Consider the following 57,393-nt stretch of genomic DNA (forward strand, 5'->3'; position numbering starts at 1 on the left):
GCACCACGGGGGCGGGGTGGGCATGGGCTACAGCCAGCATGCTGGCATGGTGATTGTGGCCGACGGTAGCGAGCAGGCTGCGGCCCGTCTGGAGCGGGTCTTGATTAACGATTGCGCCAGTGGTGTGATGCGTCATGCGGATGCAGGCTACGAGCTGGCGATTCAAACGGCCAAGAATTTCGGGCTGACATTGCCCATGATCAAGTAAGAAAAACAGGACAGATAAATGAGCAAGAGTATCGAGCTTTCTCCCGGCGCACTGACTTTGGCACAGCTGCGCCAAATCTGGCAGGAACCGACTGTTCTGACTCTGCCACCAGAGGCGATCGGGGCCATGGATGCGTCCTCGGCCATTGTGGCCAAGATCATCCGGGAAGGTAATCCGGCTTATGGCATCAATACCGGCTTTGGCAAGCTGGCTCAGCAACGCATTCCCGACCACGATCTGGAGCAACTGCAAAAGAACCTGATTCTGTCGCACTCCGTGGGGGTGGGCGAGCCGGTGTCCGATGCAGTGGCCCGCTTGATCATGGCCATGAAAATTGCCAGCTTGGCACGGGGCTTTTCGGGCATACGTTCGCATGTGGTCACGACCTTGCTGGATATTCTGAATGCGGGCGTGGTGCCTTTCATCCCGTCCAAGGGTTCGGTGGGCGCATCGGGTGATCTGGCGCCCTTGTCGCACATGACCTTGACGCTGATCGGGGAAGGACAGGCCAAGTGGCAGGGCGAATGGATGCCAGCCCAGCAGGCGTTGGCCAAGGCGGGTATCACTCCCATTGTGCTGGCTGCCAAGGAAGGCTTGGCGCTGATCAATGGCACGCAAGTGTCTACGGCTCTGGCCCTGAACGGCCTGTTCCGTACCCAGACCTTGTTCCGCAATGCGATTCTGGCCGGTGCCTTGAGCGTGGACGCCGCCAAAGGCAGTGATGCGCCTTTTGATGCGCGCATCCATGAGGTCCGTGGACAGCCGGGGCAAATATATGCGGCTCGCCTGTACCGGGAGCTGCTGGCTGGCAGCCAGATTCGTCAGTCGCATCGCGACAATGACAACAAGGTGCAGGATCCTTATAGCTTGCGCTGTCAGCCCCAGGTCATGGGTGCGATTCAGGATCTGATCACGCAGAACGAACGCAGCCTGCTGACGGAAGCCAATGCTGTTACGGATAACCCGCTGGTGTTTCCCGGCAAGAATGGCGAGCCGGATCAGGTGATTTCCGGGGGTAACTTCCACGCCGAGCCGGTGGCGTTTGCTGCCGATGGCTTGGCTCTGGCGATTGCTGAAATTGGTGCCTTGGCAGAGCGTCGCGTCGCTTTGTTGATTGATGCCAGCATCTCTGGCTTGCCACCGTTCCTGGTGCCTTCTGCGGGTTTGAATTCGGGCTTCATGATTGCCCATGTGACCGCGGCGGCTCTGGCTTCGGAAAACAAGTCGCTGGCACATCCTGCCAGTGTGGATAGCCTGCCTACTTCGGCTAATCAGGAAGACCACGTCAGCATGGCAACCTTTGCGGCGCGCCGTCTGGAAGACATGGCACAGAACACGGCCGCGATTGTGGCGATTGAATTGCTGTGCGCGGCACAAGGCATTGATTTCCATGCGCCCTTGCTGACTTCCGAGCGCTTGAAAAAGGTGCAAGACGCGATTCGCCAGGCCGTGCCTTTTTACGATCAGGACCGTTACTTGGCTCCCGATATCGAGGCCCTGAAAGCCTTGGTGCTGGATGAGAGCCTGGCGGCGACGGCGGCTGATCTTTTCTAGTTTTCATGAAGTACTGCTGATTGTTTTTGTCTCCACGAACTTGTCCCTGGCATGGATCACCAAGCCGGGGATTTTTTTGCTTCACGACGACCCCAGCATTGCATTTCTCTGGGCTACGCCCTGCTGACATAAGTCCACGGTGAACACGACGGCTGCTGCGTCCCCTACGTAGGCAGGCACGGTATCTGTTATCGAGCGACGGCCTGTATTGCCAACTGAGGCGTGCCAATCAAGATGGATATAAAGCTCACAAGTCACATGGCTGTGGCGATGTGCATGCGCTATGTTCATAAGGAGGATAAGCCCGCGTGGGATGGGGCGAGCGGGTGGCGAATCGGCTGTTCCACGGCGAGAGATTGATAAGTGTATCCGATACGGGTATAGTTTGGGGATCGATATGACGCGCGTTTTCAAGCGCAAAGACTTTACGCGATGGCAGGCGGCGGAGAAGCTGCCCGATATTGCCTTGTGCAAGGCAGTTCAGGAGATGGAAAGCGGTCTGATCGATGTGGACTTGGGGGGCGCCTTATACAAGAAGCGGGTAGCTCGTCCTGGTGGTGGCAAAAGCGGCGGCTATCGCAGCTTGCTTTCGGCCAGAATAGGTAGCCGTTATGTGTTCCTGCATGGGTTCTCCAAGAGCGAGAAGGGGAATATCACGCAGGATGAGAAGAAAGCGCTGCAGTTTGTCGGTAAGGTGTTCTTGGGCTTGGCCCCTGAAGCCTTGTTGAATGCATTGCAGGCTGACGTGTTATTGGAGGTGCATTGTGAGCAAGATCATCAAATCGCTACGCGGCGACCTGGAGGCGCTCCAGGAGGCAGGAGCGATCGGCAAGGTGACGATGCGCGAGTTTGACGCAATTTGTCCACCGCCAGTTCGGGAGTTCGATGCGGCCGACATCAAGCGGCTGCGGGAAGGCTTGAAGTTCAGCCAGCCGGTATTTGCGCTTTATTTGCATACTACGGCATCGACCATACGCAAGTGGGAGCAAGGTGAAACCCATCCCACTGGCCCGGCGCTCAAGCTGCTGAATATCATTGCTGACAAGGGCTTACAGGCCATCATTTGATTTTTTTGTACCTAAGCCTTGTTCAGTAGACTGCTCAATGTTTTTTTATAAGCCGCAAATGCCGCCTCTTCCTGAGGATGCTGGCCGTCTGTCACACAGGCCTTACCACTGACGAATACATCACGAATCGGATTGGCGTGGGCGCGTTCGGAAAAGACCAGAGCCGACAGCCAATGCTGCTTATCCAGCCCCGCCAGACTGGGGTGCTCCAGGTCAATCACCATTAAATCTGCCTGATGACCGGGGCTTAGTTGCCCGCTGGCTCGACCGGACGCCTGTGCGCCACCGCGTGCGCAGGTGTCAAACAAGTAGTCCGCGACGAAAGGTTGTTGGGACGAAGTCAGCACATTGCGTTGCTGGCTGGTCAATCGTTGACCATATTCCAGCAAGCGCAGTTCGGCGCGCCAGTCTACGCAGATATGGCTGTCTGAACCTAGGCCCATACGTCCTTGCTCCGCCAGAAAGGCGGCGGCAGGGAACAGGCCATCACCCAGATTCGCCTCGGTGCTTGGACACAAACCTGCTACGGCACCGCTGCGGGCAATTTGCTTGCGCTCCTGCTCGTCAATATGAGTGGCGTGGACCAGGCACCAGCGTTCGTCCACATTGAAGTTGTCATAGAGATAGGCCACCGGACTGCTGCCTTTGATGTCCCGGCAGGCCAGCACTTCGGCTACCTGCTCGGCAATGTGGATGTGAATCGGGTGGCGTGACGGCAGGCTGTGCAGGCCGTCGATCAAGGTACTGATGGAGCCGACGTTGGCGGCGCGCAGGGAGTGGGGCGCAACACCGTAACGCCGGTCAGCATTCAAGGGATGGCTGTTGTGCAGGGACTCCAGCAGGTACAGCAACTGTGTAGGGCTATTCAGAAAGCGCTGTTGATCCTGACGCGGCGCCTTGCTGCCGAAATCACTGTACTGGTACAGCACGGGCAGCATGGTAATGGCCAGACCGCTGGCGCTGGCCGCTTCCATGACGCCTTGGGCCAGCAGGCCTATGGGCGTGTAATTCTGACCGTCGCGCTGGTGATGCAGATAATGGAACTCGCACACGCTGGTGTAGCCTGCTTTCAGCATCTGTATATAGAGCCATTGAGCAATGGCCTGCATGTGCTCGGGCTCCAGGCGGGCAGCGAAGCGGTACATCAGGTCGCGCCAGCTCCAGAAGCTGTCCTGGCCTTGCCCCCGGAATTCAGTCAGCCCGGCCATGGCACTTTGAAAAGCATGTGAATGCAGATTGGGCATGCCCGGCAGTACGGCACCTTGCGTTGTGTGGACGGAACCCGCCGCGTCTATGGCCTGCTGACTGGCTTCGGGCAGAACGTCTGTCAGTGTGCCGTCCTGGTCCCAGCGCAGCAGTACATTCGCTTGCCACTGGCCGTCCAGATAGGCCCAAGGGGCCCAGAGCGCTTCATGTTTTCGTAGGATGCTCATGATCATTCCTTGCGCAGGTCACGGCTGATTGTGCCTTGGTATACGACCAGGGCGCAGCGTGGCAGGCCCAGCCAGTAGACCAGCTCGGGCAGGGAGTCTATGTCCCAGGCGACAAAGTCGGCACGGGCCCCGATGCTGAGTTCACCGTTGATGTCGGGGGCACCCAAGGCCTGAGCAGCATGGCGGGTGACACCTGCCAGGGCTTCGGGGACAGTCAGTCTGAAAAGCGTGCTGCCCATGTTCAGTATCAGTAATAGGGATGCACAGGGGGAGGTGCCAGGGTTGCTGTCAGTGGACAGGGCCATCGGTACGCCGTGTTTGCGCAGCAGTTCAATCGGGGGTAACTGGGTTTCGCGTAGAAAGTAGTAGGCTCCGGGCAGCAGCACGGCCACGGTTCCGGCTTTTTTCATGGCAATGACGCCTGCTTCATCCAGATATTCCAGATGGTCGGTGGACAGGGCCTGGTAGCGGGTCGCCATTTCCGTGCCGCCCAGATTGGAGAGCTGCTCGGCGTGCATTTTGACGGGCAAGCCCAGCGCTTGGGCCGCTTTCAGAACGCGTTCGGACTGCTTCAGGTCGAAGGCAATACGCTCGCAAAAGACGTCAACCGCGTCGATCAGTCCTTCTTGTGCCAGAGTGGGCAGCATTTGATCACAGACCAGATCCAGGTAGGCATCGGTTTGCCCGGCAAATTCAGGGGGCAGGGCATGGGCACCTAAAAAGGTGGTGCGCACCGTGACCGGGCGCAGCTCGCCCAGACGGCGGGCGACACGCAGCATTTTGCGCTCGCTCTCCAGATTCAGACCGTAGCCGGATTTGATTTCAATCGCGGTGACGCCTTCGTCCAGCAAGGCATCCAGTCGGCGCAGGGCTTGGGCCAGCAGTTGGTCCTCGCTCAGGGAGCGCGTCGCTTTGACGGAGGACACAATGCCGCCACCCTGACGGGCGATTTCTTCATAGGAGGCCCCTGCCAGCCGCAAGGCAAATTCCTGGGCGCGGTTGTCGCCGTAGACCAGATGAGTGTGGCAGTCGATCAGCCCGGGGGTGACCCAGCGGTTTCCCAGCTTGTGTTCTTGAGTGGCGTCTTGCCACTGCGCAGGCAGGTCATGACGTGGGCCCATCCAGGCGATACGGTCCGCCTGTACAACCAGGCAGGCATCTTCGATGACGTACTCGGGGTCGGCGGTGGGGGCCAGGCGTAAATCGGTCCAAAGTGTGTAGCTCATCATTTCATTCCGTGGGAGCGATATAGGCGTAGACCAGCGGGGCATCAGCAGGGTCGGCCTGCAGTTGCAGGGACAAGGGGGCGGGTGTGCTGCCTGTCAAGGCTTGTCCGGCGCCCAGGGTCCAGCTGTGTGTGTCGGCCTGGAGTTGATAGCCGCCTTGCGGTGCGTACAGAAAATGCGTACCAGCGGCCAATTTCATGGAGTCGTTCCGTCCTTGCCATGCGTGCAAGCTGCCTTGGGCTCGGCCCCGGCGCAGCATCAGGTTCAAGTCCTGTGTCGGACCGAGTGGTAACAAACAGGCCATCTTGTCCTCGCCAGCGAAGGCGTAGGGCTGGAATGGATGCAGCACATGGACGTGTTGGTCGTGAATCAGCTGCATGTTGTCGCCCTCGATCAACATGATGTGTCGGTCTATGCCGGGAAAGCGGGAAAAATCGCCAGAGGTCTGGACCTGGGCCAGGCTGATGCGCCAGTCAAAGTGTTCATAGTCGGCATGTTCGGGATGGCACAGCACCTCGCGCGTGGTGCCGCCACCGTTTTTCCAGGGCTGCGCGGGCAGGCTGCTGATGTTTAGCAGACGAAGCAAAGTGGCAGGGTGGGGCTGGCTCATGGTGGCATGGCTCCGGGCGGATTTTCAATTGTATATACAATAGCTGAGTATAGACAAAGTGCGACGATCGTCTTGAAGGGCAGGCTGTTTTTTCAGGGTAAATCCCGAGCACAAACCCTTGAGCTACTTGCGCTGCAAGCCGCTTGGTGGCAAGGTATACGCTAATAAACCCGAGTCATAATTCATTCAAAGGTGCAGGATGCCTGGTTTTTTCGGCATCCTGCGTTATTTATTGCAAGCTAGAAAGTTTGCATATGAAGTATTTAATCGTTCTTCTTCAGGACTTCCCCGAATCATGGATACCCTCTCGCAGTCTTTTACCTTTTCCCAACGTGCCCAGAAACTGAGTGGCTCCGCAATTCGTGAAATTCTCAAGGTCACTGCGCGTCCCGAGATTATTTCCTTTGCGGGCGGTCTGCCCACTCCAGTCGGCTTTCCTGTCGAGGAAATGCAAAGCGCGTTCAACAAGGTACTGAGCGAGCAGGGCCGTGTGGCACTGCAATACACCACGACGGAAGGCTATCTGCCCCTGCGCCAATGGCTGGCAGAGCAAATGAGCGCCGAAGGTGCTCCTGTGGACGCCGACGAAATCCTGCTGGTGAACGGTTCGCAGCAAGCCCTGGACATGCTGGGCAAGCTGTTCATTGATGAAGGCAGCAAGGTGCTGGTGGAGTCGCCCACTTATCTGGGCGCTTTGCAGGCTTTGTCTGTGTACGATCCCTCTTTCGTGGCTATTCCTACCGATGGCCAGGGCATGATCCCCGAGTACGTGTCGGCTCCTGAAGCCATGGGTGCCCGTCTGCTGTACGCACTGCCCAACTTCCAGAACCCTACCGGCCTGCGCCTGCCTCTGGAGCGTCGTCAGGATCTGGTAGAGCGATGTGCGGCTGCGCATATCCCGATCGTCGAGGACGATCCCTACGGCGAACTGCGTTACGCCGGCGAGCGTCTGCCCAGCCTGCTGTCCTTGGGCCGCAAAGCCGGTGCTACCGTGATACGCCTGGGTACCTTCTCCAAAGTGCTGGCTCCTGGCCTGCGTCTGGGCTACATCGTGGCTCCCGCCAAGATCATCGACAAACTGGTGCAGATCAAGCAGGCCACGGACTTGCATACCTCCACACTGACACAGATGGCTGTTTACGAAGCCGTCCATAACGGTTTCCTGGAAAAGCACCTGCCCAAAGTGCGCGATATTTACCAGAAACAGTGCGCCATCATGCTGGACGCCATGGACAAGAACTTCCCGACGACGGCTCAATGGACCCGTCCTGAAGGCGGCATGTTCATTTGGGTGACCTTGCCCGAGCATGTGGATGCGACGGTCCTGCTGCAAAAAGCCATTGAGAACCTGGTGGCCTTTGTTCCGGGCGAACCTTTCTACGCCGGCAAGGACGTCAAGCGCAACACCCTGCGCCTGAGCTTTGCCACCGTGCCCGAGGAAAAAATTCGCGAAGGCATCGCCATCTTGGGTAAACTCATCAAGGAAGCCTGATCGTCGTTTGGCAGGCAAGGGACGCAGACTGATGGGTCTGCGTCTTTTCATGCGCTGGCCTGGCCAGCGCTGTGGTTTTCAGCGCCGGCCATTGCGTTTTGCTTGCTCCCAGAGCATGAACAGGTTCCTGGAATCCACCGCATACCCTCTGCCAGAGGGTATGCCTGTTTTCAGTCTATGGCTTGAGGCCTGGATTTAGGTTTTACCTCTATGACATCTCCATCCGCTTCGGAATCTTCCCCGCGTCCCGATCTGTCCGATATGCGCCCCAACAATGACTGGGTGGCCCGCTATTTGCCAGCGTCCTGGGGGCCGTATGCCCGTTTGTGTCGGCTGGATCGGCCTGTAGGCACCTGGCTGACCCTTTTGCCCGCTCTGGCCGCTCTGGTGCAGGCAGCGGACGGTATTCCTACCCTGTGGCGTTTGGTGATCTTTTCTCTGGGCGCCTTGTTGATGCGCGGTATTGGCTGCTGCTTTAACGATATGGCGGACCGTAATTTCGACCATCAGGTTGAACGTACCCGTTTCCGGCCCTTGACCAGTGGCCAGATCACCATGCGTCAGGCGGTGATCTTCGTGCTGGCGCAAATGGCCGTGTGTGCCTTGCTGCTGCTGGCTATCAATGAGTACAGCCGTTGGCTGGCACTGGCCCTGTTCCCGATCGTGATGATTTATCCCCTGTGCAAGCGTTTTACCTACTGGCCGCAAGTGGTTCTGGGTATCTGCTTTAACTGGGGCATGTTGATGGCCTGGTCCGATACGCAGAACATGGTGCCTTTTGGCGCCATCCTGATGTGGGTGGGCGCGATTTTGTGGCAGGTGGGCTACGACTCCATCTATGCCTATATCGACATGGCTGACGATACCAAGCTGGGCCTGCACTCCACGGCTCTGCGTTTCCGCGATGCAGGCAAAACCTGGATTAGCGGTTTTTACATCGCCGCCATGGCCTGCTGGCTGGTGGGCGGCTTTCTGCTGAACGAGCGGATTTTGTATTACGTGGTGATGGCCGTCATCGGCATTCATCTGTTGTGGCAGATGCGACAGTTTGACGTGCGCTATCCCGAACGAGGCCTGCGCCTTTTCCGTGCCAACATCTGGGTTGGTGTGTTGCTGGTGGTGGCCGCTTTGGCTGGCACGATCAGCCTGGCTTGATCTGCATTCAAGCAATTTACGTAAAGTTTTAAAGGTTTGAAGAATGGCCTCTCCTCTTGAGTATGTCGCAACGGCGCTATTTGCCATTGCCATCGTCCACACCTTCTCGGTTCCGGTGTTCGCCCGCCTGGCCAATAAAGGCGGCAGCCACGCGGGGCTGTGGCACATGTTGTCCGAGGTCGAGGCCGTGTTTGGCGTCTGGGCCTGTGTGCTGGTGGCCTATATGGCCGTTTTTGTGGATTTGCAGTCCGCTATCGAGTATCTGGAAACCCGCAACTTCACCGAACCCATGTTTGTGTTCGCGATCATGGTGGTTGCTGCCAGCCGTCCGATTCTGGAATTGGTGAACAAGACGGTGTCGGTGCTGGCGCGTGCCGTGCCCGTGTCTGACAAGATTTCCACCTACTTCATCACTATTTCGGTAGTGCCTCTGGCCGGTTCCCTGATTACCGAGCCTGCTGCCATGACGTTGGCGGCGCTGCTGTTGCACAAAGCCTATTTCCGTCACCAAGGCCATGCCGGTTTCAAATATTTGACCGTGGGCGTGCTGTTTGTGAACGTCTCTATTGGTGGCGTGCTGACTGCCTATGCAGCCCCCCCGGTCTTGATGGTGGCCAGCACCTTTGGCTGGGACACCGCCTTTATGGCGACGCATTTTGGTTGGCGTGCTGTGATGGCCGTCTTGATCAATGCCACCCTGGTCACCCTGGTTTGCCGTAAAGCCTTGATGGAAATGGGGCAGGGCATGCCTGAAACAAAACAGGCACAGCGTTCAGTGCCCATTACCGTCATGGCCATTCACGTGGCTTTCCTGGTGGCGATTGTGCTGGGCGCGCATCACCCCATTGTGTTCATGGCCCTGCTGATGCTGTTTATTGGCTACGCCCACTCCTACAAGCATTACCAGAACCCCTTGCTGGTGCGTGAAGGCCTGATGGTCGGTTTCTTCCTGGCCGGTCTGGTGGTCCTGGGCGGTCTGCAGAAGTGGTGGCTGCAGGATCTGCTGGGCGGCTTGTCGCCCACCGTGCTGTTCTGGGGGGCGACGGCCTTGACGGCAGTAACGGATAACGCGGCACTGACCTATCTGGGCTCTCTGGTGGAAGGCACCTCGGATATCTGGCGCTATATGCTGGTGGCCGGTGCGGTTACGGGCGGTGGTCTGACCGTGATTGCCAACGCGCCCAACCCCGCCGGCTTCTCCATTCTGAAAGGCAGCTTCCCGGATGGTGCGATCTCGCCTCTGCGTTTGCTGCTCAGTGCCATGGTGCCAACCCTGGTCGCAGCCTGCCTGTTTTTGATCTGAACCGGATGGCCGCCAGGGGCGGCCTGTCTGGCCGGGGCGAAGTTCAGTGCGATTGAACGCCAAAAGGGCTAAAATCACGGCAGAAGCGCCCCTGGGAACCCTTTGCGGTTGCTGATTGAGCGGGTCTCCGGCTTGAAATTGGCTGGTTTCGACCCTACTTATTTGTATCTCGAAGTTTGTTTCGGCTTTTTGTTAGGATGAGTCGTGCCTATCTATGCGTATAAATGCAGCTCGTGCCAATACGAAAAAGATGTGCTGCAAAAAATGTCGGACCCCGTTCTGGAGGTTTGTCCAGAATGTAACCAGCCTACCTTTACCAAACAGGTAACGGCGGCCGGATTTCAGCTCAAGGGTACGGGCTGGTATGTAACGGATTTTCGTAACCAGGGTGGCAGCAAGCCCGCGGACAGTGGCGCTACGTCCACACCCGCGCCTGCGGCGACATCTGGTTCCTCATCGTCCAGCTAACACCACTTCTTATGCGCCCCTTCAAGCGTTATTTCGTCACTGGCCTGCTCATCTGGGTGCCCTTGGTCATCACCGTTTGGGTGATGACTTTGCTGATCGAAACGCTGGAGAGCGTAGTGCCGGAGTTTCTGTCTTCGCAGGCCTTGTTCGGCCTGCGGATTCCCGGCTTTAGAATTGTGCTGGTGCTGGCCGTCTTGTTTGGCACGGGTTTGCTGGCGGCCAATTATCTGGGCCGTGCAGTCGTGGATCGTTGGGAATTGCTACTTGGGCGTATTCCTTTGGTGCGTTCCATTTATAATTCCGTCAAACAAGTCAGTGATACGGTGTTGGCACCCGATGGTCAGGCGTTTCGCGAGGCCGTTCTGGTGCAGTATCCCAGGGCTGGTTCCTGGACCATTGCCTTTCTGACCGGCACGCCGGGCGGACAAGTGGCGCAGATACTGGGAGAGGACTTTGTCAGCGTCTACGTGCCCACCACGCCCAACCCGACTTCCGGTTTTTTCCTGATGATGCCTCGGGCGGATGTACACAAGCTCGACATGACAGTGGATGCGGCGCTTAAATACATCGTATCCATGGGAGTGGTCAGCCCTACTGAGCCGATCGCTTTGCCCCCTGTTTCTGACCAGCCGGAGGGTCCCGAAGGGACACCCCCCTTGGCTGGAACCTGAATTTTCCAATTTGCAGTTTTTACTATTTCGGAGTCATCCTAGATGCGTACGTGTTATACCGGCGAGGTTTCCAAAGAATACCTGGGCCAGACGGTCAATTTGTTTGGCTGGGTACATCGTCGCCGCGACCACGGGGGTGTGATTTTCATTGATCTGCGCGACCGTGAGGGTCTGGCGCAGGTTGTCGTCAACCCTGACAACGTGCAGGCCTTTGAAGTGGCCGAACGTATCCGTAATGAGTACTGCCTGCGCATTACTGGCCGCGTTCAGGCTCGTCCTGAAGGCACCGTCAACCCGGATCTGCGCTCGGGCGAGATCGAAATCGTTTGCGACGAAATCGAGATCCTGAACGCTTCGGTCACGCCTGCCTTCCAGCTGGATGATGACAATCTGTCCGAAACCACGCGTCTGACGCACCGTGTGCTGGATTTGCGCCGTCCGCAGATGCAGAACAACCTGATGCTGCGCTACAAAGTGGCCATGCAATCCCGTCGCTACCTGGACGACCTGGGTTTCATTGATATTGAAACCCCCATGTTGACCAAGAGCACCCCTGAAGGCGCTCGCGACTACCTGGTTCCCTCGCGTGTGAACGCAGGCGAATTCTTTGCATTGCCCCAGTCGCCCCAGCTGTTCAAGCAGATGCTGATGGTGTCGGGCTTTGACCGTTACTACCAGATCACCAAGTGCTTCCGCGACGAAGACTTGCGTGCTGACCGCCAGCCTGAATTTACCCAGATCGACTGCGAAACCTCTTTCCTGAACGAAGAGCAGATTCGCGATATTTTTGAAGGCATGGTCACGCACATTTTCCGCACTGTGCAAAACGTGGAACTGCCCAAGTTCCCCACCATGAGCTGGACTGAGGCCATGCAGCGCTACGGTTCGGACAAGCCTGACCTGCGCGTCAAGCTGGAGTTCGTGGATGTGGCTGACCTGATGCGTGAAGTGGACTTCAAGGTCTTCTCCGCACCGGCCAACGACCCCTCCTGCCGCGTGGTTGCTCTGCGCATTCCTGGTGGTGGCGCCATGCCACGTAGCGAAATCGACGCATACACCAAGTTTGTCGGTATCTACGGTGCCAAGGGGCTGGCTTACATCAAGGTCAACGATGTGACCTCGATCCCTGAAGGTCTGCAGTCGCCTATCGTCAAGAACATCAATGTTGAGGTTCTGAAACAGGTGATGGAGCGCACGGGCGCCCAGAACGGCGACCTGATCTTCTTTGGTGCTGACAAGGCCAAGATCGTGAACGATGCGATTGGTGCCCTGCGTATCAAGATCGGTCACAGCGAATTCGGTAAGGCGAACGGTCTGGTTGAAGAAGGTTGGAAACCCCTGTGGGTGGTGGACTTCCCCATGTTCGAATACGACGAGGGCGAAAACCGCTACTTTGCAGCTCACCACCCCTTCACCAGCCCCAAAGACGGCCACGAGGACCTGCTGGAAACAGATCCCGGCAAGGCCTTTGCCAAGGCTTACGACATGGTGCTGAACGGTTGGGAAGTGGGTGGCGGTTCGGTCCGTATCCACCGTGCTGACGTTCAAAGCAAAGTGTTCAATGCCTTGAAGATCGGCCCTGAAGAAGCACAACTGAAGTTCGGCTTCCTGCTGGATGCGCTGCAATACGGCGCGCCTCCACACGGTGGTCTGGCTATGGGTCTGGATCGTCTGGTCACCCTGATGGCCGGTGCCGATTCGATCCGTGACGTGATTGCTTTCCCCAAGACACAGCGTGCTCAGTGTCTGCTCACCCAGGCCCCATCGGCTGTGGACGAGCAGCAGCTGCGCGAGTTGCACATTCGTCTGCGGGCTGTTGAAAACAAGTAAGTCAGAACGGGGGACGGCGTGTCAGTGATTCGGGTAGTTAGCTACAACATTCACAAAGGCCGCTCGGCTTCGGGCAAACGGGAGTCTTTGGCGGATCTGCGCCTGGGACTTTACGGACTGTCTCCCGACTTGTTGTTTTTGCAGGAAGTGCAGGGGCGTAACCAGCTGCAAGGCAGTCTGGACGCCCAGCACGAATCCCTGGCCGCTGCCTTGCGCATGAATACGGCTTACGGCTGCAACGTGGTTCGCCCTCATACGGACCACGGCAACGCCTTGCTGTCGCGCTTTCCCATTCTGCAGTACGAAAACCAGGACATTTCTGACCATCGTATGGAGCAGCGCGGTTTGCTTCATGCCGTCATTGATGTCGATGGCCGTCCAGTGCATTGCATTGTGGTGCACCTGGGATTGTTCAACAGCGGCCGAGTTCGTCAGGTTCAGGCCTTGCTCGATCGCATCAAGCGCATTGTCCCTGCAGACGAGCCCTTGCTAATTGCAGGCGACTTCAACGACTGGAATAACCGCCTGGCACCTATCTTTGTGCAGCAGTTGAATCTGTACGAGGTATTTTCGTTCTCGCCTCGTGGTCAGGCCGATAACCGTTTCCGACTGCGTCAGCCCATCAAATGGCTGCGTACCATGCGCAAAAGCGGGCTGGTCGTGCCGGATCAAGGCATTCAGTTGGGCGTGAACGGTGCCGCACGCATGACGCCACCGCCTCGTACCTTCCCCGCGGCATTTCCCTGGCTACGTCTGGATCGCGTCTACCAGCGTGGTTTTGCAGTGCGTAATGCCCGTGTACTGGTGGGAGACCCCTGGAAACAGTTGTCCGACCATGCTCCCATCCTGACCGAGCTGGAGCTGCCGTAAAGGGGCGTTCAGTGGTTTCTTAACGCATAGGCCTAGCAAGCATGCCGAGTCTGAAGCGCGATCCACTATGGCACGAAGGTAATCAAATTACCTTGCTGCAAAACGGCCAGGAGTTCTTTCCGGCCATTTGCGAAGCTATCGATCAGGCGAAAAAGCGTCTGCATCTGGAAACCTATATCTTCAACCTGGATGACAGCGGTCACAGCGTTCTGGACGCCTTGCGACGAGCCTGTGAGCGGGGTGTACGCGTACGTGTGGTGATTGATGGCTTTGGCAGTGATGTGCATGCCTTGCAGATTGCCGAACAGTTGAAGGCCATGCGTGCCCGTTACCGGATTTATCGCCCCAAACCCCAAGGATGGCGCGAACCGCGCTTGTCCTTGCGACGTTTGCGCAGACTGCACCGGAAAATGCTGGTGGTCGATGAGCGCATTGGCTTTGTGGGTGGCATCAATATTCTGGACGACTTTGATGAAGTGCCCCTGATCAATGGACAGGGCAGGCCGCGCTTTGATTTTGCTGTACGCTGCGAAGGGCCCATTGTCGACGATATGGTGCGTGCTCAGCAGGCTCTATGGCTGCGCATGGCCTGGCGCAGACGCAAGGATTGGGACAGCTTCACCCAGCGTTTTACCTTGTGGCGTGAATGGCGCAAGCGGCGTCAGGCGCGTAAGAAGGCGGAGCAGGCCGGGCAGGTTTTTGAAGGAGTACGGGCCTGCTTGCTGCTGCGGGACAATGTGCGCCATCGGCAGCAGATTGAGCAGGCGTATCTGCACTTGCTCGGCAAAGCGCAGGAGCAGGTGGTGCTGGCCAATGCCTATTTCTTTCCGGGCCGTACCTTGCGTCGTCGTATCGAACAGACGGCGGAACGAGGCGTGCGGGTGCGTTTGTTGCTGCAAGGCCATGCCGAATACTTCCTGCAATATCGGGCCTGTAGATTCATGTACGGGAAGTTGCTCGATCATGGCATCGAGCTGTACGAGTACAAGGCCAGCTATTTACACGCTAAAGTCGCCGTTATCGACGATTATTCCATGGTGGGCTCGTCCAATCTGGACCCGTTCAGCCTGCTGTTGGCGCGAGAGGCTAATGTGCTGATTCAGGATGTGCCTTTCACCCAGGACCTGCAGGCCAAGCTGGAGTACGAGATCGAGCACAATGCAGCGCGCGTCTACCCGGAGCAGTATCAGCGGCTGGGTTTGTTCAGTCGACTGGGCGATTATCTGGCTTATGGCATGTTGCGCCTGGGCGTGCTGCTGACGGGTAAAGCGTCCTTGTATTGATGCCTGCCAGGCAATTTGTACGGGTCTTTACCCATACAAGGTGCCGCCAGCCGGGCAGCGCCTTATAAAATACTCTCTATACTTTAAGAGTTTGGTCCCGAAGGACCGAGTTTGCCGTAACCATAATTACTTTTACCCGGAGGGTGGACCACATGAAAACACGTGCAGCTGTTGCCTGGAAAGCGGGCGCTCCGCTAACGATTGAAGAGGTCGATCTGGCAGGTCCCAAAGCGGGCGAAGTGCTGGTCGAAATCAAGGCGACGGGCATTTGCCATACCGATTACTACACCTTGTCGGGTGCTGATCCAGAAGGTTTGTTCCCAGCGATTCTGGGCCATGAAGGTGCAGGCGTGGTGCTGGATGTAGGTGCTGGCGTGACTAGCCTGCGTCCCGGCGATCACGTGATCCCTCTGTACACGCCCGAGTGCCGCCAGTGCAAATCCTGCCTGTCGCGCAAGACCAACCTGTGTACCGCGATCCGTTCGACTCAGGGCAAGGGCCTGATGCCCGATGGCACCTCGCGTTTCTCCATTGGCGGCAAGCCAGTGCACCACTACATGGGCACATCGACCTTCGCCAACCATATCGTGGTGCCGGAAATTGCCTTGGCCAAGATTCGTAGCGACGCGCCTTTCGACAAGGTGTGCTACATCGGCTGTGGCGTGACCACAGGCTTGGGCGCTGTGCTGTTCACCGCCAAGGTGGAAGCGGGCGCTAACGTGGTGGTGTTTGGTTTGGGCGGTATTGGCCTGAACGTGATCCAGGGCGCCAAGATGGTTGGTGCTGGCAAGATCATCGGTGTGGACATCAACCCCGAGCGCGAAGCCATGGCTCGCCAGTTTGGCATGACCGATTTCGTGAACCCTAACGAGGTTGAAAACGTGGTCGACCACATTATTCAACTGACTGACGGCGGTGCGGATTACTCCTTCGAATGTATCGGCAACACCAAGGTGATGCGTCAGGCACTGGAGTGCTGCCACCGCGGTTGGGGCCAGTCCATCATTATTGGTGTGGCCGAAGCCGGTGCCGAAATCTCCACCCGTCCGTTCCAGCTGGTCACAGGCCGCGAATGGAAGGGCTCTGCCTTTGGTGGCGCTCGTGGCCGTACCGACGTACCTACGATTGTGGACTGGTACATGGATGGCAAGATCAATATCGATGATCTGATCACCCACACCTTGCCGCTGGAGCGCATCAACGAAGGCTTTGACCTGATGAATGCCGGTAAATCCATCCGTTCGGTGGTGATGTACTAATCGACATTGCTAAGAGGGCGCAGGCATCAGCCTGTGTCCTTTATCCCGGTCCAGAGCCAGTGAAGAGCCTGCGGGAATCTTGACTGATCTTGGGCCGGATTTGCTATTGAGAACAAGAGGGGGCTATGACTCAGACACTGGAACTGCTCAACGAACACCGCTGTTTTAATGGTTGGCAGCGCTACTACCAACACGCTTCGCAGACAATCGGCCTGCCCATGCGGTTTTCTGTGTACATGCCGCCACAACTACAGGCCAGCGCTCAGAAAGGGGCTGCCAGCCTGGCAGAGGCTATCGGGCAAGGCCGTGTGCCTGTGCTGTTTTTTCTGGCAGGGCTGACCTGCACGGAAGAAACCTTCATGATCAAGGCCGGCGCCCAGCGCTACGCTGCCGAGCACGGCATCATGCTGGTCACTCCCGATACCAGCCCGCGTGGCGCTGGTGTGGACGGGGAGGACGATGGCTGGGATCTGGGAACCGGTGCCGGTTTCTATCTGGATGCCACTGAGCCCGGCTGGAGCAAGAATTACCGCATGGAAAGCTATGTGACCCAGGAGCTGTTTGATCTGGTCACGACTATCCTGCCCGGCGACGCCCGCCGTGTCGGTATCTTTGGTCACTCCATGGGCGGGCACGGTGCCTTGACGCTGGCTTTGCGCCACCCTGGCAAGTACCGCTCCGTGTCGGCCTTTGCGCCTATTGCTGCGCCGACCCGCTGCCCTTGGGGCGAAAAGGCCTTTGGTGCCTATTTGGGTCAGGATCGCCAGGCTTGGGAACAACACGACGCCAGTGCCCTGATGGCCAAGACCAGTACGCCGTATCCCGCCGGTATCCTGGTGGACCAAGGCTTGAGCGATGGCTTTCTGGCCGAACAACTGTATCCGGAAGTATTCGAGCAGGCATGCGAGCAGGCCAAACAGCCTTTGACCCTGCGCCGTCACGACGGCTATGACCACGGCTACTACTTCATCTCGACCTTCATTCAGGACCATCTGAATTTCCACGCCGAGCGACTGTGATCGCTGGATAAACAAGGTCGCACTTTGTTATTTTCAGGTGGGCATGAAGGCGTTACTCTCAGGCAGCCACGGTTTTTGGCCTGTTTGTGGCGTCCTGCCCACCGATTTGCCGCAGTTTTCCCTCCAGTAGTGAACTTTTTCTTGCTGCGACGCTCTTATTCCTGTACTCGAAATTTTTAGCACTCCAGACCATCGAGTGCTAAACTCAATGATTGTTGAAATACGTTTTCTGCGGTTTGAGAGCCTTGTTTAGTGCTCTCGCCGGCTGACTTTTGAAGGATTTTCCATGACACAACAAGCGAACGCTTTGGCCCTGACGTCTGGTAATGAACTCGTCGCCGCCGTGTCTAATCCAGGCGCACTGGGGACGATCGAAGCGTATATTTCTGCTGTTAACCGCCTGCCCATGCTCAGCGCCGAACGCGAAACCGAGCTGGGTCAGCGCCTGCGCGACCAGGATGACCTGGATGCTGCGCGTGAACTGATTTTGTCGCACCTGCGTCTGGTGGTCTCCATTGCCCGCCAGTACCTGGGTTACGGCTTGCCGCATGCCGACCTGATTCAGGAAGGTAACGTGGGCCTGATGAAGGCCGTCAAGCGCTTTGACCCCGATCGCGGTGTACGTCTGGTGTCCTTTGCCGTGCACTGGATCAAGGCCGAGATCCACGAATATGTCGTGCGCAACTGGCGCATGGTGAAAGTGGCCACTACCAAGGCCCAACGCAAACTGTTTTTCAATCTGCGCCGCATGCGTCCGGACGGACAAACGCTGGATACGGCCCAGGTAGACGCGATTGCACGTGAACTCGATGTGCGTCCTCAGGACGTCAGCGAGATGGAAGTGCGTCTGTCCGGTCACGATATGGCCCTGGAAGCCCCGGCCAACGACGACGATGACAATTTCGCGCCTATCTCCTACCTGTCCGATGAAGGACACGAGGAACCCACACGCGTGCTGGAGCGTCGTGCCCAGGACATGCTGGAAGGCAGCGGCCTGGAAGAAGCGATCGACACGCTGGACGAGCGTTCGCAGCGCATTGTGCGCGCCCGCTGGTTGCAGGACGATGGCGGTGCCACCTTGCACGATCTGGCCGCCGAATTCGGCGTGTCGGCAGAGCGTATCCGTCAGATCGAAGTGGCGGCGTTCAAGAAGCTGCGCGTCGCCTTGGCGCCTGCGGCTTAAGTCGTTTTAAAGAGTTACAACTTTTCGGGGAATCCGAAGAACTTAAGCTGATCTTCGCGGACTAAACAATACATTTGCTGATTTTTGCCACCTATGCAATTCGGCATTTGCGCATCCGCTTCGGCTTCTCCTCTTCCCCTCCCTTTTGAAGCGGATGTTTACGGGACACCAGCTAGGTGTCCCTTTTTTTTTGCCCTGATTTTTCAGCTATTTTGCTGGCCGAGCCAGACCGACCCGGCAGGCAAAAACGGTTAGAAGGTCAGAGCGGCACGCAGCCAGACGGTGCGGCCAGGGTCATTAAAGCGGCTTGCTGCGCCAAAACCAAAACCACTGTTCCCGGCCAGATTCAGGTGCTCGCCGTAAGTTTTGTCGAACACATTATCCACACCGGCTGTCAGGGACAGATTGCGGTTGATCTTGTAGCCGCCATACAGCGACAAGGTACTGAAACCACCCGTAGGCCCGAAGTCGTAACCCACCACATTCCCTTGTCCCTGCGAGTAGCGATTTTGCTTGGCCACAATGCGCCAGACACCGCCGGCAGACCAGGGGCCTTGCACATAATCCGCTGTCAAACGCAGATCCAGCGGGGGCATTTGCGGCAGTGCTCGGCCATCCGTACTGTTACGGCCCCAGGCATAGGCCAGGCTGCCGCCCAAGGTCCAGTTGGGCGTCGCTTTCCAGTCCGTACCCAATTCGCCGCCCATGATGCGGGCCTTGACGTTTCTGGCCTGGGTTTTCATGCCCATCATGCCACCGGGCAGGTAGTCGAACAGGATGTAATCCTGGATCTGGCCAATATAGGCGGAAGCCCAGGCCGAGACCGTTTCATCCTTGTACTGAGCACCAAAATCCAGCTGTGTGGTCTTTTCAGGCTGAATGCCCAGGAAGGCACTGGCGCTACCTTGCGGGCCGCTGGCCGGGGAAATCAGTTCCCAGTAGTCCGGCATGCGTTGGACATGGCCAATACCGGCGTACAGGCTCAAGGGCAGGGAATCCAGATCATGCTCGATACGCAGGAAGGCACTGGGCAGGGTTTCTCTACGGCGCTCGTTCGCACCGGGGTTGGGCTTGCTCATCATGCCACTGCCCAGGCTGGGTCGCAGGTCGCGGGCACTGGCCCAATCCAGACGTGCGCCACCAATCAAACGGCTGGCGTCGTTCAGATCCCAACGGGCTTCGGTGAACAGGCCAATATTGTCAAACTCGGCATCTTTCACCCAGTCCTGATCGCGGTAGTCCTGCATGCCCATACCGCTGCGTTTGCGATGGCGGCTGCGCATCAAATCAGCACCCGTGGTCAAGGTCAGGTCCTCACTCAAGGCCCAGTCCATGCTTAGACGGCCACCCCAGGTCAGGCGGTCCACATTGGAGGCCATAGGCATGGACATGCCTCCTCCCGGTTTGAAGGTGCGCAGCCCGTAGTTGTCCATCACGTGATCGGCGTAGTTGTAGTAGAGCTGGGCCTCTACATTGCGCAGCACGCCTTCGTGCATATCCTTCTTGAAACGCAGACCCAAGGTTTCACGCTTGAATTTCGTGCCATCCATGCCACGACCGGCGTAGCGGGCATAGCCGTCACCCGTACCTGCGCTTAACTCCAGCAAGGTATCGGCATCCGGGGTCAGGCCAATGGCGACGTCTGTATTCCACTTTTTCCAGCGCGAGGGCACACGTTCACCATCCCCGTCCTTGTAGTCCTGAGCGCGATCTTGATTGGCAGTCAGGCGGGCATAGTAAGAGGCATTGCCAGCCGCAAAGTCCACATTGCCTGCGTGACGGCCAGCCGAACCGCCCAGAATACTGGCGTCCAGCGTGGCGTCGTTCTCGGTAAAGCCGGGCGCTTTGCGTTCGAAGCGTACCGTCCCGGCAGAAGCACCCGGGCCCCAGCGCACGCTTTGAGGGCCCTTGATGATGGTCAGTTCATCAAAGGATTGGGGCGAAATGTAGGAGGTCGGCGCATCCATGCGTGACGGGCAGGCACCGGGCATGGAGCTGCCATTGGTCAGCACATTCAGACGCGAGCCAAACATGCCGCGCAGTACCGGGTCTCCGTTGCTGCCGCCATTACGAATGGCCGCAAAGCCAGGAATGGTTTTCAAGTAATCCGTGCCGTCGCTGGCAGGCAAGGGCAGGCGGGGCAGTTTGGGGTTGGTGCTGAACTGCAAGGGGGACTCAGGAGCCACTCCGGTCACTACGATAGGGCTGAGTTGTTCAATAACGGTGGATTGGGCCAGGGCCATAGAGGGCACGCAGGCCAGCACACCGGCGCTGATCAGGCCGGGGTTTATTAATTTCTTCATGACTAAATTCCGAAGAGCAGCCGTCGTCCAGCGGCAAACCCGCTTGGGCGATAGCAACAAAGGAGAAAAGGCGTGGCGGCAGAGCCGAACGCGGGGAATCAGACAGGAAGAAGAGAGGGCGGGGCGCGTTGCCCCACTGGCGGGCCACGAATAAAGGCCTGCGCCAGAGCGGGGCTAAGAGGGGGAAGCAGCAAGGGCCGGAACTGGCCCAGGCTCAAAGGCGTGACGATAGCAATCGGCGCGGGCGTCAATGCGGCTTGCAGCATGACGCAGAACGGACAGGTGGCGCTGGTGGTGGCCTCGTCCGAATGGGACGTGGCGTCCTCGCCTAACAAGGCCGCCCAGTGCTGAATCATTTCAGGGGGAAGGCTTTGTCCTGAAGGCAGACAGAAGGCCAGCGCATACCCCTGATCTGTCTGCTTGGGCATATAGCCCGCAGGGACCATGCCGCGCAGCACCACAGCCAGCAATAACAAGCACAGGCCCAGACGATGGGGCCAGTGAGTCGCAGCGAGGAAGGTGCGCGGGAAATTCATGATGCGAAAGTATAACGAGTTATGTCAGACGTGAACTTGCGCTGGCGCAGATTTTGGCTTGCCGCCGTATCACCGTCCATTTGTGTTTCTGAATGCGGGTCCATAGGCCAAAAAACGTAAATTTTGCGAGAAAAAGATAATTCGGCGGCTGTGTGTCCGGAAAAAGGCGCTATTCTGATTCATGCGGAAAGCGGGGGGATTTTCCGTGCCGATCTGGCCTGCCCATGCCTGAATGCGTATGTACATGCCGATCGACTCAATGCCGATGACAAAGGATGTCGCGATGCAGATTGGGCAGTTTGTTTTTGGGTTGGCAGGCCTGCTGGGGCTGGTTGCCTTTATGCCGCCTTTGGCTGGACGCTTGCGACTGCCGTACTCCGTACTTCTGGCCTTGATCGGCTTTGCGCTGGGCATTTTGCTACACCTGCATGCCTGGGCGCCCAAGATGGTGTCTGACTTCCTGGATACCTTGCAGGCCTTTGACATCTCCTCCGAGACCTTTCTCTACGCTTTCCTGCCCATCCTGCTGTTCGAGACTTCGCTGGCCATGAACTTGCGCCGCCTGCTCGACGATATCGGCGCCATCTTGATGATGGCCATCGTGGCTGTAGTGGTCTGTACCTTTGCCGTTGGCTACGCCTTGAACGCGGCTTCGTCTTATGGTCTGGTGGTCTGTTTAATGTTGGGCGCGATTGTGGCCACGACAGACCCTGTGGCCGTGGTGGGCATTTTCCGTGAAGTGGGCGCACCCAAACGCTTGTCTACCTTGGTGGAAGGCGAGGCTCTGTTTAACGATGCGGCTTCCATTGCCTTGTACTCCGTGCTGTTGGCAGTCTTGACGGGGGGTGGGGAATTAAGTGGCAGCAAGGTGTTGGGCAGCTTCCTGTTCAGTTTTCTGGGCGGTGGTGTCGCGGGTTTCTTGATGGGGCGTCTGGCCAGCGGCCTGTTTGTGCTCTTGCGCGGTTGGCCGGCTGCTGAAGTCACGCTGACCATTGCCTTGGCGTACCTGGCCTTTTTTGTGTCCGAGCACTATCTGGGCGTATCCGGTGTGGTCGCCACGGTCATTTCCGGCCTGGTGGTGGGCTCGACAGGCCGCACCCGCATGTCGCCTGCGACCTTCGAGCTTTTGAGCAGTTCCTGGACTCAGATGGGTTTTCTGGCCAACTCCCTGATCTTCCTGTTTGCCGCCATGCTGATTCCACGCCTGATGGCTGAAATCACCTGGATGCAGATCGGCCTGGTGGCCTTGCTGTTTGTGGTGACCTTGCTGGCACGGGCCGTTATGGTGTTTGCCGTTCTGCCCTTGCTGGGGCGCACCCGCTTTGGCACCCGAGTCAGTCGCCCCTATCGGGTGGTGATTCTGTGGGGCGGCCTGCGTGGCGCTGTTTCCCTGGCACTGGCCCTGGCGGTTACGGAACAGCACGCCATTCCGCATGATGTGCGCCAGTTCATTGGTGTGGCCACCACGGGCTTTGTGTTGCTGACCCTGTTTGTGAACGGGATCAGTTTACGCCCCTTGATTCGTCGTTTAGGCCTGAATCAGCTGACCCCGCTGGAGCGCCACTTGCGCGATCAGGCGGTGAGTCTGGCCTTGGAAGAGCTGCGCGACAAGACCGAAGAACTGGGTCGGCAAGAGCAGATCAAGCCACAGGTCATCGAGCGCCTGTGTACGGTGTTCGATGCCAGCCAGGCCGGTGTGGCATCCGGCCAGATCCAAAGCCTGACCGAAGCACAGAAAGTAAAAATGGGGATGGCGATTCTGTCGGCCCGCGAGGTGGAGCTGTTTTACGAACTGCTGAAATCGCAGATTGTGGATTGGAAGACCGCCGAGTCCTTGTTGAGCCGCGCCGAACGCATGAATGATACGGTGCGTCTGGCTGGCTTGGCCGGTTTCGAGGCCGCCATTGCCAATGATTTGCGCTATTCCCGAGGTTTCCGGTCTGCTTTGCGCTTGCACTATCTGTTTGGCCTGCAAGGCTGGCTGGTGCGGGAACTGGACAAGCGTTTCTCGAACCTGATCGCCAAGCGCTCGGTGGCCCAGCGTCTGATACGTTTTGCCGAAACCGAGCTGGCTCCTTTACTGGGACAACAGGCTACGGGCACGATTGTGCAGGCTCACAAGTTGCGTCTGTCTCAACTGGAAGATGCCTTGCACTCGCTGACACTGCAATACCCGGTGTTCGCGCAGTGGCTGCAAGAGTCCTATTTGGCGCGCGTCGCCGCTTCGCAAGAACGTGCCCACTACCGCACCATGTTGTCCCACTCTCTGATTACCAGCGAGATGTACGCTGATCTGGTCAAGCAGATCACACAACGCTGGCGTTATCTGGACGAGCGTCCCACTCTGGACATGACCATGAGCGCCATGGAACTGATTGCCCAGGTGCCCATGTTCGATGGCATTTCCGAGCAAGCCAAGAAGGAGCTGGCGCGACGTTTACGCCCACGTCTGGCGCTGCCAGACCAGAAAATTCATCTGCGTTATGGTGGCATGCGTGTCATGTTCTTTGTGGCGTCCGGGGCGCTGGAACTGACTTTGCCTGATGGTAGCCTGGTGGAACTGGGGACAGGGCAAACGATTGGTGAAGTCAATGTCGTGGAACATAGCGACCACGTTGGTGAAGTGCGCTCCCTGGGCTATAGCCGCTTGCTGATGCTGACTGAGCGTGATTTCGATACCTTGCGTGGCAAAGATCCCAGCTTCAGTGAAAAGATTGAAGCCGTTGTGCGCCAACGCCAGCGCGCGTATCAAGTGTGGCAGGAGTTCGAGTCCGGCCAACGCCAACATGAGGAACTGCCACCGCTGTTTGGTTTGGCTCATGCCTTGAGCGAGGCAGAAAGTTTTGTAGGCCCGCCTTTACCCCCGGACTGGGTACGACAGGCGCAGCCCACCGAGGGACAGGCATAAAAAAAGCGAGCCGATCATGGCTCGCTTTTTTATTGGGCGTGATCAGATCAAGCGCACCCAGTGATCCAGCAGCAATGCCCCAAACAAGACCGCCAGATAAATAATGGAAAAGCGGAACAGCTTGCGAGACAGCTCATCGCTGTAGTTGCGGTGCAGTTGGTGGGCGTATTGAATGAAGCGTGCACCCAGCAAGATCGCCGCAGCCAGGTACAACGGCCCGCTCATGCGGATGATGAAGGGCAGCAGGCTGGAAGCCATCAGGATGTAGCTGTAGAGCAGCACATGCAGCGTCGTAAAGGTCTTGCCGTGGGTGACGGGTAGCATGGGCAGGCCGGAGCGCTGGTAGTCGTGTTGACGGTAGAGCGCCAGGGCCCAGAAGTGCGGCGGCGTCCAGATGAAGATGATCAGCACCAGCAGCCAGGCCTCAGCCGGTACGGCGTTGGCAATGGCGGCCCAGCCCAAAGCAGGTGGCATGGCACCGGACAAACCGCCGATCACGATGTTTTGTGGGGTCAGGGGCTTGAGAATCACGGTGTAGATCACCGCATAACCAATGAAGGTGGCCAAGGTCAGCCACATGGTCAGCGGGTTCACCCAGTAATACAGCACCAGCATGCCCATGCCGCCCAACAAACCGGACATGGCCAGCACTTGCGGCGGGGTAATGGTGCCGCGTGCCGTACCGCGTCGAGCGGTGCGCAACATGCGGGCATCAATCTGGCTTTCGATCAGGCAGTTGATGGCAAAGGCGGCAGCCGCCAGCATCCATATGCCCAGCGTACCCGCGACCACGGTGCCCGGATCGGGCAGGCCGGGAGCAGCCAGAAACATGCCGATAACGGCACAGAAAACAGCCAGCTGGGTGACTCTGGGTTTAGTCAGTACCAGATACTGGCGCAGGAGCGAGGCGGGAGCCAGGGTAGCGGTGTTTGTCATACTGTATTCCTTGGGGGACAGTCGACTTGCGGGAAAGCCGTACCAACAGGGTGACGCAGCATAAAACGAGACCGGCAGCTCCCCCATTATGCAGGACGGCAATCAAAAGAGGCCATTGGAAAAAGATCGTGGTTAACCCCGTGATGAGCTGGGCCAGCAGCAGCAAAAGCACCAAAGTCGCGGGGCGACGCAAGATGGGATCGGCGCGTAATTTCCACGCAACGGAACCCAGAACCAGAAACACCAGAAAGGCCATATTGCGATGGACCCAATGGATGGCGGTCAGTGCAGCCTGGGAAATCATCTCACCTGAAGGCAGCTCGCCCAACGCGCGGAACAGCGAGAACCCGCCGTGCAGATCCATCTCCGGTATCCATTGACCGTGGCATTGCGGGAAGTCCATGCAGGCCAGCGCCGCGTAGTTGGTGCTGACCCAGCCGCCCAGACCAATCTGAATCGTCAGCAGGATAAAGGCCCCGATCAGCCAGGGTCGCCAACGGCGGGTTACAGGTGAGACTGGCGGTCCTGGGTTTTCGCGCACGGCCAGCCAGGTCATCAAGGCCAGTACGCTCATGCCACCCAGCAAGTGGGTGGTGACGATAATGGGCATCAGCTTGTGAGTGACGGTCCAGGCACCAAAGGCCCCTTGCACGCACACAGCCAGTAAGGTGAAAGCCGCCAGCCTGGCCGAATGCCCCAGCGTATGGCGATGCCGCCATGCCATCCAGACAATGGCAATGATCAGCATGCCCAAAGCCGCGCCCACGTAGCGGTGGATCATTTCAATCCAGGCCTTGCCCCAGCTGACCGGGCCATAGGGCATGGCTTGATAGGCTTGTTCGATATGTGCGCCCGCACCCAGCGGCGTGAGCTTGCCATAGCAACCGGGCCAGTCCGGGCAACCCAGGCCCGAATCTGTCAGACGCACAAACGCGCCGAACATGATCAGGTCCAGGGTCAGGAACCAGGTCAGGTAAACCAGCTTGCGGTAGCGTTGGCGTATATCGGCCATAAACTTATCCGATGCGTGAATTGTTCAGCAGTTTGCGTATATCGGTGCGAACCTTGAGCGGGTCGGCATCGTCGGGGAACAGCATCATCAAATTGCCATTGGGGTCGATGATCCACATGCCATTTTTGACAGCTTGTTCAGGGGCCTTGCCAGCGGCTTCAGGGGCCAGGAATTCGACCAGCTGACGCGGGTCCGCACGCAGCATATGGGTGCCTTGATAGGCCTCCAGAACTTGCTCTGAAGGCTGGCCCTGGTCAGTCACAAACCAGACGCGTGCCAGGCGTTCCACGTTCTTGCCTTGGCTGGCGTGGGAGTTGCGCAGAATGAACAGCTTGCGCACGCAGCTTTCGGGGCAGGCGCTTTCATCGGCGCTGACCAGTACCCAGCGACCTCGCAGTGATTGCAGATCAAAAGCTTCGCCTTGCAGATTGCGAAGGGGAAGTGCGGCAGGTGCAGGCACGCTGCGTTGAGGCTGAATCAACTGGCCGTAGGCATTGCTCTCGTCTGGCCGCAGTCCCAGTGATGGCATGTAGTAGGCAGCCAGTGCAAACAGTACCGGCGCCAGACTGATCGCCAGCAGCAGATACAGCGGAGTCATGGAACGCGGGCGGGTAGGGGGTTGAGTCGTGTCCACGTCAGGTTTTCCTTGTAGGGGCAGAGTTGAGCCTGGAGCGTCGCAGCCATTTCCACGCTACACCGATCCAGGCACACAGGGCAATCAGGGCAAAACCGAACCATTGCAGTGCGTAGCCACGGTTCTTTTCAAAGTCGATATTCGGGTCGGGCCAATTGGTTTGCAGCTCCGAAGCGGGAGCCGTCTGGGCCAGCACGCGCGGCAGCACAGGCAGATCAATTCGGCTGCGCAGATCTTCCAGGGCCAGGTTCTGCACGACGGGGGGCGTGCCAGACGGGTCGGGCAAGTGTGCAGGCAAGGGGCTGCTGCCCAGCTCAAATAGACGTGGCACGCGTTCCATCAACTCGCCGGAAATGGTTTGGTGGCCGGATGGTGCAGCCGGAACACTAGGGGTTTGCCCCGGTACGCGAGCCAACCAACCACGTAGTACGAGCAGGCTGGAGCCCGCCAAATCGCCCTCATCCAGCACAAAAGGGGTGGCAATCCAGTAGCCCGGCTTACCTTTGAAATTGCGATTATCCAGGAGTACAGTTAACTCACTGCGCCAGGAGCCGTGCACCGCGACAGACTGCCACAAGGCACCTTTATCCAGGCTGGCCTGGGAATCAATATGAAGGGGAGCTTGCTGGCGGCCTTGTTCTATTTGTTGTGCCAGGCTTTGACGTTCCTGGGCGCGGCTCAGTTGCCAGCGCCCCAGGCTAATGAACAGCAGCATCAGCAAACCCAGACAAACCAGGGCAAGCAGGGATCGAGTCGAAGAAGAACGAGGATTGTTGCTGGACATCAATTCAACCTGAAGCGGGGGATACGTAATGCGTGTGCTAGTCCTGATCGTGTTTCTGGGGATTATTGTTTCGCTGGGTTCGGCCCTGGTGTATTTGATGCGGGACCGGGGTAATTCCAATCGCATGGCCTATGCGCTGACCTGGCGAGTGGGCTTGTCCGTGGCCCTGTTCCTGTTTGTGTTGCTGGCCCATCATCTGGGTTGGATTGAAAGCACTGGCGTGCCTTTGGCTTGAAGGAAAAATCCAGGCCCGAAGACACGGGCCTGGAGCATGAATCGCTAGAACCAGTACACGTACAGATACAAGCCCAGCCACACCACGTCCACAAAGTGCCAGTACCAGGCAGCCCCTTCAAAACCAAAGTGGTGCTCGGCGGTAAAGTGCCCGCGCATCAGCCGTATCAGCATCACCGTCAGCATGGTGGCACCGATAATCACGTGAAAACCGTGAAAGCCCGTCAACATGTAGAACAAGGCCCCGTAAGCACCGGAAGTGAACTTCAGGTTCAGCTCGGCGTAGGCGTGCATGTATTCGTAAGCCTGGCAGGCCACGAAGGCAAAGCCCAGCGCAACCGTCATGAACAGCCAGAAAATCGCGCTACTACGCTTGCTGGCTCGCAGCGCGTGGTGAGCAATGGTCAGGGTGACGCCCGAGGTCAGCAGCAAGGCCGTATTGATCGTAGGTAGCCACAGCGGGCCTACGGTCTGGAAAGGAGCAACAGTGCCCGCCGGGCCTTGATTCGGCCAGGTGCCGGTGAAGTCGGGCCAGAGCAGGGCGCGGTGATCCAGGTCGCTTAACAGCGGCGTGGCAATTTCACGGGTATACCAAAGTGCCCCGAAAAAGGCCGCAAAAAACATGACTTCGGAAAAGATGAACCAGGACATGCTCCAGCGATAGGAGATATCGACACGCGTGCTGTTCAGACCCGTTTCAGACTCGCGCACGGCATCGCTGAACCAGAAGAACAGCACCAGCAAGAAGCTGAGAATCCCGACCAGGAACACCCAGAAACCGCCCGGCCAGTTATTGATCCAGGTAGCCGCACCCAACAGCGTCAGGCACAGGGAAAGGCTGGCGCGTACCGGGTGCCCCGATAAGCCGGGGACGTAGTAATACGGCGCCTTGGACGGGTGAGCCGTAGTCTCGACATGCATAGTGTTCTCCTTCGGGTCATGTGCCCTGGGGCGCAGTATCCGGCCAGGGTTCAGCTGGCCTGACCAATGAACCAGCGGGCCACCATAATCAGGCCCACAACGAAAACAACCGTGGCGATCAAGGCGGCAATAATCAGATAGACCGGATTGATCTTGGCAATGTCCTGCTCATGGTCACGACCACGACGGACTCCAAAAAAACCCCAGGCAATGGCTTTCAATGTCTGGAAAAAACTGAGCTTGCGCCGTGTGAGGTCCCGAAAATCGTCATCCATATCACTGTCCTAAAAATTGACTGCCTTTTAGAAAGGTCCAGGCCATGACGGCAATGACGAACACGGCCAGGAGCAATCCCAGACGGCGGTTGCGACGGCGTTGTTCGGGGGTCATACGGCGTTCCTCCAGTGTTACTTGACGACAGGGGGTACTTCAAAGGTGTGGTGTGGTGCGGGCGATGGAACAGTCCACTCCAGACCTTCGGCACCTTCCCAGGGTTTGGCGCTGGCCACTTCGCCCTTGCCGCGTGCGGCCTGGATCACGATGTAGATCAGCAGCAGTTGCGACAGGCCGAACCAGAAGGCGCCAATGGTGGCAATCTGGTGGAAGTCCGTGAACTGGCCAGCGTAGTCCACATAACGACGTGGCATGCCCGCCAGACCCAGAAAGTGCATGGGGAAGAAGGTCACGTTGAACGAGATCATGGTGGACCAGAAGTGGATCTTGCCCAGACGCTCGTTGTACATGCGACCGGTCCACTTGGGCAGCCAGTAGTAGGCACCGCCAAACAGGGCAAAGAGCGATCCGGCCACCAGCACATAGTGGAAGTGGGCCACCACGTAATAGGTGTCGTGTACCGCAATATCAATCGGGGCCACGGCCAGGATCAGGCCGGTAAAACCGCCAATCGTGAACACGAAGATAAAGCCGATGGAAAACAGCATGGGCGTTTCAAAGGACAGCGAACCGCGCCACATGGTGGCTACCCAGTTGAAGATTTTCACCCCGGTCGGAATGGAGATCAGCATGGTGGCATACATGAAATACAGCTGCCCGGTTACCGGCATCCCGGTGGAGAACATGTGGTGGGCCCACACCAGGAAGGACAGAATCGCGATGGCGGCGGTGGCGTACACCATGGAGGCATAGCCAAACAGGGCTTTGCGCGAGAAGGCAGGCACGATGGCAGAGACAATGCCAAAGGCCGGCAAGATCATGATGTAGACCTCGGGGTGACCGAAGAACCAGAAGATGTGTTGGTACAGAACCGGGTCACCACCACCGGCGGCGTTAAAGAAGTGTGTACCGAAGTGACGGTCCGTCAGCAGCATGGTCACGGCAGCGGCCAGCACGGGCATCACGGCAATCAGCAGATAAGCGGTAATCAGCCAGGTCCAGCAAAACAGCGGCATTTTCATCAGCGTCATGCCAGGCGCGCGCATGTTCAATACCGTCACCACAATATTGATGGCCCCCATGATGGAGGACGCGCCCAGAATGTGGACCGCGAAAATCGTGAAGTCCATGCCTGGTCCCATTTGCAAGGACAGCGGGGCGTACATGGTCCAGCCACCGGCAGGCGCGCCTCCCGGCACAAAGAAGGACGCGGTAAACAGAATCGCGCCTACGGGCAGCAGCCAGAAGCTGAAGTTGTTCATGCGGGCAAAAGCCATGTCCGATGCGCCAATTTGCAGCGGAATCATCCAGTTGGCAAAGCCCACAAAAGCCGGCATGATCGCGCCGAAAATCATGATCAGGCCGTGCATGGTGGTGAACTGGTTGAACAGCTCGGGCCGGAAAAACTGCAGGCCCGGCTGGAACAGTTCGGTACGCAGCAGCAAGGCCAGCACGCCGCCCTCCAGCAACATCACAAAGGAGAAGATCAGGTACATGGTCCCGATATCTTTGTGATTGGTGGCGAACAACCAGCGACGCCAGCCGCTAGGGGTGGCATGGGCATGATGGTGATCATCATGTCCGCTCGGGTTCGCTACATGGTCGACGGTGACGCTACTCATGCTTGACTCCTTGCTGCACTCCCCCTGGCCGTAGTCAGGGATAGATTGATAGTGTGATAGGCGGCGCGCGCAAAATTAGCGCTGTTCCTTGACGTCGGCGGGCATCACGACAGGGTCAGGCCCTTTGCCAGCGTTGCCCCAGGCATTGCGTGTGTAGGTAATGACCGCAGCAATCTGTACATCGGTCAGTTGATTGCGGAAGGCGGCCATTGCGGTGCCAGGGTGACCATTCAACACCGTGTCGATCTGGCCTTTCTTGGGGGCGAGCACAAATTTCGTATCGCCATCCAGAGCGGGGAAGGTGCCGGGCATGCCCTTGCCGTTGGCCTGGTGGCAAGCCACGCAGTTCTGCGCAAAGATCTGTTTGCCGCGCTCGGTCAACTCGTCCTTGGTCCACTCTTTATTGGGATCGTCGGCCTGGGCAGTCATCAAGTCGTTCTGCTCCTGGGCCCACTTGTCGTAGTCTTCTTGCGCCATCACTTGCACCACGATGGGCATATAGGCGTGGTCCTTGCCACACAGCTCGGCGCATTGACCGCGGTAGGTGCCGACCTTGTCCGCACGGAACCAGGTATCGCGCAAAAAGCCAGGGATGGCATCTTGCTTGACGCCAAACTCGGGCACCATCCAGGAGTGGATGACGTCCTCGGCCGTCAGCATGACGCGCACTTTTTTATTAACCGGCACGACCAGTGGCTTGTCCACTTCCATCAGATAGTTCGGGCCAATGGGTTCGCGGCCTTCAATCTGGGCGCGCGGGGTGGACAGGTTGGACAGGTATTTCACACCCGTGGCCGGACCGTCCAGATACTCGTAGCCCCATTTCCACTGATAGCCAGTGACCTTGACGGTCAGGTCGGCGCTGCTGGTGTCCTTCATAGCCACCACGGTTTTGGTGGCGGGCAGTGCCATGCCGATCACGATCAGGAAAGGGATGATGGTCCAGGCCACTTCCACACCCAGGTGTTCGTGAAAGCGGGCGGCAATCGCGCCCTTGGACTTGCGGTGCCGGATGATGGAATAGAACATCACGCCGAACACGCCAATAAAGATGATGGTACAGATGATCAGCATCATCCAATGCAGCCAGGCAATGTCCTGGGCGATGGGGGTAACCCCGTTATGCAAATTGAGCTGATTGACACGGGGACCACCCTCCATGTGGGTGATCTGAGCCAGGCTTGGCCCTGCCGTCGAACAGGCGGTCAGAGCAAATAAACTTCTCCACATCTTCATTGTTGTCCCTCTTTTGGTGTTGCCATGCCAAACCGGGGTTCGGCTGCGTCAACGCTCCGAAAAATCCAACGCTGGAAGAAACTGCTGTGTTGCAGTGGCGGGCTTGTCGCATCTAAGTGCTGGTCCGCTCGAAGTTTTTAGTAGCTTATCTGTTCACGGAAATTATATAGAACTTGTTTTAGCCTTCAAGGGCAGGGTATGTCCCTAGAAGACAAGGTTGGACTAAACGCTACAAAAGCCGTAATGGGGCAAGGCTTGAATTACAATCGCCGACTATGACTTTGTTCCAGAACCGATCACTTACTCAGGCCCTGCGTCAGCGCATGGCCAGCTTGACCAGTCAGCTGCAACAATTGCCCCCACCGGGCAGCCGCCCTGTCACTGTTGATGGGCGCGTTGCCGGATGGATCACCCCCAAGGCCGCTCGTTGTATCGAGCCTTTGCCAGGGGTCTCGATTGAAGAAGATGTCTTGCGTCTGAGCGATTGCCCCAGCCAGGAATTGAGCTTGGCTCAGGTCCTGGATCAGGTCGCCTTGCGTTTGCAGGAAGGCGGTTGCATTCGGGCCTGGCGTGACGAGTTGCTGGACGTGGTCGGAGAAGGGCAGTGCCTGTCGCGCATTGAACGCGGTGCGGTACGGCCCTTGGGCTTTTTGACGCAAGCCGTGCATTTGAATGGCTGGTCCACAGACGGCCGTATCTGGGCCGCACGTCGTTCACCCACCAAGTCAACAGACCCGAATATGTGGGACACGCTGGTCGGTGGATTGGCGGTCAGTGGTGAATCGCTGCATACCTCTCTCATACGCGAAAGTTATGAAGAAGCGGGGTTGGCCGAGTCCGTGCTGGACAATTGCACCCCCTTACGTGTGTCCTTGCGCATGCACCGTCGCCTGCCGGAAGGCTATCAGGTGGAGAACGCCCTGGTTAGCGATTGCGTGCTGGCCGACGATGTACGGCCCTGCAATATGGACGGCGAGGTTAGTGAGTTTCGCTTATTGACGCTGGATGAAGCCTGGCAAATGATAGAAGCAGATTTGTTCACCCTGGAAGCGCAAGTGGTGCTGATCGACAGCATCAAGCAGCATCTGGAACAGTTGGCCTGAACCTGGGAATCACCGGGCAGGCATCAACCCGATGGGAGCTACGCATGAACCCGAATCCTTTTGGTATACCTGATTTCAATGCCTTGGGCGGCGGCAACAATCCCTTGCTGCGCAGCATGGACATGATGGCGCAGGCCTGGAAAAACATGGCCAGCGGCGGGGCGGGCGATTTGAGCTCGGGCATGATGCCCAGCTTGTCCCCCGATGATCTGGATCGTCGTATTCGTGACTTGCGTGCCGTGGAAAGCTGGTTGCAGCTGAACCTGTCCATGCTGAGCACGACTATCCAGGGTCTGGAGATTCAGCGCTCCACCTTGGCGGCCATCAAAACCATGGCACAGCAAGGTACGCAGGCTGCGGGCGGGAAAAATCCCTTTGAAGCCTTTATGGCTTTCAATCCCATGGCGGCAGCGGCGGATAGCGCGGCTGCCTCAGATTCCAAGTCTGGGGCCAACAAGCCGGAAGCGGCATCGCAAACGGCATCTCAACATGCTTCGACACAGCCTCAACAAGCTGCACCACAGCCCGAAGCGGCTGCCACGCAGGACGCCCCAAAAGATAAACAGCCCGGTGCCCAGCAGGACGCCGGTGCAGGCAATCCCGCTGCACAAGCGTGGTGGAACATGCTGCAACAGCAGTTTGATGCCATGGCGACCGCCACAGCCGCATCAATGCAGCAGGTGGAAAATTATCGTCAGCAGGCGAGCAAGGCTAAAGCGGCAGGCTCGTCGGCCAAACCCTCCAAACCGGCAGCTGCCAATGCCCAGACGTCGGCCAAGACCAGTGCTCCGGCAGCAGCCAAGCCGGTAAAAACGGCAGCGAAAGCCGCCACTAAAACTGCGGCCAAGGCGGCCACCAAAACGGCGGCTAAAAAAACCGCCACGCGCAGCACCAAAAGCAGTACCAAAAAGAACTGATCGACCAACCTTGTAGGTAAATTTTTATGCTTAATATCGTGATTCTGGCAGCAGGCATGGGCAAGCGTATGCAGTCTGACCTGCCCAAAGTACTGCATCCTATCGCCGGCAAATCCATGCTGGCCCACGTGCTCGACAGCGCACGTGAACTGGAGCCGGAAAAAGTTGTGGTCGTGGTGGGTCATGGCGCCGAGCGCGTTCAGCAAACCTTCGCACAGGCCGAGCTGGCCTTTGCCTTGCAGCAACCTCAGCATGGTACGGGCCATGCAGTGCAACAGGCCGTGCCTGAACTGGTCGGTGGCGACCAGGAAGATGACGCCACGCTGGTTCTGTATGGCGACGTTCCTTTGGTCCAGGCTGACACCTTGCGCCGCTTGCTGCAAGCGCGTGGCCAAGGCGTGGCCGTGCTGACCGAAACACTGGCAGACTCTACCGGCTACGGCCGCATCATTCGCGGTGCAGATGGCACCGTACAGCGCATTGTCGAGCACAAGGATGCCAGCGAAGCCGAGCGTGCCGTGAAGGAAGTGAACACCGGCATTCTGGTAGCCCCGACGGCGCGCCTGAAAGATTGGCTGACCCGCATCACCAACGACAACGCTCAGGGCGAGTACTACCTGACCGACATCATTGCCTTGGCGGTTGCCGATGTCGTGCCCGTGCAAGCTGCTCAGCCAGCTGCTGGTTGGGAAACCCTGGGTGTGAACAGCCGCATTCAACAGGCCGAGCTGGAGCGTCTGTGGCAAGCAGAACAGGCTCGCCGTCTGTTGGAAAAAGGCGTGACCTTGGCCGACCCGGCCCGCTTTGATCTGCGCGGCACACTGGAGTGTGGCCGTGATGTGTTCATTGATGTGGGTTGCGTGTTTGAAGGCAAGGTTGTGTTGCAAGACGGCGTGCGTGTCGGCCCGCATAGCGTGCTGCGTGACGTGACGATTGGTGCCGGTACGCAAATCGAAGCTTTCAGCCATCTGCAACAAGCCCAGGTTGGCGAAGAAGCCCGTATCGGCCCTTACGCCCGTCTGCGCCCTGGTGCTGTTCTGGCCAATCACACCCACGTGGGCAACTTTGTGGAAATCAAGAACACCCAGCTGGGTGAAGGTTCCAAAGCCAATCACCTGGCCTATATCGGTGATGCCGATGTGGGGCAGCGTGTGAACATTGGCGCAGGCACCATCACCTGCAATTACGATGGCGTGAACAAGTTCCGCACCGTGATTGGTGACGATGCCTTCATCGGCTCGGATACGCAGCTGGTGGCTCCGGTGACGGTAGGCCGTGGCGCAACGATTGGCGCGGGTACGACCCTGGTGCGCAATGCACCGGATGATCAGCTGACCTTGTCGCGTTCGGAACAGCGCAGCGTGTCCGGCTGGAAGCGCCCGGTTCGCAAATCTTGATGTGTGTTAGCCCATCTTCGGTATCCCTCCCTTTGCATCGCAAGGGAAGCATTGCTGCTTGCTCTTGTGGCACACAGTGCCCGGATGGGCTGATTCTGGATCGTCGTCATGCGCATTCTGCAGCTTAACTTCGAGCGCGGCTGGCGCGGTGGCGAGCGGCAAACCCTGCTGAGCATCCAGCAGATGCAACAGGCTGGTCATCAGGTCAGTCTATTGGCCCGACGTGATGAAGAGTTGGCCAAGCGTGCTAAAGAGCAGGGCGTGAGTGTGGTGGAATGCGCCTCCGTGGGTGCCGCGCTGCGCTATTTACTGGTGCATGGCCGGGGTTTTGATATCGTCCATTCCCAAACCGCGTCCTGCATGAGCTGGCTGGCCTTGCTGCATTTCTGGTTGCCCAAACGGGTGGTCTTTACGCGCCGAACGGCTTTTCCGATTGACCGCAAACGCGTCGAGCAACGTAGCGGACAGCAGCCAGACAGTGCTTTGACTTCCAAGGAACGACGCACGCGTTGGAAGTGGCGCAAGGCGGATCGTTTGGTAGCGATCAGCCAGGCAGCAGCGGCAGAGCCGCGTCGCCTGGGTTTTTCCGTAGATGTGATTCCTAGTGCCATTGAGTACGTCGAGCAGGATGAAGCCTATGTGAACCACTTGCGGCTGCGGTGGAATCCGCAGGGCTTGCACGTTCTGGGGACGATGGCGGCACTGACGTCCGAGAAAGGCCCCCAGACTTTGATACGCGCGATTCATGCCTTGTATCAGCGTCGTCAGGACTTTGTGTTTCTGCATTTCGGTGCGCCTGGCTCCGAGACCTCGGCGGCAGAGGAACTGATTGCGCAGTTGGGGCTGGAAGACTGCTACAAGCTGGCTGGTTTTGAAGCCCGCCCCGAACAGGCTTATCGCTTGATGGACGGCTTTGTCCTGAGCTCCCGTCATGAAGCCCTGGGCTCCAGCGTTCTTGATGCGTTCGTGTACGGCGTGCCCGTTACGGCCACGATGGCGGGCGGTTTGAGTGAGCTGCTGGATAATGGCCGTGGCAAGTTATGCGCGGTAGGGGATGCACAAGCCATTGCACAGGCTCTGGATGACACTTTGAGCAATCCGACAGCAGCGCGGCAACAGGCAGCGCTGGCGCATCGCTGGGTGCAGCAGGAGCATGACCCCGCTGTCATGGCGCAGCGTTACTTGCGTCTGTATCAGCAACTGGTACAGCAACGTGTACGGAACTGAGCCCGGCTTACATCTTTGGTGCAGGTAAAGGCACCCGCGTCTCGAACTTGGCCTGATGAATCGAAAAGAAGCTTCGTATATTGCGGATATTCGCCTGACTGGTGAATAAAGCGTGAGCCAGCTTGTGATACGCCGTCATGTCGCTGACTTGCAAGATCACAATGAAATCCACCCCGGTCGAGACGCGATAGCATTGCGTCACCGCTGCTTCGGGGGCCATCAGGCGCTCGAATTGCTGCAGGTATTCTTCACCCTGACGGTCCAGCGTAATCTCCACAATGGCCGTCAAGCTGGGGCCCAGTTGCTCCGGGTCCAGCAAGGCAACCTGCCTGCGAATTACCCCTTGTTCGCTTAAACGACGTACTCGCCGCAGGCAGGTTGGGGGAGAGGCATGCACGCGCAAAGCCAGCGTTTGATTGCTGATGGAAGCATCATTTTGCAGTTGCTCCAGAATGCGTAAATCCAGCTCGTCCAGTTCAATCATGACAATGTTTATCTATCTATGATGAAATAAAATTCCGTTAAATAAAATGAATTTAGCTTTTCTTTCATATTGATTATTAAATGAAATTTTAATTCATTTCAGAAAAAAAATAGACATAAAATTTTTCATGATTCAGATCAGAATAAGCGGATTGAATTGATTAGTTGGCCCACCGAAAGGGGCCATGAACAGGAGTTGGCTATGTGTGGAATTGTTGGCGCGGTAGCGCAACGCGATATTGTCCCCGTGCTGCTGGAAGGTTTGAAGCGTCTGGAATACCGGGGCTACGATTCTTGCGGCGTTGCTGTTCATGCGCAGGGCCAGTTGTTGCGGGCACGCAGTACTCAGCGCGTGGCCGAGCTGCAAGAACAGGTCAAGGCAGATCATCTGCAAGGCTTTACCGGCATTGCTCACACTCGCTGGGCAACGCACGGCGCGCCTGCGACTCATAACGCTCACCCGCATTTCTCCGGCAAGGGCAAAGCACGTATTGCGCTGGTGCATAACGGCATCATCGAAAACCACGACGAACTGCGCGCCGAGCTGCAAAGCATTGGCTACGTGTTCGAGAGTCAAACTGATACCGAAGTGATCGCTCACCTGATCGACCACCTGTACAACGGTGACCTGTTCGAGGCCGTGCAACAGGTCATTCGTCGCTTGACTGGCGCTTACGCCATTGCTGTGTTCTGTCAGGACGAACCTCACCGTGTAGTGGGTGCTCGCCATGGCTCGCCTCTGGTTGTGGGCGTGGGCCAGAATGAAAACTTCCTGGCTTCGGATGCCTTGGCATTGGCCGGCACCACCGATCAAATCATCTACCTGGAAGACGGGGATGTGATCGATCTGCAGATCAATAAAGTGTGGATCATGGACAAAGACGGTCGTGCCGTTGATCGCCCTGTACACACCGTACATCTGCACACCGCAGCCGCTGAATTGGGCCCATATCGCCACTTCATGCAAAAGGAGATCTTCGAGCAGCCCCGCGCTGTAGGCGATACCTTGCAAGACATTGAAAGCGTCACACCCGAGTTGTTTGGCGACCAGGCCTACAAGGTTTTCCAGGACATCGACAATGTGCTGATTCTGGCTTGCGGCACCAGCTACTACGCCGGTCTGACCGCTCGCTACTGGATTGAGTCTCTGGCCAAAATCCCCGTCAACGTGGAAATCGCCAGCGAGTACCGCTACCGCGACAGCGTGCCCAACCCGCGCACTTTGGTGGTGACGATTTCCCAGTCCGGCGAAACGGCTGACACGCTGGCCGCCTTGAAACATGCCCGCAGCCTGGGCATGGAACAGACCCTGACCATCTGCAACGTGGCCACCAGCGCCATGGTGCGTGAGTGCAAGCTGTCCTACATCACCCGCGCTGGCGTGGAAATTGGTGTGGCTTCCACCAAAGCCTTCACCACCCAGTTAACCGCCTTGTTCCTGCTGACCATCGCACTGGCTCAAGTCAAAGGTCACTTGAATCAGGAGCAGGAAGGCGACTACCTGAAAGCCCTGCGCCACCTGCCTACCGCTATCGCGGCTGTGTTGGCTCTGGAGCCACAGATCATGGCGTGGGCCGACCGTTTTGCCAGCAAGGAAAACGCCTTGTTCCTGGGCCGTGGCATGCATTACCCCATCGCCATGGAAGGCGCGTTGAAGCTGAAAGAAATCAGCTACATCCACGCCGAAGGCTACCCAGCTGGTGAACTGAAGCACGGCCCTCTGGCCCTGGTCACCGAAGCCATGCCCGTGGTCACTATCGCCCCACGTGATGAACTGCTGGAAAAGCTGAAATCCAATATCGAAGAAGTCCATGCACGCGGTGGTGAGCTGTACGTGTTTGCTGACGCCGATACCCGCATCGGCAGCAGCGAGCGTGTGCATGTGATCCGTATGCCAGAGCACTACGGCAAGCTGTCCCCCATCTTGCACACCGTGACCCTGCAATTGCTGGCGTATCACACGGCTTGCTCGCGCGGCACGGACGTGGATAAGCCACGGAATTTGGCCAAGAGTGTGACTGTCGAATAAGTTTTTCAGATTACATCGACCGTAAAGAGCCGCTTATGCGGCTCTTTTTGCATTCTTCGCCGTTTGGCAATTTTCGAGTGGTTTTTATAGGGAAATAAATCCTGCGAAAGAGGGTGAGCCTTGCCTGAAAGCCAGTTTATGTGTCGCTGCAAACACACACCGCTAGCGGATTTTGCAGCTCACACTCTATAATTGATAACGATTCTCATTATCTAGCGGTGCGGAGTACCCTCGTGTCATCTTCAGTTCTTCCCTTGTCAGGCATGTATTCGGCCGAGTCGGTCGAGTCACTGTACTGCGACCACCATAGTTGGTTGCAGCGCTGGCTGCATCACCGCTTGGGTGGCGCGGACCAGGCGGCTGACTTGGCGCAGGACACGTTTGTACGCTTGTTAAGCAGCCGTTCTCGCTGGCAATTTGCCAGTCCTGGCGAGGCGCGCGCCTACTTGCGTAAGACGGCACAAAACCTGTGCATCAATCTGTGGCGACGTCAGGAAATTGAGCAGGCCTGGCTGGATATTCTGGCTGCTACACCCGAGAACTTTTACCCTTCGGCAGAACGTCAGGCCATGATTTTGCAGGCGCTGGAAGAGATCAGTGTCATGCTCAGCAGCCTGTCTCCCAAAGCGGCCAAGGCGTTTACCCTGGCCGTCATTTGCGAGATGACTGATGATGAGGTCGGTGCAGAAATGGGCATTTCCGGCCGCATGGTGCGCAAGTACGTGGCACAAGCCATGTTGGGCTGCATCAGCCTGCATGCTTGCCAGACCGTCGCCGAATTGCGTCAGGAACCTCAATACTAAGCCTCATGAAGCACGGCTCCAGTTTTTCTTCTCCCGCTACACCTCCCCACGCCGTTTTGATGCAAGCCGCTGAATGGTATGCCTGCCTGCGCGATGGCAAAGCCAGTGCGGCGCAGCGCTCTGCCTGGCAGAACTGGCTCAAACAGGACGAGATGCACAGCACCGCTTGGCGTTATGTGGAGGAAGTCAGCCGCAGTTTTGAGCCTGTGCGCACCACGCCGGATTCGCGCCGTGTGGTAGAGAAATTGCATACGGCTAACGAGCGTTTGCATCAGCGCCGTCGCGTGCTGACCAGTGTCGCCGTACTGGCAGGCACGGGAGTTCTAAGCTGGCTGGGCTGGCGTCAGTCCTGGCTGCCCTCCAGTGTTCTGGCTTTGGCGGCTGACCACTCTACACAAACCGGAGAGCAGAACCAGATTGTGCTGGCAGACGGTTCCCGGCTGTGGCTGAACACCGCCTCTGCAATTGATGTGCAGTTCACCGCACAGGCTCGCCATATTGTTCTGATTTCGGGCGAGATTTTTATCCAGACGGCCAAGGACGACACGGAACGACCTTTCACCGTTCAAACCCCGCAAGGCAATATGCGCGCCTTGGGCACGCAATTCAATGTGCGTATGGACAAGGACTGTACGCAGCTGGCGGTCTACGAAGGGGCTGTGCAGGTGTCTACGGCAAAAGGTCAAAACACCGCCACGGTACAGGCGGGCAAGCAGGTGCACTTTAGTGCGCAGCGTATCCGGCAAAGCATGGACGCCGATCAGGCGCGCGAAGCCTGGACCCAAGGCGTGCTGGTGGCTGACAACATTGCCTTGCGTAGCGTGATCAAGGAATTGAGCCGTTACCGCAAAGGCTATCTCGGTGTAGATGAGGCAGTGGCCGATCTGAAGGTCTATGGCAGCTTCCCCATTCATGACACGGACCGCGTGCTGAAAATGCTGGCTTCAGCATTGCCGATTCGCCTCGATCAGCCCATGCCCTGGTGGACCAGTGTGCAAGCTCTGGATTGATTGAGCAGGGCATTTCACCAACGATGGTCATAAATAATAAAAATAAAAACCTATCAGATTCAAAGGCTTGCCGGATTTTGGCCAAAAAACCTCAAAAAAGATGCAAAAGCAGGTTCCGGGTTTTGGAGACTTGGTGGTTTTAGACAGTAAGAGGACCTGATTGGCGTGAGGCCAATGAAGCAGGAGGCAGCCCGCCGTGGCTGCTCAGTACTGAACATCAACGCAAGAACATCGTTCAGGTTCATCGTTTTTATTGTGACTGACCCGTGTTTTTGAAGGATGTCTCCTTATGCATCGTCGCCCCGATCCCCTTTCCCTGTCCAAGGATGCAGGATCGCATTGCGCCCCTTTGCGTCCACTGGCCTTGGCCCTGTATGTCTTGATGGCCGGTAGCGCGTTTATTGCCAGTACCTCGCCTGCCCAGGCGACCACGCAAAGCAGCCCGACGGCAGACAAGACACAGCGTTATGACATACCAGCAGGCCCCTTGAGCCGGGTGTTGATGCGCTTCTCGCAAGAAAGCGGGGTCTATCTGGTTGGCGCAGGCAGCGTGGCCGAAGGCAAGCAAAGCGCGGGCCTGAAAGGCAATTACAGCGTGACGCAGGCCTTGGATACCTTGCTGGCAGGCACGGGCATCAAGTATTCGCGTGATGCCAATACCGTCAATTTGTGGCCCGTCACGGAAACCACTCAATTGGCCCCCGTGCGTGTGCAGGGCACCTTGAATCGGGCGACTGAAGACACAGGCTTGTACACGCTGAACGGTACCAGCAGCACCGCGACGCGCTTGAACATGGACACCCAGCACACGCCGCAGTCGGTCAGTGTGATGACGTGCCAGCAAATGGACGATTTCGGCCTGACCAGCTTCGATGATGTGATGAACTTTACCACCGGCGTGACGGCCAATACGGCCGCGGTGGGAGGCGGGTTTCAGTTTCAGGCCCGTGGCTTTGACATCAGCAATGTGCAAGTGGATGGCGTGCAAAGCAGCTACCGTGCTGCCGGACGTGGAGCATTCAATCCTATTTCGCTGGATATGGATTTATACGACCGTGTGGAAGTCGTGCGCGGAGCGACAGGTTTGTTGTCGCCTACCGGCGAGCCCTCCGCCTTGATCAATTTGATTCGCAAACGTCCGCAAGCAGAATTTGGCGGCAAGTTAAGCGCCCACTATGGCTCCTGGAACGACAAACGCGTAACGGCGGACGTGACCGGCCCGCTGACTGAAGACGGCCGTTTGCGTATGCGTGTTATTGGTTCACGCAAGCAGGCGGACTCCTTCATGGATCGCCAGGACCACAAGAACGATTTGCTGTCCGGCATGCTGGAATTCGATTTGACTGACCGAACCTTGCTGACCGCAGGCTACGACTACCAAACCGCCAAGCTGCGAGGCGAAGGCAATATGGGCGTGCCCTTGTTTACCAGCGAGGGCGACCGTATTGACGTTTCGCGCTCCATGTCGCTGGTGCCGGACTGGACCTACTGGGACAAGAAGCATCAAAACGCTTTCTTCTCGGTCGAGCATGAGTTTGAAAACAAGTGGAATGCCAAGCTCAGCTACAGCCATCAACGTGACGATGGTGATGCCTTGATTACTGGCCTGGGGCAGGGCGTGAACCCGGTGGTGCGCCCGGACGGATCCGGCATTGGCATCCGCGCCAACCTGGCCGCCAATGGCTATCGCCATCAGGACAACCTGGAGTTGTCGGCCAATGGTCCTTTCGAGCTGTTTGGCCGCGAGCACCAGCTGATGTTCGGTTTTAACGGCACTCGCAAGCGTGACACCACGTATACCATGCAGGTCAGCGATACCCGCAACTGGTTCATCCCCAATATTTACGACTGGGACGGCTATATGCCCGAGCCCAGCGTCAGCCGCACGGGTGAATGGAACCGCGTCCACACACGCGAATACGGCTTCTTTGCCGGCACGCGCTTGAACATTATTGATCCCTTGAATGTGATCATGGGCATGCGCTTGTCGGACTACAAAACCTACCGTGACAACTACGGTAAAACCGGCCAGTTCACCGGCGTGTCCAACGAGCTGCGCAATCGCAATGAAATTACGCCGTACTTTGGGGTGACGTATGACATCAACCCGAACCTGACGGCCTACGCCAGTTATACCCGCCTGTTCCAGCCGCAAAGCTACAAGGACATCAACGAGAACTTTCTGGATCCCATTACCGGGGTGAACCGTGAAATTGGTCTGAAAGGCAGCTTGATGGAGGAGGCCCTGCAGTTCTCCCTGGCCGCTTTCGAGACCCGTCAAAACAATCTGGCCGTGCTGGACCCTTCGGTGCCGGATGACTTCCTACTGCCTGATGGCAGTCGCCCTTACGTGTCTTCTGGTGCTGGCAACAAAACCAAAGGTTTTGAAGTGGAGCTAAGCGGCGCACTGACCAACAACTGGAATGTGTTTGCTTCTTATAGCTACGCCAGCACTAAAAACGGTGAAGGCGAGCGGATCAACACCTACATTCCCAGCCAAACCTTCCGTCTGGGCACCATGTACCAATTCTCCGGAGCGTTGCAAGGCTTGAGCGCCGGTGCCACGGTGAACTGGTTTGGCAAGCGTGATCTGTGGACGGCTGGCCGTCCTTATACGGCCAGCAACGGCAAGGTGCTGGAAGACACCCACAGCAGCTATGCCCTGGTTGGCTTACATGCCAATTACCGCGTGAACCAGCATTGGAATGCCAAGCTCACGGTAAACAATTTGTTCGACAAGCGTTACTACGACAACTTCGTGATCTTCCGGGCACGTTACGGCGCGCCGCGCAATGTGCATCTGTCCATTGATTACCAGTGGTAATTCCTTCCCCCACTTTTATCGAGCCTAAATTATGACGTCGTCTACTACTCGCCATCTTGTGCGTGGTCTGTACCTTGCTATTGCAATGAGCTTGTCGGCCGGCTACGTACACGCCAAAACTCCTGCCCCTGCAGGCTATCAAGCCGTTACCCAAGCACAGATCATGCAAAAACCGACTGCCGTCGAAGTTCTGGAAATCGTCTTCAGCCCTGCGCAATCCAGCTTGTACGTGTCCTCTCCCAACTGGAAGGACGAGACCTTGTCGCGCACGCTGGTGCTGGACCCCAAGACCCTGGAAATCAAGCAAGAGATTCCCATGGAGGCCAAGAGCTTTGGGGTAGCCCTGGATGATGCCGCCAACCGCCTGTATCTGACTCAAGGTTTCAACGGCACGATTGCCGTGGTTGATACCGTCAATAACGAGGTCATCAAGCGCATTCGGGTGCAGGAAAAAATCAATTTTCAGGACACCATCAATGCGGCTGATTTTGGCCAGGCACGCAAAGACGGTTTGCTGAAGATGATGGAGCGCTTCAAGATCACCGAGGACTTCCAGTACAAGATGCGTGAACTGGTTGTGGACAAGAAAAACCACCGCGTGTTTGCGCCTGGTCTGGGCCTGGGTTTTGACAGTGTGCTGTTCGTGGTGAATACCCAGACCATGGAATTGGAAAAAGTGCTGCCCGGCTTTGGCTATAACGTCGTGGGCATCACCCTGGACGAGGCCAATAACCGCTTGTTTGTCTCCAATATGCAGGGCCAAATCATGGTGGTAAATAGCCAGACCTTGAACATCGATCAGGTCTGGGAAATTGAAGCCGACCAGTTGCTGAACCTGGCGTATGACCCGGCGCAGAACCGATTGTTCGGGGTGGACCAGGGGATTGACCGTGATGACGCGCGTAACCTGCATCTGGAGCGTGAATACAAGCGCCGCAGCGCTGGTCATCAAGTGTTTGTGCTGGATGCATCCAACGGTAAAACCCTGGCAACCATGCCTACCGGCGAAGTGCCTATTGGTGTGCGTTTTGACGCCGAATCCCAGCGTCTGTTTGTCGCTAACCGAGGCGGTGTGCGCGAGAAAGAGGGCAAGGGTTCGGTCAGTGTTTTTGACACGGTGAACTACAAACCGCTGCAAACCATTGAGTTGGCTCCACACCCCAACAGCCTGGAATACATCCCCGCTGAAAAAGCCTTGTACGTGTCGGTGAAGAACGACGGCAATAGCAAGGAAAAAGGGACCAAAGAACGTATGGTGCGTATCCAGTTTTAAAAGGCCAAAGCAGCCTGATTGATTGACAAGGTGGGATCCAAAGCCCGGGTTCGGCGTCATGCTGAACTCGGGCTTTTTTACGCGTATGGATTGCTTGCGAAATTTATTCGTAATCTATAAGATTAGATATCTAATCAAATGGCATGCTCCATGTGGAAAGGGTGAAACAGTGCTGCAGTCTTGCGCTGCACGCAGTTTCTTTGTTGCCCCACCTGTAAACGCTACATATCCAATTCTTCAGTCCCTATTACGTATCCTCAGTGAAAGGAAAACAGCCCATGTCTCATTATTTGATCGAGCTTTACACGCCTAATGCCAAGTGGAATGCCTTGCCCGTCGAGCAGCGCCAGACCTTCTTGGCAGGTCTTCAGGAGGCGATGGGAGGCCTCTCAAACCTTGGTATTGAGGTGCTGGCTCTGACCGCTACCGAGCACGATATTGACCAGGCCAGTGAGCACCGCTTTATGGGTGTGTGGCGCTTCCCTGATCAACAAGCTTGCCAGGCTTTGCTGGCTGGCATCAAAGCCAGTGGTTGGTACGAGTATTTCGACCATGTGAATGCGGCGGGGGCAGAAGGAGGTTTTGCTCAACATCTGGCGGAGTTGGCGAAAGTCTGACTGCTTCATTTGTATTGGGAAGATCAGAAGAGATACGCTGTGCAAGGGGCGGCCCATGTGAGCTGCCTATGTAAAAAAGGTATTGGTTGCATCGATAGCCAGTGCGAATTAATCGATTTGTCCCCCTTGGTATGCCTCTCTACGATGACTAGTAACAATAAGGAGGCAAACCATGACGGCGTATTTTTCCAACCCGGTTCGTACCTGCTTCGGCCCGGGAAGTTTGAATGAAATTTCTACCTTGGCGGCCAACAAGAAAGTCACCTTGGTGACCTTTCCGGAGGCTCGTGGGCTGGGTTTGGTTGAGCGTATCGGGAATTTGCTGGGCGACAGGCTGATTCATGTTGTCGAAGATGTGCAGCCAAATCCCGATGTCAGTTACTTGAAGGATGTCTACGAGTCCTTCTGGCAGCAAGCCGGGCAAACGGACATTGTGCTGGCCGTGGGCGGGGGCAGTGCCATTGATACGGCCAAGGCGCTGATTGTGGGGACTCAGACGGGCACCTTCCAGGAACTGCTGGATCTCTTGTCCACCGGCAAGGCTTTTACTCCTGTTCAGGTCAAGTCCTTGATTGCGGTGCCTACAACCGCAGGGACCGGCAGCGAGGTCACTCCGTGGGCCACGATCTGGGATCAGCAAGCACAGAAAAAGTACTCTTTGCATCTGGAGCAAACCTGGCCTGCCGTCGCCATTATTGATCCGGAGTTGATGCTGACAGTACCGGAAAAAGTGACGGTCTCAACTGGGCTGGATGCCTTGTCGCACGCCCTGGAGTCGATCTGGAATGTGAATGCCAACCCCATTTCCGACACCTTTGCGGTCTCTGCCATTCAGGACATCCTCATCTATTTGCCCTTGCTGCAGAAGGATCTGGGCAATATCCAGCTGCGCTCCAAAATGGCGCTGGCGGCCTTGAAAGCGGGCATGGCGTTTTCCAATACCAAGACCGCCCTGGCGCACTCCATCTCTTACGAAATGACCTTGCGTCACGGCTTGCCGCATGGCATTGCCTGCTCCTTTACCTTGCCCTTTGTACTGGGCCTGGCCTGGGGCTGCGATCCATCCCGGGATCTGGTGTTTGAAAGCCTGTTTGGCCCTGATCGCAAGCAAGCTCAAGCTCACTTGCGGGACTTCTTGCTCAGTGTGGGCGTCAAGACCGAGTTTGAGGACTACGGCGTAGGGCCGGACGAGCAGGCTGCCATGATTACTTATGCCATGCAGGGTGCACGCGGCAAGAACTTTATCGCCGCCTGAGTCATAAAAAAAACGAGAGACAAACGAATGAAGGGAGAGAGGAAAGATTCCCCCCCTTCTCATACCGCATGAATAGAGCATTCCTCTGGCCTGGCTTGCCAGCAGCGGGGGAGTGAAAGGAGCTGGTTATGAATCACGCAACAAGTCTGTCGGGGGCCACGGCGGCATCCGGGTCTTCGTTTCGTCGGGCCCAATGGCGCATGCTGCTGGCCGCGATGTTCTGTTATCTATTTTTCTATACCGGGCGGCAGACTTTCGGGTTTGCAATTCCGGGTTTGAAAGAAGAGTTTGGCTTTAGCAGTGCTGCCCTGGGCTGGGTATCGGCCGCCTTGTTATGGGCCTACGCCATTGGACAAGCCATCAATGGCAATCTGGCGGACAAGTATGGCGGTCGTCGCATCATGTCTGCTGGGGCGATTCTGTCGTGTGGCGCGAACTGGGTAGCCAGCTTTGCCACCGGCTTTTTCAGCCTGATCATTCCTTGGGGCGCCAATGGCTACTTTCAGGCGCTGGGCTGGGCACCGGGCAGTCGCCTGATCTCCAACTGGTGGGGTGTGTCCGAGCGCGGCAAGGCCTATGGCTTATACGTGTTCGCCGCAGGCTGTGCGTCGATTCTGTCGTATGTCACCTCGATCGTGGTGATCGATGTCATGCATCTGGACTGGCGCTGGATTTTCCGGCTGCCCGTATTGCTGATGTTGCTGGGCGGAATCGTGTTTTATCTGGTTGCTCGCGAGCGGCCAGAGGATATGGGTTTTGAGCCTTTGGCCGATACGGGAGTGGCCAATGCCAACGATCAGGCCAAGGCTCTGGAAGGGGAGAAGGAGTCCTCCTGGGAGCGTTACAAGGCCGTTCTGAAAAACAAGCGCCTGCTGATTGCGGCCTTGTCTCTGGGCTTTCAGAATGCAGCCCGATACGGCTTGATTGTCTGGGTGCCGGTCCATTTTCTGGGCGCGGACTGGAAGACGGGCGATAGCCTGATTGATCCCAAGTGGATCACGATCGCTCTGCCAGTGGGCATGGCCGTTGGAGCGCTGAGCAATGGCTGGATTTCAGACCGCCTGTTTGGCTCCAAGCGTTACCTGGCCATCATGCTCTATACGAGCCTGGGTGCCTTGACCAGTCTGTGGATGTGGACCTTGCCGGTTCATAGCACTTTGGGCCTGGTGGCGCTATTTCTGTGCGGTTTCTTTGTGTATGGACCCGCTTCCAGCTTCTGGGCCTTGTGTCCCGATCTGGTGGGAGCCAAACGTTCGGGCACGGCAACCGGTGTCATGAACTTTTCTTCCTATCTGTTCGCCGGTCTGGCCGAGCCCATGATCGGGAGCGTCCTGGATTCGACGGGGGATACCTCGCTGATCTTTGTGATTGTGTTGATTGCGTGTGCCTGCAGTGCACTGGTGGCACTATTCATACGTCGTTAATCATCACTCCTGAGGCTTGTCCATGCACCAGTACCACAAATGGTTGAGATCGTTTTATGCCGTCGCCCATACCGGCGGTTTCACCTCGGCCGCACGTTATCTCAGCATTGGGCAGCCTACCGTCAGCGAACAAGTCCGGGCTTTGGAAAAGCGTTTTGATGTCGAGCTGTTTTATCGCTCCGGCAATCAGCTGGAACTGAGCTCGGCCGGACAGCAGCTCTACGAGATCACCAAGCCCTTGTTTGATCTTGAAGAGGAAGCGGTGCAATTGCTGGAGAGTTTCAAGCAGCGTAAATCCGGCCTGTTGCGAGTGGGGGCGGTCTCGCCACCTATCGCGATGGATCTGATTTTCAAGCTGGGGCAGAACAATCCGGATATTGAATTGAAAACCTACTTTGCCTCGGCCAGCGAGGTGCTGGAAAAGCTGTACGACTTTGATGTGGATGTGGCCTTGCTGGCGCATCCCAAATCAGATCCAAGCTTGCACACCCGGCTTTACCAGCGCTATCCGGTGGTGGCTGTGGTGCCCGAAAAGCATCCCTGGTGCTCGCAGGGTCGGGTATCGGTTCAGCAGCTTCAGGATGAGCCTGTCGTGCTGAGGGAGCAAGGTTCACGCACCCGCCAGATTATTGAGGAGGGTTGCAGGCAGCATCAGATCAGGATCAATTGCGTGATGGAACTGAACAGCCGCGAGGCCATTGTGCATGCCATACGTAAAGGGCTGGGCATTGGTTTTGTCTCAGCGCCGGAGTATGTGGATATTCCCGGTACCCGGCTGATCACGTTCGACCAGCATCCTTTTTATATTGACTACTACCTGTGCTGCCTGGAATTACGAAAAGACCGACCACTTATTAATGATTTGTTCATGGATCTGGAATCCACCCATTAGCTTGTTTACACCGCATTTCGCGTTTGGAGAACGATGATGACGTATCAGCAACCTCAACAAGTACAGGCCGTTATTTTTGACTGGGCAGGCACTGTCGTTGATTTTGGCTCTTTTGCACCCACGCAGATTTTTGTCGAGGCTTTTGCCGAGTTTGGTGTGCAAGTGTCTTTGGAAGAAGCTCGTGGCCCCATGGGGATGGGCAAGTGGGATCACATCCGCACCTTGTGCAATGTGCCGGAGATTGCCGAGCGCTATAAAGCCAAGTTTGGCCGTGTCCCCAGCGACGACGATGTCACGGCGATTTACGAGCGCTTCATGCCTTTGCAGATCGAAAAAATTGCCGAGCATTCGGCCCTGATTCCGGGAGCGCTGGAAGTAATCTCCAACCTGAAAAGTACCGGTGTCAAAGTAGGATCGTGTTCTGGCTACCCCAAAGTGGTCATGGATAAAGTGGTCGAACTGGCAGCGAAAAATGGCTACATGGCAGAATGCGTGGTCGCAACGGATGAGGTACCCAATGGCCGTCCGTACCCGGCTCAGTCGCTGGCCAACGTGATTGCCTTGGGCGTATCGGACGTAGCTGCCTGCGTCAAAGTGGACGACACCTGGCCCGGCATTGTGGAGGGGCGCAGTGCCGGGATGTGGACCGTGGCACTAACCTGCTCGGGCAATGCTCTGGGCCTGACCTACGATGAGTTCAAGAAGCTGCCTGCCGACAAGCTGCAAAGCGAGCGTGAGCGTATTGGGGCCATGTTCAGCGATTCGCGCCCGCATTATCTGATCGATACCATTGTTGATCTGCCCGAGGTGCTGGCAGACATCAACCGCCGCTTGGCCAATGGGGAGATGCCTCAAAGCAGCTGATTTGCTGCACCGCATCTCAAGGAAAACCTCCATGTACGGCAGCTAAGCATGGCGGCACACTGAAAGATAGGCCACGCCCGCCCGGGGCTTGGCCTATTTTCGGGATGAGGTCTGATGCAGTCTTCACATGTGGCACACGTCCAAGAGATCACGGCTGTTTGGCAGGGCAGCCTGTCCCGGCGCGATCAGGCTGTGGTCCACAGCTGGAGACGATGCATTGAGCATCACAGACTGGACCCGGCGCAGGCTTGCGAGGCCTATATCGTGCCGGATTCCCAATTGCGCGAGCATCGTCAGCAGTCCGAGGCCCTGATCAATATTGCGCGCTCCGGGCTGGAGCGTCTTTATCAGCAGGTCTCCGGGCTGAATTACGTGCTGCTGCTATCTGATAACAAGGGCGTCACGGTTGATTTCCTGGGCTCGGATGGACAGCGTGATGCCTTGCGGCAGGCCGGTCTGTATATGGGCTCGGAATGGTCTGAAGAGCGTGCAGGAACCTGCGCGGTGGGTACTTGCCTGCACACGGGCGAGGCCCTGACCATTCATCAAAACGATCATTTCGATCATATGCATGCGCCCCTGTCCTGCACGGCGGCGCCTATCTATCATTACGACGGCAAGCTGGCTGCGGTGCTGGATTTATCCTTGCTGCAGTCGCCGCAGGCCAAGGCCAGCCAAGGTTTGGCCCTGCACCTTGCCAATGCGGCGACCCGCCGTATTGAGCTGGCCAATTTGATGGCCTGTCACCGTCAGGAATGGATTTTATGCTTGTCGCAGTCGCCGGAGTTTCTGGATATTGATCCGGAAGCGGCTATTGCGATTGATGGCTCCGGCCGTATCAAGGGCATGACGCATACGGGGGCGCGCATTCTGGCGCGGGCGGCGGGGGTGGATTGGCGTAATCCTGCGGGTTTGTTGGGGCACAGCTTGATGCGCTTTCTGCATCTGGAAGTGGATCAGTTGCCGACCTTGATGCGTTACCGCCCCACGCAGGAGCGTGTCGTTATGGCACGTGATGGCAGTGTGCTGTTTGCCCATGCCATTGAACCCCGACGTGTGTTGAGCAACCGGTCTGTGGGGATGGATGGGGCAGCCGTGGATGCCGCCTTGCCACAAGCCTTGCGAGGTTTGGCAGGCACAGATGCGGCCATGCAGTCCATGCTATTGAAAGCCGCGCGTTTGGCAACGCGGGAAATGCCGGTGTTGTTGCAGGGCGAGACAGGTTCGGGCAAAGAGTATTTGGCACGTGCGATTCACACGGCTAGCGGTCGTGGAGGGAATTTTGTGGCCGTCAATTGTGCGGCCTTGCCCGAGAGCCTGATTGAAAGCGAATTGTTTGGCTATCTGGCCGGTACGTACACCGGCGGTGCTGCACGGGGCCGTGCGGGTTTGATCGAGGCGGCTGATGGAGGCACCCTGTTCCTGGACGAGATCGGCGATATGCCGCTGGCCCTGCAAAGCCGTTTACTGCGGGTGCTGGCCGAATCCGAGGTGATGCCTTTGGGCGCACGCACAAGCAAGCGCGTGGACCTGCGTGTGATTTCAGCCAGCCACCATGATTTAAGTGCCTTGGTAGAGCAAGGCCGCTTTCGTGCGGATTTGCTGTATCGCTTGAATGCGGCCGTGCTGGCCTTGCCCGCTTTGCGTCAGCGTAGTGATCTGGAATGGTTGGTGCAGCAGATATTGCATCGGCGTAATAAAGGCGATGTGCCCGGTTTGTCTCCCGAGGCCTGGCAAGCGCTGCAAGCCTACGAGTGGCCGGGTAATTTACGCGAGCTGGACAATGCGCTGGTGCTGGCATTGGCCTTGGCGGAAGGTTCCTGCATTGAGGTGCAGGATTTGCCGGAGGCCTTGCGAGAGCGGCGTCTGGCCACATCTACAGGCAGCCCAACGGCCGCAGCTGTCTCTGCCGGAGAATCGTCTTGGCAGCAGGTTTTGCAGGCCTGTGGCGATAACGTGAGTGCAGCGGCCCGGCAGTTGGGTATCAGCCGGTCCACTTTGCATCGTTATATCAAACGGGCAGGCGTAGCTCGCCAAGAGTCGCCCTCTGACACAGGTTGCGACACCTGATGCACCACCTGTGTCACCGCTGGCACAGTTTCACCGCCTTAAAACAGGCAGCACCCCTTTAAAACAAGCCACTCCCGGTTTGGCACGGTGTTTGCTATGTACTCCATAGCTGGGCAACAAAAGCCCGGCGCAACATTAAAACGATATGGAGACAAATCATGCAAACACAGCAGCAACTGCAGCCGTCTGCGCGACAGTTGGACACGGTTCTTGAACAGCTGACCCATGCGCTTGCCAGCAATGCACCGGACGATGCGGCAGCCCTGTTTGCCGAAGAATGTTTTTGGCGTGATCTGGTCATGTTCACCTGGAATATCCGAACCATGGAAGGACGTGACCAGATCCGCGACATGCTGACGCAGCAGCAACAAGGCGCCGTGTCAGCCAGGTTCGAGCGCGACAGTGCCGAGCCGGTCAGTGACGACGGCCAAGGTCTGGTGGAGGGCTGGTTTCGTGTGGAAACTGACGTGGCGCGTGGCTACGGCCATATCCGCGTAAAGGACGGCAAGATCTGGACCTTCCTGACCACCATGTCGGAATTGAAAGGGCACGAGGAGCCTTTGGGTGTGCGCCGCCCCATGGGGGCCGAGCATGGCATTCGCCGTGGGCGTCAGACCTGGCAGGAACGTCGTCAACAGGAGCAGGCTGAGTTGGGCACGACCGAGCAGCCCTATGTGCTGGTGATCGGCGGCGGGCAGGGTGGTATTGCGCTGGGCGCGCGCCTGCGGCAGTTGAATGTACCCGCGCTCATCATTGATCAACATGCCCGCCCTGGCGATAGCTGGCGCAAACGCTACAAGTCGCTGTGCCTGCACGACCCCGTCTGGTACGACCACCTGCCTTACATGCCTTTCCCCGATAACTGGCCTGTCTTTGCACCCAAGGACAAGATTGGCGACTGGCTGGAAATGTACGTCAAGGTGATGGAGCTGAATTACTGGAGCAGCACCGTATGCAAGAAGGTGCGCTACGACGAGTCCAGCCAGACCTGGGAAGTGGAGATCGAACGTGATGGCAAGCCCATGACGTTACGGCCACAGCAATTGGTCTTTGCTACGGGCATGTCCGGCAAGGCGAATGTGCCCAGCATAAAGGGGCAGGATGTGTTCAAGGGTGAACAGCAGCACTCCTCGCAGCATCCCGGACCGGAAGCATATGCGGGCAAGAAAGTAGTGGTGATCGGGGCCAATAACTCGGCGCACGATATTTGCGCGGCGCTGTGGGAGGCGGGGGCAGATGTCACCATGGTGCAGCGTTCGTCTACCCACATTGTGCGGTCCGACTCCTTGATGGAGATCGGCTTGGGAGATCTATATTCTGAACGGGCACTGGCATCGGGAGTCACCACGCGCAAGGCAGATTTGCTCTTTGCCTCTCTGCCGTACCGCATCATGGCGGACTTCCAGATTCCTGTGTACGACAAGATCCGCGAGCGCGATGCACAGTTCTATCAGAAGCTGGAGGAGGCAGGCTTCATGCTGGATTGGGGTGACGATGGCTCCGGTTTGTTCATGAAGTATCTGCGTCGTGCTTCGGGCTATTACATCGATGTGGGCGCTTGCGAGCTGATTATTGATGGCAGCATCAAGTTGAAGTCTCGGACCGGTATCAGTCATTTGACCGAGAACGCTGTGGTGCTGACAGACGGTACGGAACTGCCTGCGGACCTGGTGGTGTATGCCACCGGCTACGGCTCCATGAATGGCTGGGTGGCCGATCTGGCAGGCCAGGAAATGGCGGATAGGGTAGGCAAGTGCTGGGGACTGGGTTCGGAAACCACCAAAGATCCAGGGCCCTGGGAGGGCGAGCAGCGCAATATGTGGAAGCCAACGCAACAGCCGAACTTGTGGTTCCACGGCGGCAATTTGCATCAGTCGCGTCATTATTCCCAGTACCTGGCCCTGCAGCTTAAAGCGCGTCAGGCGGGCTTGCCGGTGCAGGTTTATGGGATGCAGGAGGTGCACCATCTGCGTTGACGGGTAGTGACTTTGTTGCTTAGGTGAGGGTGTGCAGTCTGCACCTTGTTCTGATTTTGGCCAGATTATCAATTCGATGATCTGGCTTTTTTTTCCGCTTGTTAGCTGCGGTGGGCGTGTTTGCGCGGCAAGCATCGCGGCCCAGGCGGTGGTTTTGTTAGCAGCCCTGCTAAATTTTTTACTTTATGTATCTGCCCTGAGCGGCTCCTATCCAGTGAGCGAGGCTCTGCTTGACTGCTCTGTTCGTGCCCAGAGTTTTTCGCGTCAAAGGGGCCTCCGTTTCTTCGGCAGGAACGTATGGAAACCAGCCGTGCTGCGTCTCAGGGCGGATTTTGTCTAGCCAGCATGATGGCCAGGATTGGCCTGACACAAGCCGCTTGCCATAAGTGAGGTGAATAGGGATGTGTGAAATTTGAAGAAATTACTTATAAAGAAAACGCTTGTAGCATTTCGTAGTTTCCAGCCTGATCGGGAATGTTACGGTGGAACCATCCATCGCAAACAACGAAATTTTTGTTGATTGATTTGGACTCCTTTTAATAGCAGGGGTAAAGGGTTTTTTAAATTAAAAATTCCCTTTCTGATATTGGAGAACTTATATGAAAAAATCTGCCATCCTATCCAGTGTATTAATGGCTACCGCTTTGAGTTTTGGTTTGCAAAGCGGTGCAATGGCTAATGAGCCAGCCGTTAATCAGGATCACTCGGCAACCGCAGGTGAAGCCGTCAGCGATACCTGGATCACCACCAAAATCAAGGCTGATCTGGCCAGCACCAAGGATTTGAAGAGCACGGATATCTCTGTTGAGACCAATAATGGCGTCGCAACATTGACCGGTACCGTGCCCAGTGAAATTGAGCACAAGAAAGCCGTTGCTGCAACGGAAAGTGTGAAAGGCGTTGTGAAAGTCGATTCGTCGGAATTGAAAGTAAAACCGGAATAAAAGTTCCGTCATCAATCCTCATTGTGAATTCCCGTTGAAACAGGAGAACGACTATGAATGAAGATACGATCAAAGGTAAATGGAAACAGTTGTCTGGCAAGATTCAGGCCAAATGGGGAAAACTGACCAATGACGATATTGATGTTGCCGAAGGCAATACCGAATATCTGGTCGGCAAAATTCAGGAACGCTACGGCATTGCACGTGAAGAAGCTGAAAAGCAAGTTCGCGACTTTAATGGCGGCGCCTGATCCCCTGGCTTGACTGCCCAGGAATACAAAACGCCCTGCATATGCAGGGCGTTTTTGTTTGTGCTTTAGGAGGGGCGCGGGCCAGTGATGTTGCGCTTCGATGAGACGTAGAGATCTTGGACCACAGCGTCGCTGTCAGTCCTCATCCATCTGCTGGTAGCGTTCGACCAGGTAATCCAGCAATGCTCGCACAGCTGGCATCTGCCCCCGGCGGGAGGAAAACACGGCATGAATGATTTCGCGTTGTGGAGCCCAGTCCGGAATCAGTTTCACCAAAGAGCCGTCGGCCAATTGATCGCAGACTACCAGGGTAGGCAACTGCACCACACCAACGCCTTTTAGTGCTGCGCAGCGCAAGGCCGTCATATCGGTGGTAATCAGGCGGGGCGTGTGATGCAGCACGGCTTGTGCGCCATCGGGACCATACAAGGTCCAGGTATGGCTTTGTTGTGGCAGCCCCAATGCCAGGCTGGGATAGTCCGCCAGATCAGCGGGTGAGCCGGGCATTCCGTGGCGGGCAATCAGCTCCGGGCTGGCTATCAAACATTGGCTGCGGTCGGACAGAACACGCATCACCAGATCGCTGTCTTGCAATGGTGGCGGGCGCACGCGGATCGCCATATCCAGCGCTTCCCCGATCAGGTCCACGCGCCGGTTGGTGGCATCCAATTGCACCGTGACATGCGGGTAGCTGACCATGAAGTCGGCCAACATATCACTGACATGGGCGTTCAGTAAGGTGATGGGGCAACTGAGGCGCACCACACCGCGCGGCTCGGCACGTGTCAGTTCGATGGCTGCCTGTGCCGCTTCGGCCTCTACCAGCATGGCCTTGCAGTGCTCGTAATAGGTCTGGCCAATCTCGGTCACGGTAAAGCGGCGGGTGGAGCGCTGGATCAGCCGCACTCCTAGGCGCTCTTCCAGTGCAGCCAGCCTGCGGCTAAGTGTGGATTTGGGTAAACCCAGTGCGCGACCGGCCGGGGCAAAGCCGCCGTGATCCACAATCTGAACGTAGAAGTACAAGTCGTTTAAATCTTGCATGGCAGTTTTATCGTTCCATAAATGGAACATAGATGGCCGATTTAGGGGGCTACTGGCTTCGTTGTCCCGAGTTTATTCTGTCTCTTATGTTGAAACAAGGAGATGGACATGAAGAAAATTCTTGGTATCTATAGCGCTCCCCGTCCTCACTGGGTGGGCGACGGCTTCCCCGTTCGCTCCCTGTTTTCGTACCACACACACGCAAAACAGTTGAGCCCCTTCCTGCTGCTGGACTATGCCGGCCCTGCCGAGTTTGCTCCCAGCAACCACAAGCGCGGCGTTGGCCAGCACCCACATCGGGGTTTTGAAACCGTCACCATCGTCTACAAGGGCGAGGTTTCACACCACGACTCCACGGGCCAGGGCGGCACGATCGGCCCCGGTGATGTGCAGTGGATGACGGCCGGCTCGGGCATCTTGCACGAGGAGTATCACTCCGACGCTTTTGCTCGTTCTGGCGGCACTTTGGAAATGGTGCAGCTGTGGGTCAACCTGCCTGCCAAAGACAAGCGTGCTCCCGCTGGCTATCAGGCCATTACCGACCAGCAAATTCCTGTGGTCGCACTGCCTGATGCTGCTGGCATGGTGCGCGTCATTGCCGGTGAAAAGGACGGTGCCACTGGCCCTGCCAGGACCTTCACTCCCATGAGTGTATGGGATATGCGTCTGAATCAGGGTGGCATTGCCGAGCTGGAAAGCCCTGAAGGCTGGACAGCCGCCTTGGTGGTGCTGCAAGGCACCGTACTGGTCAATGGTCAAAGCGTGGCTCGTGAAGGGCAACTGGTCGTGCTGGATCGGACAGGCAGCCAGTTCAGCGTGGAAGCCAATAATGACGCCGTTGTC

The 57,393-nt window shown here is 57.1% G+C and carries 50 protein-coding genes and 2 pseudogenes (1 of these 52 only partly in view); 36 read left to right on the plus strand and 16 right to left on the minus strand.

Features of this window, described 5'->3' with window-relative positions; genetic code table 11:
* From ACLPGZ_RS00005 to ACLPGZ_RS00020, 4 genes and pseudogenes are all read left to right on the plus strand, one after another.
* Positions 1-208 (plus strand): annotated as a pseudogene (locus ACLPGZ_RS00005) (urocanate hydratase); the annotation flags it as partial.
* 18 nt (positions 209-226) lie between these two features.
* The gene (gene hutH, locus ACLPGZ_RS00010) at positions 227-1,762 is read left to right on the plus strand and encodes a histidine ammonia-lyase (protein ID WP_060185493.1); all 1,536 of its coding nucleotides are present in this window, start codon (positions 227-229) and stop codon (positions 1,760-1,762) included.
* A gap of 397 nt (positions 1,763-2,159) precedes the next feature.
* A pseudogene (locus ACLPGZ_RS00015) lies at positions 2,160-2,540 on the plus strand (type II toxin-antitoxin system RelE/ParE family toxin); the annotation flags it as partial.
* Complete coding sequence (locus ACLPGZ_RS00020) at positions 2,527-2,829, plus strand: helix-turn-helix domain-containing protein (RefSeq protein WP_239054869.1); 303 nt, start codon at positions 2,527-2,529, stop codon at positions 2,827-2,829. The pseudogene ACLPGZ_RS00015 and the gene ACLPGZ_RS00020, both read left to right, overlap by 14 nt.
* A gap of 11 nt (positions 2,830-2,840) precedes the next feature.
* On the opposite strand, the gene ACLPGZ_RS00025 is transcribed toward ACLPGZ_RS00020, so the two are convergent.
* Genes ACLPGZ_RS00025 through ACLPGZ_RS00035 form a run of 3 tightly spaced genes read right to left on the minus strand, consistent with a single transcriptional unit; the run spans position 2,841 to position 6,098 of the window.
* Entirely contained in the window at positions 2,841-4,262 is a 1,422-nt protein-coding gene (locus ACLPGZ_RS00025; RefSeq protein ID WP_239054868.1) for a formimidoylglutamate deiminase, read from the minus strand.
* Positions 4,263-4,264: 2 nt separating this feature from the next.
* On the minus strand, positions 4,265-5,488 hold the full coding sequence (gene hutI / locus ACLPGZ_RS00030) for an imidazolonepropionase (RefSeq protein WP_088453136.1): 1,224 nt from the start codon (positions 5,486-5,488) through the stop codon (positions 4,265-4,267).
* Between the two features lie 4 nt (positions 5,489-5,492).
* Positions 5,493-6,098: a HutD/Ves family protein gene (locus tag ACLPGZ_RS00035; RefSeq protein WP_060185492.1), complete on the minus strand. Its 606-nt coding sequence runs from the start codon at positions 6,096-6,098 to the stop codon at positions 5,493-5,495.
* A 295-nt stretch (positions 6,099-6,393) separates the two neighbouring features.
* Between ACLPGZ_RS00035 and ACLPGZ_RS00040 the strand changes: the two genes are divergently transcribed.
* The 11 genes from ACLPGZ_RS00040 (at position 6,394) to rpoH (ending at position 18,631) form a co-directional block, all read left to right on the plus strand.
* Complete coding sequence (locus tag ACLPGZ_RS00040; RefSeq protein WP_035269711.1) at positions 6,394-7,590, plus strand: aminotransferase-like domain-containing protein; 1,197 nt, start codon at positions 6,394-6,396, stop codon at positions 7,588-7,590.
* A gap of 210 nt (positions 7,591-7,800) precedes the next feature.
* Complete coding sequence (gene ubiA / locus ACLPGZ_RS00045) at positions 7,801-8,745, plus strand: 4-hydroxybenzoate octaprenyltransferase (RefSeq protein WP_035269713.1); 945 nt, start codon at positions 7,801-7,803, stop codon at positions 8,743-8,745.
* A gap of 43 nt (positions 8,746-8,788) precedes the next feature.
* Entirely contained in the window at positions 8,789-10,048 is a 1,260-nt protein-coding gene (locus ACLPGZ_RS00050) for a putative Na+/H+ antiporter (protein ID WP_239054867.1), read from the plus strand.
* Between the two features lie 204 nt (positions 10,049-10,252).
* On the plus strand, positions 10,253-10,516 hold the full coding sequence (locus tag ACLPGZ_RS00055; RefSeq protein WP_083054982.1) for an FmdB family zinc ribbon protein: 264 nt from the start codon (positions 10,253-10,255) through the stop codon (positions 10,514-10,516).
* 11 nt (positions 10,517-10,527) lie between these two features.
* Entirely contained in the window at positions 10,528-11,187 is a 660-nt protein-coding gene (locus tag ACLPGZ_RS00060) for a DUF502 domain-containing protein (RefSeq protein ID WP_083054980.1), read from the plus strand.
* 42 nt (positions 11,188-11,229) lie between these two features.
* On the plus strand, positions 11,230-13,017 hold the full coding sequence (gene aspS, locus ACLPGZ_RS00065) for an aspartate--tRNA ligase (RefSeq protein WP_009457464.1): 1,788 nt from the start codon (positions 11,230-11,232) through the stop codon (positions 13,015-13,017).
* A gap of 18 nt (positions 13,018-13,035) precedes the next feature.
* Positions 13,036-13,887, plus strand: coding sequence for an endonuclease/exonuclease/phosphatase family protein (locus ACLPGZ_RS00070; protein WP_009457467.1), 852 nt, complete (start codon positions 13,036-13,038; stop codon positions 13,885-13,887).
* Between the two features lie 41 nt (positions 13,888-13,928).
* The gene (gene clsB / locus ACLPGZ_RS00075) at positions 13,929-15,170 is read left to right on the plus strand and encodes a cardiolipin synthase ClsB (protein WP_239054866.1); all 1,242 of its coding nucleotides are present in this window, start codon (positions 13,929-13,931) and stop codon (positions 15,168-15,170) included.
* Positions 15,171-15,322: 152 nt separating this feature from the next.
* Positions 15,323-16,429: an S-(hydroxymethyl)glutathione dehydrogenase/class III alcohol dehydrogenase gene (locus tag ACLPGZ_RS00080; protein WP_026483572.1), complete on the plus strand. Its 1,107-nt coding sequence runs from the start codon at positions 15,323-15,325 to the stop codon at positions 16,427-16,429.
* Positions 16,430-16,554: 125 nt separating this feature from the next.
* Positions 16,555-17,448, plus strand: a complete 894-nt coding sequence (gene fghA / locus ACLPGZ_RS00085; RefSeq protein WP_035269721.1) for an S-formylglutathione hydrolase — start codon at positions 16,555-16,557, stop codon at positions 17,446-17,448.
* 286 nt (positions 17,449-17,734) lie between these two features.
* Positions 17,735-18,631, plus strand: a complete 897-nt coding sequence (gene rpoH / locus ACLPGZ_RS00090) for an RNA polymerase sigma factor RpoH (protein ID WP_009457472.1) — start codon at positions 17,735-17,737, stop codon at positions 18,629-18,631.
* Positions 18,632-18,882: 251 nt separating this feature from the next.
* On the opposite strand, the gene ACLPGZ_RS00095 is transcribed toward rpoH, so the two are convergent.
* Both ACLPGZ_RS00095 and ACLPGZ_RS00100 read right to left on the minus strand, forming a co-directional pair.
* Positions 18,883-20,934, minus strand: coding sequence for a TonB-dependent copper receptor (locus ACLPGZ_RS00095; RefSeq protein ID WP_115634567.1), 2,052 nt, complete (start codon positions 20,932-20,934; stop codon positions 18,883-18,885).
* 98 nt (positions 20,935-21,032) lie between these two features.
* On the minus strand, positions 21,033-21,470 hold the full coding sequence (locus tag ACLPGZ_RS00100; protein WP_115634566.1) for a DUF2946 family protein: 438 nt from the start codon (positions 21,468-21,470) through the stop codon (positions 21,033-21,035).
* 283 nt (positions 21,471-21,753) lie between these two features.
* Here ACLPGZ_RS00100 and ACLPGZ_RS00105 point away from each other — a divergent pair, with 283 nt between their 5' ends.
* Positions 21,754-24,378, plus strand: a complete 2,625-nt coding sequence (locus tag ACLPGZ_RS00105) for a cation:proton antiporter (protein ID WP_060185485.1) — start codon at positions 21,754-21,756, stop codon at positions 24,376-24,378.
* Between the two features lie 42 nt (positions 24,379-24,420).
* Here the strand turns inward: ACLPGZ_RS00105 and cyoE are convergent, their stop codons facing one another.
* Genes cyoE through ACLPGZ_RS00125 form a run of 4 tightly spaced genes read right to left on the minus strand, consistent with a single transcriptional unit; the run spans position 24,421 to position 27,744 of the window.
* On the minus strand, positions 24,421-25,314 hold the full coding sequence (gene cyoE, locus ACLPGZ_RS00110; protein ID WP_022983662.1) for a heme o synthase: 894 nt from the start codon (positions 25,312-25,314) through the stop codon (positions 24,421-24,423).
* A complete protein-coding gene (locus ACLPGZ_RS00115; protein ID WP_022983661.1) occupies positions 25,253-26,326 on the minus strand; it encodes a COX15/CtaA family protein in 1,074 nt (357 codons plus the stop codon). The genes cyoE and ACLPGZ_RS00115 overlap by 62 nt, the downstream gene beginning before the upstream one ends.
* 4 nt (positions 26,327-26,330) lie before the next feature.
* Complete coding sequence (locus tag ACLPGZ_RS00120) at positions 26,331-26,960, minus strand: SCO family protein (RefSeq protein WP_115634565.1); 630 nt, start codon at positions 26,958-26,960, stop codon at positions 26,331-26,333.
* Between the two features lies 1 nt (position 26,961).
* Positions 26,962-27,744 (minus strand): SURF1 family protein, encoded by a 783-nt coding sequence (locus ACLPGZ_RS00125; protein ID WP_060185483.1) that lies wholly within the window; start codon positions 27,742-27,744, stop codon positions 26,962-26,964.
* Between the two features lie 28 nt (positions 27,745-27,772).
* Between ACLPGZ_RS00125 and ACLPGZ_RS00130 the strand changes: the two genes are divergently transcribed.
* On the plus strand, positions 27,773-27,979 hold the full coding sequence (locus ACLPGZ_RS00130; RefSeq protein ID WP_026483580.1) for a twin transmembrane helix small protein: 207 nt from the start codon (positions 27,773-27,775) through the stop codon (positions 27,977-27,979).
* 44 nt (positions 27,980-28,023) lie between these two features.
* On the opposite strand, the gene ACLPGZ_RS00135 is transcribed toward ACLPGZ_RS00130, so the two are convergent.
* The 5 genes from ACLPGZ_RS00135 to coxB all read right to left on the minus strand — a co-directional run bounded on the left by ACLPGZ_RS00135 (position 28,024) and on the right by coxB (position 32,150).
* Positions 28,024-28,899 (minus strand): cytochrome c oxidase subunit 3, encoded by an 876-nt coding sequence (locus ACLPGZ_RS00135; protein ID WP_009457487.1) that lies wholly within the window; start codon positions 28,897-28,899, stop codon positions 28,024-28,026.
* A gap of 50 nt (positions 28,900-28,949) precedes the next feature.
* Positions 28,950-29,174, minus strand: coding sequence for a DUF2970 domain-containing protein (locus ACLPGZ_RS00140; protein WP_003805158.1), 225 nt, complete (start codon positions 29,172-29,174; stop codon positions 28,950-28,952).
* A gap of 1 nt (position 29,175) precedes the next feature.
* Entirely contained in the window at positions 29,176-29,289 is a 114-nt protein-coding gene (locus tag ACLPGZ_RS00145; RefSeq protein ID WP_009457495.1) for a cytochrome oxidase small assembly protein, read from the minus strand.
* Between the two features lie 17 nt (positions 29,290-29,306).
* Complete coding sequence (gene ctaD, locus ACLPGZ_RS00150) at positions 29,307-30,914, minus strand: cytochrome c oxidase subunit I (RefSeq protein WP_009457496.1); 1,608 nt, start codon at positions 30,912-30,914, stop codon at positions 29,307-29,309.
* Between the two features lie 75 nt (positions 30,915-30,989).
* Positions 30,990-32,150 (minus strand): cytochrome c oxidase subunit II, encoded by a 1,161-nt coding sequence (coxB, locus tag ACLPGZ_RS00155; protein WP_026483582.1) that lies wholly within the window; start codon positions 32,148-32,150, stop codon positions 30,990-30,992.
* 275 nt (positions 32,151-32,425) lie between these two features.
* Here coxB and ACLPGZ_RS00160 point away from each other — a divergent pair, with 275 nt between their 5' ends.
* From ACLPGZ_RS00160 to ACLPGZ_RS00175, 4 genes are all read left to right on the plus strand, one after another.
* Positions 32,426-33,253 carry an NUDIX hydrolase gene (locus tag ACLPGZ_RS00160; RefSeq protein ID WP_009457498.1) on the plus strand — a complete coding sequence of 276 codons (828 nt, stop codon included), beginning with the start codon at positions 32,426-32,428 and terminating at the stop codon, positions 33,251-33,253.
* Positions 33,254-33,297: 44 nt separating this feature from the next.
* A complete protein-coding gene (locus ACLPGZ_RS00165; RefSeq protein WP_035269732.1) occupies positions 33,298-34,170 on the plus strand; it encodes a PhaM family polyhydroxyalkanoate granule multifunctional regulatory protein in 873 nt (290 codons plus the stop codon).
* A gap of 26 nt (positions 34,171-34,196) precedes the next feature.
* The gene (gene glmU, locus ACLPGZ_RS00170) at positions 34,197-35,567 is read left to right on the plus strand and encodes a bifunctional UDP-N-acetylglucosamine diphosphorylase/glucosamine-1-phosphate N-acetyltransferase GlmU (RefSeq protein WP_429640903.1); all 1,371 of its coding nucleotides are present in this window, start codon (positions 34,197-34,199) and stop codon (positions 35,565-35,567) included.
* Between the two features lie 108 nt (positions 35,568-35,675).
* A complete protein-coding gene (locus ACLPGZ_RS00175; RefSeq protein WP_429640904.1) occupies positions 35,676-36,794 on the plus strand; it encodes a glycosyltransferase family 4 protein in 1,119 nt (372 codons plus the stop codon).
* A 7-nt stretch (positions 36,795-36,801) separates the two neighbouring features.
* On the opposite strand, the gene ACLPGZ_RS00180 is transcribed toward ACLPGZ_RS00175, so the two are convergent.
* Positions 36,802-37,278, minus strand: a complete 477-nt coding sequence (locus ACLPGZ_RS00180) for an Lrp/AsnC family transcriptional regulator (protein WP_052159272.1) — start codon at positions 37,276-37,278, stop codon at positions 36,802-36,804.
* A 201-nt stretch (positions 37,279-37,479) separates the two neighbouring features.
* On the opposite strand from ACLPGZ_RS00180, the gene glmS reads away from it, so the two are divergent.
* The 14 genes from glmS (at position 37,480) to ACLPGZ_RS00250 (ending at position 55,509) form a co-directional block, all read left to right on the plus strand.
* The gene (gene glmS, locus ACLPGZ_RS00185) at positions 37,480-39,306 is read left to right on the plus strand and encodes a glutamine--fructose-6-phosphate transaminase (isomerizing) (RefSeq protein WP_022983659.1); all 1,827 of its coding nucleotides are present in this window, start codon (positions 37,480-37,482) and stop codon (positions 39,304-39,306) included.
* A gap of 233 nt (positions 39,307-39,539) precedes the next feature.
* The gene (locus tag ACLPGZ_RS00190; protein ID WP_343212378.1) at positions 39,540-40,109 is read left to right on the plus strand and encodes a sigma-70 family RNA polymerase sigma factor; all 570 of its coding nucleotides are present in this window, start codon (positions 39,540-39,542) and stop codon (positions 40,107-40,109) included.
* A gap of 5 nt (positions 40,110-40,114) precedes the next feature.
* On the plus strand, positions 40,115-41,119 hold the full coding sequence (locus tag ACLPGZ_RS00195; protein WP_321387832.1) for a FecR domain-containing protein: 1,005 nt from the start codon (positions 40,115-40,117) through the stop codon (positions 41,117-41,119).
* A gap of 289 nt (positions 41,120-41,408) precedes the next feature.
* A complete protein-coding gene (locus tag ACLPGZ_RS00200; protein ID WP_429640905.1) occupies positions 41,409-43,943 on the plus strand; it encodes a TonB-dependent siderophore receptor in 2,535 nt (844 codons plus the stop codon).
* 31 nt (positions 43,944-43,974) lie between these two features.
* Entirely contained in the window at positions 43,975-45,216 is a 1,242-nt protein-coding gene (locus ACLPGZ_RS00205; protein WP_429640906.1) for a YncE family protein, read from the plus strand.
* Between the two features lie 278 nt (positions 45,217-45,494).
* Positions 45,495-45,833 carry a DUF6616 family protein gene (locus ACLPGZ_RS00210; protein WP_239054857.1) on the plus strand — a complete coding sequence of 113 codons (339 nt, stop codon included), beginning with the start codon at positions 45,495-45,497 and terminating at the stop codon, positions 45,831-45,833.
* A gap of 172 nt (positions 45,834-46,005) precedes the next feature.
* A complete protein-coding gene (gene psrA / locus ACLPGZ_RS00215) occupies positions 46,006-47,088 on the plus strand; it encodes an iron-containing alcohol dehydrogenase PsrA (RefSeq protein WP_239054856.1) in 1,083 nt (360 codons plus the stop codon).
* A gap of 128 nt (positions 47,089-47,216) precedes the next feature.
* On the plus strand, positions 47,217-48,512 hold the full coding sequence (locus tag ACLPGZ_RS00220) for an MFS transporter (protein ID WP_035269757.1): 1,296 nt from the start codon (positions 47,217-47,219) through the stop codon (positions 48,510-48,512).
* Between the two features lie 22 nt (positions 48,513-48,534).
* Complete coding sequence (locus tag ACLPGZ_RS00225; protein WP_060185472.1) at positions 48,535-49,404, plus strand: LysR substrate-binding domain-containing protein; 870 nt, start codon at positions 48,535-48,537, stop codon at positions 49,402-49,404.
* Between the two features lie 36 nt (positions 49,405-49,440).
* Positions 49,441-50,268, plus strand: coding sequence for a phosphonoacetaldehyde hydrolase (phnX, locus tag ACLPGZ_RS00230; protein ID WP_035269761.1), 828 nt, complete (start codon positions 49,441-49,443; stop codon positions 50,266-50,268).
* A 114-nt stretch (positions 50,269-50,382) separates the two neighbouring features.
* Positions 50,383-52,338: a sigma-54-dependent Fis family transcriptional regulator gene (locus tag ACLPGZ_RS00235; protein ID WP_429640907.1), complete on the plus strand. Its 1,956-nt coding sequence runs from the start codon at positions 50,383-50,385 to the stop codon at positions 52,336-52,338.
* 158 nt (positions 52,339-52,496) lie between these two features.
* Positions 52,497-54,314, plus strand: a complete 1,818-nt coding sequence (locus ACLPGZ_RS00240) for an NAD(P)/FAD-dependent oxidoreductase (RefSeq protein ID WP_088451810.1) — start codon at positions 52,497-52,499, stop codon at positions 54,312-54,314.
* Positions 54,315-54,913: 599 nt separating this feature from the next.
* Positions 54,914-55,258 carry a BON domain-containing protein gene (locus ACLPGZ_RS00245; RefSeq protein ID WP_429640908.1) on the plus strand — a complete coding sequence of 115 codons (345 nt, stop codon included), beginning with the start codon at positions 54,914-54,916 and terminating at the stop codon, positions 55,256-55,258.
* Positions 55,259-55,311: 53 nt separating this feature from the next.
* Positions 55,312-55,509, plus strand: coding sequence for a CsbD family protein (locus ACLPGZ_RS00250; RefSeq protein WP_009456875.1), 198 nt, complete (start codon positions 55,312-55,314; stop codon positions 55,507-55,509).
* A gap of 135 nt (positions 55,510-55,644) precedes the next feature.
* Here the strand turns inward: ACLPGZ_RS00250 and ACLPGZ_RS00255 are convergent, their stop codons facing one another.
* Positions 55,645-56,550: a LysR family transcriptional regulator gene (locus tag ACLPGZ_RS00255; RefSeq protein WP_429640909.1), complete on the minus strand. Its 906-nt coding sequence runs from the start codon at positions 56,548-56,550 to the stop codon at positions 55,645-55,647.
* Between the two features lie 108 nt (positions 56,551-56,658).
* On the opposite strand from ACLPGZ_RS00255, the gene ACLPGZ_RS00260 reads away from it, so the two are divergent.
* Positions 56,659-57,393, plus strand: partial view of a pirin family protein gene (locus tag ACLPGZ_RS00260; RefSeq protein ID WP_429640910.1) — the 5' portion only. It continues 144 nt past the right edge of the window; only the first 735 of its 879 coding nucleotides appear in the window; it begins with the start codon at positions 56,659-56,661; the stop codon falls past the right edge of the window.

It is taken from the genome of Alcaligenes sp. Me129 (genome assembly GCF_050487245.1).
GTDB classification, from domain to species: Bacteria; Pseudomonadota; Gammaproteobacteria; order Burkholderiales; family Burkholderiaceae_B; genus Alcaligenes; species Alcaligenes phenolicus.

Bases quoted from the DNA above. Each gene is read 5' to 3' on its own strand.
- hutH (WP_060185493.1), top strand. From the start codon at position 227: ATGAGCAAGAGTATCGAGCTTTCTCCCGGCGCACTGACTTTGGCACAG.
- ACLPGZ_RS00025 (WP_239054868.1), bottom strand. From the start codon at position 4,262: ATGAGCATCCTACGAAAACATGAAGCGCTCTGGGCCCCTTGGGCCTAT.
- hutI (WP_088453136.1), bottom strand. From the start codon at position 5,488: ATGAGCTACACACTTTGGACCGATTTACGCCTGGCCCCCACCGCCGAC.
- ACLPGZ_RS00035 (WP_060185492.1), bottom strand. From the start codon at position 6,098: ATGAGCCAGCCCCACCCTGCCACTTTGCTTCGTCTGCTAAACATCAGC.
- ACLPGZ_RS00040 (WP_035269711.1), top strand. From the start codon at position 6,394: ATGGATACCCTCTCGCAGTCTTTTACCTTTTCCCAACGTGCCCAGAAA.
- ubiA (WP_035269713.1), top strand. From the start codon at position 7,801: ATGACATCTCCATCCGCTTCGGAATCTTCCCCGCGTCCCGATCTGTCC.
- ACLPGZ_RS00050 (WP_239054867.1), top strand. From the start codon at position 8,789: ATGGCCTCTCCTCTTGAGTATGTCGCAACGGCGCTATTTGCCATTGCC.
- ACLPGZ_RS00060 (WP_083054980.1), top strand. From the start codon at position 10,528: ATGCGCCCCTTCAAGCGTTATTTCGTCACTGGCCTGCTCATCTGGGTG.
- aspS (WP_009457464.1), top strand. From the start codon at position 11,230: ATGCGTACGTGTTATACCGGCGAGGTTTCCAAAGAATACCTGGGCCAG.
- clsB (WP_239054866.1), top strand. From the start codon at position 13,929: ATGCCGAGTCTGAAGCGCGATCCACTATGGCACGAAGGTAATCAAATT.
- ACLPGZ_RS00080 (WP_026483572.1), top strand. From the start codon at position 15,323: ATGAAAACACGTGCAGCTGTTGCCTGGAAAGCGGGCGCTCCGCTAACG.
- fghA (WP_035269721.1), top strand. From the start codon at position 16,555: ATGACTCAGACACTGGAACTGCTCAACGAACACCGCTGTTTTAATGGT.
- rpoH (WP_009457472.1), top strand. From the start codon at position 17,735: ATGACACAACAAGCGAACGCTTTGGCCCTGACGTCTGGTAATGAACTC.
- ACLPGZ_RS00095 (WP_115634567.1), bottom strand. From the start codon at position 20,934: ATGAAGAAATTAATAAACCCCGGCCTGATCAGCGCCGGTGTGCTGGCC.
- ACLPGZ_RS00100 (WP_115634566.1), bottom strand. From the start codon at position 21,470: ATGAATTTCCCGCGCACCTTCCTCGCTGCGACTCACTGGCCCCATCGT.
- ACLPGZ_RS00105 (WP_060185485.1), top strand. From the start codon at position 21,754: ATGCAGATTGGGCAGTTTGTTTTTGGGTTGGCAGGCCTGCTGGGGCTG.
- cyoE (WP_022983662.1), bottom strand. From the start codon at position 25,314: ATGACAAACACCGCTACCCTGGCTCCCGCCTCGCTCCTGCGCCAGTAT.
- ACLPGZ_RS00115 (WP_022983661.1), bottom strand. From the start codon at position 26,326: ATGGCCGATATACGCCAACGCTACCGCAAGCTGGTTTACCTGACCTGG.
- ACLPGZ_RS00125 (WP_060185483.1), bottom strand. From the start codon at position 27,744: ATGTCCAGCAACAATCCTCGTTCTTCTTCGACTCGATCCCTGCTTGCC.
- ACLPGZ_RS00130 (WP_026483580.1), top strand. From the start codon at position 27,773: ATGCGTGTGCTAGTCCTGATCGTGTTTCTGGGGATTATTGTTTCGCTG.
- ACLPGZ_RS00135 (WP_009457487.1), bottom strand. From the start codon at position 28,899: ATGCATGTCGAGACTACGGCTCACCCGTCCAAGGCGCCGTATTACTAC.
- ACLPGZ_RS00140 (WP_003805158.1), bottom strand. From the start codon at position 29,174: ATGGATGACGATTTTCGGGACCTCACACGGCGCAAGCTCAGTTTTTTC.
- ACLPGZ_RS00145 (WP_009457495.1), bottom strand. From the start codon at position 29,289: ATGACCCCCGAACAACGCCGTCGCAACCGCCGTCTGGGATTGCTCCTG.
- ctaD (WP_009457496.1), bottom strand. From the start codon at position 30,914: ATGAGTAGCGTCACCGTCGACCATGTAGCGAACCCGAGCGGACATGAT.
- coxB (WP_026483582.1), bottom strand. From the start codon at position 32,150: ATGAAGATGTGGAGAAGTTTATTTGCTCTGACCGCCTGTTCGACGGCA.
- ACLPGZ_RS00160 (WP_009457498.1), top strand. From the start codon at position 32,426: ATGACTTTGTTCCAGAACCGATCACTTACTCAGGCCCTGCGTCAGCGC.
- ACLPGZ_RS00165 (WP_035269732.1), top strand. From the start codon at position 33,298: ATGAACCCGAATCCTTTTGGTATACCTGATTTCAATGCCTTGGGCGGC.
- glmU (WP_429640903.1), top strand. From the start codon at position 34,197: ATGCTTAATATCGTGATTCTGGCAGCAGGCATGGGCAAGCGTATGCAG.
- ACLPGZ_RS00175 (WP_429640904.1), top strand. From the start codon at position 35,676: ATGCGCATTCTGCAGCTTAACTTCGAGCGCGGCTGGCGCGGTGGCGAG.
- ACLPGZ_RS00180 (WP_052159272.1), bottom strand. From the start codon at position 37,278: ATGATTGAACTGGACGAGCTGGATTTACGCATTCTGGAGCAACTGCAA.
- glmS (WP_022983659.1), top strand. From the start codon at position 37,480: ATGTGTGGAATTGTTGGCGCGGTAGCGCAACGCGATATTGTCCCCGTG.
- ACLPGZ_RS00195 (WP_321387832.1), top strand. From the start codon at position 40,115: ATGAAGCACGGCTCCAGTTTTTCTTCTCCCGCTACACCTCCCCACGCC.
- ACLPGZ_RS00200 (WP_429640905.1), top strand. From the start codon at position 41,409: ATGCATCGTCGCCCCGATCCCCTTTCCCTGTCCAAGGATGCAGGATCG.
- ACLPGZ_RS00205 (WP_429640906.1), top strand. From the start codon at position 43,975: ATGACGTCGTCTACTACTCGCCATCTTGTGCGTGGTCTGTACCTTGCT.
- ACLPGZ_RS00210 (WP_239054857.1), top strand. From the start codon at position 45,495: ATGTCTCATTATTTGATCGAGCTTTACACGCCTAATGCCAAGTGGAAT.
- psrA (WP_239054856.1), top strand. From the start codon at position 46,006: ATGACGGCGTATTTTTCCAACCCGGTTCGTACCTGCTTCGGCCCGGGA.
- ACLPGZ_RS00220 (WP_035269757.1), top strand. From the start codon at position 47,217: ATGAATCACGCAACAAGTCTGTCGGGGGCCACGGCGGCATCCGGGTCT.
- ACLPGZ_RS00225 (WP_060185472.1), top strand. From the start codon at position 48,535: ATGCACCAGTACCACAAATGGTTGAGATCGTTTTATGCCGTCGCCCAT.
- phnX (WP_035269761.1), top strand. From the start codon at position 49,441: ATGACGTATCAGCAACCTCAACAAGTACAGGCCGTTATTTTTGACTGG.
- ACLPGZ_RS00235 (WP_429640907.1), top strand. From the start codon at position 50,383: ATGCAGTCTTCACATGTGGCACACGTCCAAGAGATCACGGCTGTTTGG.
- ACLPGZ_RS00240 (WP_088451810.1), top strand. From the start codon at position 52,497: ATGCAAACACAGCAGCAACTGCAGCCGTCTGCGCGACAGTTGGACACG.
- ACLPGZ_RS00245 (WP_429640908.1), top strand. From the start codon at position 54,914: ATGAAAAAATCTGCCATCCTATCCAGTGTATTAATGGCTACCGCTTTG.
- ACLPGZ_RS00250 (WP_009456875.1), top strand. From the start codon at position 55,312: ATGAATGAAGATACGATCAAAGGTAAATGGAAACAGTTGTCTGGCAAG.
- ACLPGZ_RS00255 (WP_429640909.1), bottom strand. From the start codon at position 56,550: ATGCAAGATTTAAACGACTTGTACTTCTACGTTCAGATTGTGGATCAC.